This is a genomic window from Nocardia salmonicida NBRC 13393 (assembly GCF_001613085.1).
Classification (GTDB): Bacteria; Actinomycetota; Actinomycetes; order Mycobacteriales; family Mycobacteriaceae; genus Nocardia; species Nocardia salmonicida.
Genome location: NZ_BDBR01000003.1, coordinates 1 through 55,296 on the forward strand (window position 1 = coordinate 1; position 55,296 = coordinate 55,296).

General features: G+C 68.1%; 58 protein-coding genes and 2 pseudogenes (1 of these 60 only partly in view). 23 read left to right on the forward strand and 37 right to left on the reverse strand.

What is annotated here, in order from left to right; genetic code table 11:
* From NS1_RS03400 to NS1_RS03445, 10 genes and pseudogenes are all read right to left on the reverse strand, one after another.
* The coding region (locus NS1_RS03400; RefSeq protein WP_157125084.1) for an NAD(P)-binding protein at positions 1-229 on the reverse strand (229 nt) is incomplete at its 3' end.
* Complete coding sequence (gene fdxA / locus NS1_RS03405; RefSeq protein WP_062981550.1) at positions 226-561, reverse strand: ferredoxin; 336 nt, start codon at positions 559-561, stop codon at positions 226-228. The genes fdxA and NS1_RS03400, both read right to left, overlap by 4 nt.
* Positions 558-1,313, reverse strand: coding sequence for an ABC transporter ATP-binding protein (locus NS1_RS03410; protein WP_056817273.1), 756 nt, complete (start codon positions 1,311-1,313; stop codon positions 558-560). Before NS1_RS03410 ends, fdxA begins: the two co-directional genes overlap by 4 nt.
* Positions 1,310-2,173 carry an ABC transporter permease gene (locus NS1_RS03415; protein ID WP_062981552.1) on the reverse strand — a complete coding sequence of 288 codons (864 nt, stop codon included), beginning with the start codon at positions 2,171-2,173 and terminating at the stop codon, positions 1,310-1,312. The genes NS1_RS03410 and NS1_RS03415 overlap by 4 nt, the downstream gene beginning before the upstream one ends.
* Before the next feature lie 29 nt (positions 2,174-2,202).
* Complete coding sequence (locus tag NS1_RS03420; RefSeq protein ID WP_062981554.1) at positions 2,203-3,615, reverse strand: ABC transporter substrate-binding protein; 1,413 nt, start codon at positions 3,613-3,615, stop codon at positions 2,203-2,205.
* Positions 3,616-3,625: 10 nt separating this feature from the next.
* Positions 3,626-3,853 (reverse strand): 4Fe-4S dicluster domain-containing protein, encoded by a 228-nt coding sequence (locus NS1_RS03425; RefSeq protein WP_056816902.1) that lies wholly within the window; start codon positions 3,851-3,853, stop codon positions 3,626-3,628.
* Positions 3,853-6,518 (reverse strand): annotated as a pseudogene (locus tag NS1_RS03430) (fumarate reductase/succinate dehydrogenase flavoprotein subunit). The gene NS1_RS03425 and the pseudogene NS1_RS03430 overlap by 1 nt, the downstream one beginning before the upstream one ends.
* A gap of 5 nt (positions 6,519-6,523) precedes the next feature.
* Positions 6,524-7,333 (reverse strand): GntR family transcriptional regulator, encoded by an 810-nt coding sequence (locus NS1_RS03435; RefSeq protein WP_056816905.1) that lies wholly within the window; start codon positions 7,331-7,333, stop codon positions 6,524-6,526.
* A gap of 75 nt (positions 7,334-7,408) precedes the next feature.
* Positions 7,409-8,383: a LysR substrate-binding domain-containing protein gene (locus NS1_RS03440; RefSeq protein WP_062981556.1), complete on the reverse strand. Its 975-nt coding sequence runs from the start codon at positions 8,381-8,383 to the stop codon at positions 7,409-7,411.
* 36 nt (positions 8,384-8,419) lie between these two features.
* Positions 8,420-9,025, reverse strand: a complete 606-nt coding sequence (locus NS1_RS03445; protein WP_084503428.1) for a YdcF family protein — start codon at positions 9,023-9,025, stop codon at positions 8,420-8,422.
* Positions 9,026-9,132: 107 nt separating this feature from the next.
* Between NS1_RS03445 and NS1_RS03450 the strand changes: the two genes are divergently transcribed.
* Both NS1_RS03450 and NS1_RS03455 read left to right on the forward strand, forming a co-directional pair.
* Entirely contained in the window at positions 9,133-10,140 is a 1,008-nt protein-coding gene (locus tag NS1_RS03450) for a YeiH family protein (RefSeq protein WP_062981558.1), read from the forward strand.
* 108 nt (positions 10,141-10,248) lie between these two features.
* Positions 10,249-10,509, forward strand: coding sequence for a hypothetical protein (locus tag NS1_RS03455; RefSeq protein ID WP_062981560.1), 261 nt, complete (start codon positions 10,249-10,251; stop codon positions 10,507-10,509).
* Between the two features lie 45 nt (positions 10,510-10,554).
* Here NS1_RS03455 and NS1_RS03460 read toward each other — a convergent pair whose 3' ends face one another.
* The gene (locus NS1_RS03460) at positions 10,555-12,300 is read right to left on the reverse strand and encodes a 2-isopropylmalate synthase (RefSeq protein WP_084503430.1); all 1,746 of its coding nucleotides are present in this window, start codon (positions 12,298-12,300) and stop codon (positions 10,555-10,557) included.
* Positions 12,301-12,480: 180 nt separating this feature from the next.
* On the opposite strand from NS1_RS03460, the gene NS1_RS03465 reads away from it, so the two are divergent.
* Both NS1_RS03465 and NS1_RS03470 read left to right on the forward strand, forming a co-directional pair.
* Entirely contained in the window at positions 12,481-13,152 is a 672-nt protein-coding gene (locus NS1_RS03465; protein ID WP_062981562.1) for a FadR/GntR family transcriptional regulator, read from the forward strand.
* Positions 13,149-13,931 (forward strand): ABC transporter ATP-binding protein, encoded by a 783-nt coding sequence (locus NS1_RS03470; RefSeq protein ID WP_062981564.1) that lies wholly within the window; start codon positions 13,149-13,151, stop codon positions 13,929-13,931. The genes NS1_RS03465 and NS1_RS03470 overlap by 4 nt, the downstream gene beginning before the upstream one ends.
* Here NS1_RS03470 and NS1_RS03475 read toward each other — a convergent pair.
* From NS1_RS03475 to NS1_RS03490, 4 genes are read right to left on the reverse strand one after another with little or no spacing between them, the layout of a single operon-like run.
* Positions 13,898-14,833: an ADP-ribosylglycohydrolase family protein gene (locus tag NS1_RS03475; protein ID WP_062981738.1), complete on the reverse strand. Its 936-nt coding sequence runs from the start codon at positions 14,831-14,833 to the stop codon at positions 13,898-13,900. The two genes, NS1_RS03470 and NS1_RS03475, sit on opposite strands and share 34 nt — an antisense overlap.
* Positions 14,834-14,888: 55 nt before the next feature.
* A complete protein-coding gene (locus tag NS1_RS03480; RefSeq protein ID WP_056817280.1) occupies positions 14,889-15,098 on the reverse strand; it encodes a hypothetical protein in 210 nt (69 codons plus the stop codon).
* A gap of 19 nt (positions 15,099-15,117) precedes the next feature.
* The gene (locus tag NS1_RS03485; RefSeq protein ID WP_084503432.1) at positions 15,118-15,669 is read right to left on the reverse strand and encodes a MepB family protein; all 552 of its coding nucleotides are present in this window, start codon (positions 15,667-15,669) and stop codon (positions 15,118-15,120) included.
* Positions 15,659-16,144, reverse strand: a complete 486-nt coding sequence (locus tag NS1_RS03490) for a hypothetical protein (protein ID WP_062981566.1) — start codon at positions 16,142-16,144, stop codon at positions 15,659-15,661. The genes NS1_RS03485 and NS1_RS03490 overlap by 11 nt, the downstream gene beginning before the upstream one ends.
* A 112-nt stretch (positions 16,145-16,256) precedes the next feature.
* Here NS1_RS03490 and NS1_RS03495 point away from each other — a divergent pair, with 112 nt between their 5' ends.
* Positions 16,257-16,781: a DinB family protein gene (locus NS1_RS03495; RefSeq protein ID WP_062981568.1), complete on the forward strand. Its 525-nt coding sequence runs from the start codon at positions 16,257-16,259 to the stop codon at positions 16,779-16,781.
* A gap of 1 nt (position 16,782) precedes the next feature.
* On the opposite strand, the gene NS1_RS03500 is transcribed toward NS1_RS03495, so the two are convergent.
* Positions 16,783-17,439 carry an HAD family hydrolase gene (locus tag NS1_RS03500; protein ID WP_062981569.1) on the reverse strand — a complete coding sequence of 219 codons (657 nt, stop codon included), beginning with the start codon at positions 17,437-17,439 and terminating at the stop codon, positions 16,783-16,785.
* A gap of 157 nt (positions 17,440-17,596) precedes the next feature.
* Between NS1_RS03500 and NS1_RS03505 the strand changes: the two genes are divergently transcribed.
* The 5 genes from NS1_RS03505 to NS1_RS03525 all read left to right on the forward strand — a co-directional run bounded on the left by NS1_RS03505 (position 17,597) and on the right by NS1_RS03525 (position 21,776).
* Positions 17,597-18,271: a PaaI family thioesterase gene (locus NS1_RS03505; RefSeq protein ID WP_062981572.1), complete on the forward strand. Its 675-nt coding sequence runs from the start codon at positions 17,597-17,599 to the stop codon at positions 18,269-18,271.
* A gap of 189 nt (positions 18,272-18,460) precedes the next feature.
* A complete protein-coding gene (locus NS1_RS03510; protein ID WP_062981574.1) occupies positions 18,461-19,237 on the forward strand; it encodes a GntR family transcriptional regulator in 777 nt (258 codons plus the stop codon).
* Complete coding sequence (locus NS1_RS03515; protein ID WP_056816936.1) at positions 19,237-19,464, forward strand: 4Fe-4S dicluster domain-containing protein; 228 nt, start codon at positions 19,237-19,239, stop codon at positions 19,462-19,464. The genes NS1_RS03510 and NS1_RS03515 overlap by 1 nt, the downstream gene beginning before the upstream one ends.
* A gap of 18 nt (positions 19,465-19,482) precedes the next feature.
* Positions 19,483-20,913 carry an ABC transporter substrate-binding protein gene (locus NS1_RS03520; protein WP_062981577.1) on the forward strand — a complete coding sequence of 477 codons (1,431 nt, stop codon included), beginning with the start codon at positions 19,483-19,485 and terminating at the stop codon, positions 20,911-20,913.
* Positions 20,910-21,776 carry an ABC transporter permease gene (locus NS1_RS03525; RefSeq protein ID WP_062981579.1) on the forward strand — a complete coding sequence of 289 codons (867 nt, stop codon included), beginning with the start codon at positions 20,910-20,912 and terminating at the stop codon, positions 21,774-21,776. The genes NS1_RS03520 and NS1_RS03525 overlap by 4 nt, the downstream gene beginning before the upstream one ends.
* Here NS1_RS03525 and NS1_RS03530 read toward each other — a convergent pair.
* A complete protein-coding gene (locus NS1_RS03530; protein WP_062981742.1) occupies positions 21,773-23,017 on the reverse strand; it encodes an RNA-guided endonuclease InsQ/TnpB family protein in 1,245 nt (414 codons plus the stop codon). The genes NS1_RS03525 and NS1_RS03530 overlap by 4 nt on opposite strands.
* Here NS1_RS03530 and tnpA point away from each other — a divergent pair.
* The 4 genes and pseudogenes from tnpA to NS1_RS03545 form a co-directional block, all read left to right on the forward strand.
* Positions 22,988-23,196 (forward strand): annotated as a pseudogene (gene tnpA / locus NS1_RS38805) (IS200/IS605 family transposase); the annotation flags it as partial. The gene NS1_RS03530 and the pseudogene tnpA sit on opposite strands and share 30 nt — an antisense overlap.
* A gap of 57 nt (positions 23,197-23,253) precedes the next feature.
* A complete protein-coding gene (locus tag NS1_RS03535) occupies positions 23,254-23,997 on the forward strand; it encodes an ABC transporter ATP-binding protein (protein ID WP_062981581.1) in 744 nt (247 codons plus the stop codon).
* Positions 23,994-26,732: a fumarate reductase/succinate dehydrogenase flavoprotein subunit gene (locus tag NS1_RS03540; protein ID WP_062981583.1), complete on the forward strand. Its 2,739-nt coding sequence runs from the start codon at positions 23,994-23,996 to the stop codon at positions 26,730-26,732. The genes NS1_RS03535 and NS1_RS03540 overlap by 4 nt, the downstream gene beginning before the upstream one ends.
* 245 nt (positions 26,733-26,977) lie before the next feature.
* On the forward strand, positions 26,978-28,228 hold the full coding sequence (locus tag NS1_RS03545; protein WP_062981585.1) for a serine hydrolase: 1,251 nt from the start codon (positions 26,978-26,980) through the stop codon (positions 28,226-28,228).
* Between the two features lie 18 nt (positions 28,229-28,246).
* On the opposite strand, the gene NS1_RS03550 is transcribed toward NS1_RS03545, so the two are convergent.
* The 3 genes from NS1_RS03550 to NS1_RS03560 are packed head-to-tail and all read right to left on the reverse strand — an operon-like array spanning position 28,247 to position 30,377.
* Entirely contained in the window at positions 28,247-29,443 is a 1,197-nt protein-coding gene (locus NS1_RS03550) for a GNAT family N-acetyltransferase (protein WP_062981587.1), read from the reverse strand.
* 32 nt (positions 29,444-29,475) lie between these two features.
* On the reverse strand, positions 29,476-30,060 hold the full coding sequence (locus NS1_RS03555; RefSeq protein ID WP_062981589.1) for an NAD-dependent epimerase/dehydratase family protein: 585 nt from the start codon (positions 30,058-30,060) through the stop codon (positions 29,476-29,478).
* Positions 30,061-30,086: 26 nt separating this feature from the next.
* The gene (locus tag NS1_RS03560) at positions 30,087-30,377 is read right to left on the reverse strand and encodes a hypothetical protein (protein WP_174555379.1); all 291 of its coding nucleotides are present in this window, start codon (positions 30,375-30,377) and stop codon (positions 30,087-30,089) included.
* Positions 30,378-30,657: 280 nt separating this feature from the next.
* Between NS1_RS03560 and NS1_RS39825 the strand changes: the two genes are divergently transcribed.
* Positions 30,658-30,804 carry a hypothetical protein gene (locus tag NS1_RS39825; RefSeq protein ID WP_156677475.1) on the forward strand — a complete coding sequence of 49 codons (147 nt, stop codon included), beginning with the start codon at positions 30,658-30,660 and terminating at the stop codon, positions 30,802-30,804.
* 71 nt (positions 30,805-30,875) lie between these two features.
* Here NS1_RS39825 and NS1_RS03570 read toward each other — a convergent pair whose 3' ends face one another.
* The gene (locus NS1_RS03570) at positions 30,876-31,520 is read right to left on the reverse strand and encodes a response regulator (protein WP_062981593.1); all 645 of its coding nucleotides are present in this window, start codon (positions 31,518-31,520) and stop codon (positions 30,876-30,878) included.
* Complete coding sequence (locus NS1_RS03575) at positions 31,517-32,665, reverse strand: sensor histidine kinase (RefSeq protein WP_062981744.1); 1,149 nt, start codon at positions 32,663-32,665, stop codon at positions 31,517-31,519. The genes NS1_RS03570 and NS1_RS03575 overlap by 4 nt, the downstream gene beginning before the upstream one ends.
* Before the next feature lie 108 nt (positions 32,666-32,773).
* On the opposite strand from NS1_RS03575, the gene NS1_RS03580 reads away from it, so the two are divergent.
* The gene (locus NS1_RS03580; protein ID WP_062981595.1) at positions 32,774-33,322 is read left to right on the forward strand and encodes a hypothetical protein; all 549 of its coding nucleotides are present in this window, start codon (positions 32,774-32,776) and stop codon (positions 33,320-33,322) included.
* A gap of 57 nt (positions 33,323-33,379) precedes the next feature.
* Here the strand turns inward: NS1_RS03580 and NS1_RS03585 are convergent, their stop codons facing one another.
* The 8 genes from NS1_RS03585 to NS1_RS03620 are packed head-to-tail and all read right to left on the reverse strand — an operon-like array spanning position 33,380 to position 40,956.
* Complete coding sequence (locus NS1_RS03585; protein ID WP_062981597.1) at positions 33,380-34,324, reverse strand: ABC transporter substrate-binding protein; 945 nt, start codon at positions 34,322-34,324, stop codon at positions 33,380-33,382.
* The gene (locus NS1_RS03590; RefSeq protein ID WP_062981599.1) at positions 34,321-35,040 is read right to left on the reverse strand and encodes a class II aldolase/adducin family protein; all 720 of its coding nucleotides are present in this window, start codon (positions 35,038-35,040) and stop codon (positions 34,321-34,323) included. Before NS1_RS03590 ends, NS1_RS03585 begins: the two co-directional genes overlap by 4 nt.
* A 15-nt stretch (positions 35,041-35,055) precedes the next feature.
* The gene (locus tag NS1_RS03595) at positions 35,056-36,225 is read right to left on the reverse strand and encodes an LLM class flavin-dependent oxidoreductase (RefSeq protein WP_062981601.1); all 1,170 of its coding nucleotides are present in this window, start codon (positions 36,223-36,225) and stop codon (positions 35,056-35,058) included.
* Entirely contained in the window at positions 36,222-37,322 is a 1,101-nt protein-coding gene (locus tag NS1_RS03600) for an LLM class flavin-dependent oxidoreductase (RefSeq protein WP_062981603.1), read from the reverse strand. The genes NS1_RS03595 and NS1_RS03600 overlap by 4 nt, the downstream gene beginning before the upstream one ends.
* Complete coding sequence (locus NS1_RS03605; RefSeq protein WP_062981605.1) at positions 37,319-38,344, reverse strand: ABC transporter substrate-binding protein; 1,026 nt, start codon at positions 38,342-38,344, stop codon at positions 37,319-37,321. The genes NS1_RS03600 and NS1_RS03605 overlap by 4 nt, the downstream gene beginning before the upstream one ends.
* Entirely contained in the window at positions 38,341-39,105 is a 765-nt protein-coding gene (locus NS1_RS03610; RefSeq protein ID WP_062981746.1) for an ABC transporter ATP-binding protein, read from the reverse strand. Before NS1_RS03610 ends, NS1_RS03605 begins: the two co-directional genes overlap by 4 nt.
* On the reverse strand, positions 39,102-39,917 hold the full coding sequence (locus NS1_RS03615; protein WP_062981607.1) for an ABC transporter permease: 816 nt from the start codon (positions 39,915-39,917) through the stop codon (positions 39,102-39,104). The genes NS1_RS03610 and NS1_RS03615 overlap by 4 nt, the downstream gene beginning before the upstream one ends.
* Position 39,918: 1 nt before the next feature.
* Positions 39,919-40,956 carry an NrtA/SsuA/CpmA family ABC transporter substrate-binding protein gene (locus NS1_RS03620; RefSeq protein ID WP_062981609.1) on the reverse strand — a complete coding sequence of 346 codons (1,038 nt, stop codon included), beginning with the start codon at positions 40,954-40,956 and terminating at the stop codon, positions 39,919-39,921.
* Positions 40,957-41,169: 213 nt separating this feature from the next.
* Between NS1_RS03620 and NS1_RS03625 the strand changes: the two genes are divergently transcribed.
* Together NS1_RS03625 and NS1_RS03630 are read left to right on the forward strand one after the other, a co-directional pair.
* Positions 41,170-41,916 carry an IclR family transcriptional regulator gene (locus tag NS1_RS03625; RefSeq protein ID WP_174562619.1) on the forward strand — a complete coding sequence of 249 codons (747 nt, stop codon included), beginning with the start codon at positions 41,170-41,172 and terminating at the stop codon, positions 41,914-41,916.
* 112 nt (positions 41,917-42,028) lie between these two features.
* Positions 42,029-43,462, forward strand: coding sequence for an MDR family MFS transporter (locus tag NS1_RS03630; RefSeq protein WP_062981613.1), 1,434 nt, complete (start codon positions 42,029-42,031; stop codon positions 43,460-43,462).
* 48 nt (positions 43,463-43,510) lie between these two features.
* Here the strand turns inward: NS1_RS03630 and NS1_RS03635 are convergent, their stop codons facing one another.
* On the reverse strand, positions 43,511-44,212 hold the full coding sequence (locus NS1_RS03635) for a hypothetical protein (protein WP_157125085.1): 702 nt from the start codon (positions 44,210-44,212) through the stop codon (positions 43,511-43,513).
* A 21-nt stretch (positions 44,213-44,233) separates the two neighbouring features.
* Between NS1_RS03635 and NS1_RS03640 the strand changes: the two genes are divergently transcribed.
* On the forward strand, positions 44,234-45,040 hold the full coding sequence (locus NS1_RS03640; protein WP_062981617.1) for a class I SAM-dependent methyltransferase: 807 nt from the start codon (positions 44,234-44,236) through the stop codon (positions 45,038-45,040).
* A gap of 5 nt (positions 45,041-45,045) precedes the next feature.
* Here the strand turns inward: NS1_RS03640 and NS1_RS03645 are convergent, their stop codons facing one another.
* On the reverse strand, positions 45,046-46,053 hold the full coding sequence (locus tag NS1_RS03645; RefSeq protein WP_157125086.1) for a hypothetical protein: 1,008 nt from the start codon (positions 46,051-46,053) through the stop codon (positions 45,046-45,048).
* 127 nt (positions 46,054-46,180) lie between these two features.
* Positions 46,181-47,596, reverse strand: coding sequence for an amino acid permease (locus NS1_RS03650; RefSeq protein ID WP_062981621.1), 1,416 nt, complete (start codon positions 47,594-47,596; stop codon positions 46,181-46,183).
* A 144-nt stretch (positions 47,597-47,740) separates the two neighbouring features.
* On the opposite strand from NS1_RS03650, the gene NS1_RS03655 reads away from it, so the two are divergent.
* Positions 47,741-48,733, forward strand: a complete 993-nt coding sequence (locus NS1_RS03655; protein WP_062981622.1) for an LLM class flavin-dependent oxidoreductase — start codon at positions 47,741-47,743, stop codon at positions 48,731-48,733.
* A 13-nt stretch (positions 48,734-48,746) separates the two neighbouring features.
* Here NS1_RS03655 and NS1_RS03660 read toward each other — a convergent pair whose 3' ends face one another.
* Positions 48,747-49,574, reverse strand: a complete 828-nt coding sequence (locus NS1_RS03660) for an NADPH-dependent oxidoreductase (protein WP_062981624.1) — start codon at positions 49,572-49,574, stop codon at positions 48,747-48,749.
* Between the two features lie 134 nt (positions 49,575-49,708).
* Here NS1_RS03660 and NS1_RS03665 point away from each other — a divergent pair, with 134 nt between their 5' ends.
* Positions 49,709-50,287 carry a pyridoxamine 5'-phosphate oxidase family protein gene (locus tag NS1_RS03665; protein WP_062981626.1) on the forward strand — a complete coding sequence of 193 codons (579 nt, stop codon included), beginning with the start codon at positions 49,709-49,711 and terminating at the stop codon, positions 50,285-50,287.
* Between the two features lie 2 nt (positions 50,288-50,289).
* Here NS1_RS03665 and NS1_RS03670 read toward each other — a convergent pair whose 3' ends face one another.
* Positions 50,290-51,318, reverse strand: coding sequence for an SMP-30/gluconolactonase/LRE family protein (locus NS1_RS03670; protein ID WP_255284405.1), 1,029 nt, complete (start codon positions 51,316-51,318; stop codon positions 50,290-50,292).
* 134 nt (positions 51,319-51,452) lie between these two features.
* On the opposite strand from NS1_RS03670, the gene NS1_RS03675 reads away from it, so the two are divergent.
* Entirely contained in the window at positions 51,453-52,199 is a 747-nt protein-coding gene (locus tag NS1_RS03675; protein WP_062981630.1) for a M50 family metallopeptidase, read from the forward strand.
* Here NS1_RS03675 and NS1_RS03680 read toward each other — a convergent pair.
* Positions 52,190-52,672, reverse strand: coding sequence for a gluconokinase (locus NS1_RS03680; protein ID WP_084503458.1), 483 nt, complete (start codon positions 52,670-52,672; stop codon positions 52,190-52,192). The two genes, NS1_RS03675 and NS1_RS03680, sit on opposite strands and share 10 nt — an antisense overlap.
* A 115-nt stretch (positions 52,673-52,787) precedes the next feature.
* Positions 52,788-54,827, reverse strand: a complete 2,040-nt coding sequence (locus tag NS1_RS03685; protein ID WP_169812737.1) for a CocE/NonD family hydrolase — start codon at positions 54,825-54,827, stop codon at positions 52,788-52,790.
* Between the two features lie 248 nt (positions 54,828-55,075).
* Here NS1_RS03685 and NS1_RS03690 point away from each other — a divergent pair, with 248 nt between their 5' ends.
* A protein-coding gene (locus tag NS1_RS03690) for a VOC family protein (protein WP_062981632.1) crosses the window boundary here: on the forward strand, positions 55,076-55,296 show its beginning. It continues 583 nt past the right edge of the window; the window shows 221 of its 804 coding nt (coding positions 1-221); the start codon lies at positions 55,076-55,078; its stop codon lies off the right edge, out of view.

Here is a 55,296-nt window from a genome sequence, read left to right on the forward strand (position 1 = left end):
GGACCTGGTCTTTGTCGAGGACCTTGTGCAGGGCGGTGATGATGCCCTTGATGCGCGGGTGGTCGGGCGCGACGCCGTAGCGGATCAGACCGAAGGGCGCGGGCATACGCTCGTAGAGGTCGATGCTCACTCCCCCGTCTGAGCAGGCATCGGACTTCATCAACGCGTCGGCGGCGTAGATACCGGCGGGCCCGGCGCCGATGATCGCCACCCGCAGTGGGGTTCTCATTTCTCGTACCCCGCGACGAACGGCGTGTCCACGCCGAGTTCACCCACCGCACCCGCGCCACCAGGCGAACCCAGCGCAGTGTCGCGGCCGGGGAGCACCGTGTCGAAGAAGGCCGCGTTCGTGGCGACGAACCCTTCCTGGCCCGCCGGGATATCGTCGTCGAGATAGATCGCCTCGACTGGGCAGACCGGCTCGCACGCACCGCAATCCACGCACTCGGTCGGATGGATGTAAGCCATCCTGTCACCGGTGTAGATGCAATCGACCGGGCATTCCTCCACGCAAGCGCGATCCATGACGTCCACGCAGGCGGCTCCGATGACGAAGGTCATGGCTGTAGTTCCTTCTCGTTGGGCTCGCCTAGAGCGGCGAGGATTTCGTAACGCAGACGCGCGAATTCGGGTTCGAATCGGGCGCCGGGTGCGCGCGGTGAGGCGATCTCGATGACGCGCTGAATGCGGGCAGGGCGCGGGGTGAGCAGAACGATCCGGTCGGCCAGCAGGAGCGCCTCGTCGACGTCGTGGGTCACGAACAGCACCGTGGTTCGGCGTTGCTGCCACACCGAGATGAGCAGGCGCTGCATATCCGCGCGGGTCTGCGCGTCGAGGGCGCCGAACGGTTCGTCCATCAGCAGCACGCGTGGCTGCGCGGCCAATGTTCGCGCCAATTGCACGCGCTGACGCATACCGCCCGAGAGCGCACCGGGCAGGTGATCACCGAACTCTGTGAGCCCCACCAGGTTCAGCAGTTCCTGGGCTTCGATGCGGCGGCTGCGCCGTGATACCCCGCGCAGTTTCAGCGCGAATTCGACATTGCGCCGAGCGGTGCGCCACGGCAGCAACGCGTCCTCCTGGAACACCATCGAGCAGTGCTGCGCCGAGGGTCCACCGTCGACCGTGACCGTCCCACCGATCGGCGGCAGCAACCCGGCCATCGCCCGCAGCACCGTGGATTTGCCGCAGCCCGATGGGCCGAGCAGTACCACGATCTGACCCGCATCGACATCGAGATCGACTTCGGCGGCGAGACTTTCACCGTAGGCGATACGCAACCCGTGCAGCCGCACCGCGGCGCCGGCGCTCATCGCTGCGCCCTCGGCAGCCACCGGTTCACCCGGCGCCCTGCAAGTTCGACCAACCAGGCGGTGAACCAGCCGAGCAGGCCGATGGTGAGCATTCCGACGATCACCCCCGGATAATCCAGGAGCCCGTAGGACTGCCAGGTGAAGTACCCGATACCGAACTGACCCGAGATCATCTCCGCGCTGATCACACAGATCCAGGCCACACCCATCGCCACCGACAGCCCGGAGAAGATGCCGGGCAGCGCGCCGGGCAGCGCGATCTGGAACAGGATGTCGCGGCGGCGGGCGCCGAGGGTGTGTGCCGCCTCTTCCCAGACTTTGGGCAGCGCGTGCATGGCGTGGATGGTGCTCACCGCGACCGGGAAGAACGCGGCGAAGAAGGTGATGAACACGATGCCCTGTTCACCGGTCGGGAACAGCAGGATGGCAAGGGGCACCAGCGCGATCGCCGGGATCGGCCGGAACACCTCGAGCACCGGCCGCACGAGCGCGCTGACCACGGCCGAGCGACCCACCGCCATACCGATCAGCACGCCGGACACCGTGGCGAGGCCGAAGCCGATCAGGATGCGGCGGGTGCTGGAGAAGATGTCACGGTAGTAGGTCGACGCACCGAGCTGCGTGCGAAAGGAGTCGAATACCTGTGCGGGCGTAGGGATCTTGTCGAAACGTAACCAGAACACGACCTGATTGGTGGTGAGCAGGTACCAGCCGAGCAGCAACGCCAACAGCGGTACGGCGGTCAGTGCAGCCTTGCGCACCTTGGTGGGAACGGTGAATCGGCTAGGTGAACTCGTCGATGTGGTAACGGTTTCGGGGGCCGCGACGGGCGCGGTGCGGGGTTCGGCGGAAATGGTCATGGTGAGCCTCCTGGTCTCACGTGACGGATCTAGCGGGCCTTCAGTGCTGCCTGGTAGTCGATCACCGTGACGCCCGGATGGGCGGCGGCGTACTGCTGTGCACCGACGCGGGTCGCGAACGGCAAGAGCCGATCGTCGGGGCCGACGGCGGGATCGCTGACCCAGGTCGCGGTCGCGGCGAACAGCCGGATCCCGGTGCCGTGGTCGGGCACGTAGGCGGCGCGGACGGTGGCACCCGTGGCCGCGATCTGCCGCAGCAGACAGGTCGGTGTCCTGGCGACCGTGGTTGTCGGGGTGTCGGCGAACCACACCTCCGAGGCGGTGGGGATTCCGTCCACCATTCCCCCGCACGCGGCATCGGTACCGGTCAGTGGTGCGGCGGCGGCCACCGACGCGCGGGCGGTGTCGTAGTCGGCGCCGTACACAGCACGCACATAGCGGTCGTCGACGAACTCGCCGAGGTCGAGGTCCGCCAGTGCGCCGAGGCTTTTCAGGAACGGCAGCAGCTTGCCGAGCGCGTCCACCTGCTGAGGTTTGATCGTCGGATCGAAGCTCACCAGGCCGTTCGGGCCGTTGTAGAGATACACCACCTCGGCGGGCAACCCGGTGATCTCGGCGACTCGCTGCGCGGCGGCCAGTGGGTTCTGGTTGAGATAGTCCGTGGTTTTGCGCACCGCGGTGAGAAACGCGGTGACGATGTCGGGGTTGTCGGTGCCGAAGCGTTCACTCGCGACGACGGCGTGAAAGGTCGGAATGCCCGCGCTGCCACCGTCATAGAGCAGTTTCGCCTTACCGTCGTAGACGAGCTTCTGTGGCCACGGCACGAACTGAGCCAGCGCGGCCACCTGATCACCCTGCAGAGCCGAGGCGCCGACGGCGGGATCCTGACCGAGCAGCTTCACATCGTCGAGGGTCATCCCGGCCGCGGACAGCCCCGTGGCGAGCATGCCGTGCGCGGCCGACCCGACGCTGGTCGACACGATCTCACCGCGCAGATCTGCGATCGTCGCTGCCTTCGAATCCGTCGGCACCACAATCTGATTCAGCGAACCGCGCAGATTGTAGCCGGTGACGGCGATCAGTTCGGATTTCACGTCGGCGTGATCACGGGTCTTGGAACCGTTGACCAGGATCGGTGCGTCGCCCATCGAGCCGATGTCGACCTGACCTGCCAGCATCTGTGCGGTCAGCGGTGGGCCCGCGGCGAAATCCTTCCACTCCACCTTGTAGGTGAGGCCCTTGGTCTTGCCGAGTTCGGCGAGTTCGGCCTCGAAGGTGCCACGATCACGCAGCAGGGTGCCCGCCGTGACGGTATTGATGGTCTTGGACTGGTAGCCGATGTTCACGGTGACGGTCTTGCCGTCGTCGGCGCCCCCGCAGCCGGTGGCCAGGGAGGCCACCGCGGCGACACCGAGCAGCAGCGCGGGGATTCGGATGCTCATGATGGCTCTCTCAACGCAACAGGAACGGGATGTTCACGGTGACGGCGCCGACCGGGCATCGCGCGGCACACGGCCCGCAGTACCAGCACTCGTCGACGTGCATGTATGCCTTGCCCGAATCCGGGTGGATGGCAAGGGAATCGAGCGGACACATGTCCACACAGAGGGTGCAGCCGTCGATACATTTCGCCTCGTCGACCGAGACGGGGACATCGAGGCGGGCATTGACCTGGGCCATCAGAGTTCCTTTCCAGAGTTGGCGATGCCGATGCGGGCGAAGGCACGGACATCAGCGTCCGGGTCGTCGAGGGCCGCCTGCAGCGCCGAGGTGATGTCGCGTCGCTCGGCGATCCGTTCGGCCAGTGCGCGCACTGCCGCCTTGCGGACGTCGAGATTGGGGTCGGAGACCGCCGACAGCAGCGGTGCCGCGGCGAGTTCGGGGTCCGCGGCGGCCAGGGCGATCGCCGCTGCTTGGCGGACCTGCCACGCCGGATCGGTGATGGCCACGGTGGCCGTCGCGGCGGCGTGTTCGTCGCAGCCGGTGCCCGCCAGACTCGACAGCGCGGCCGCCCGGACGAGCGGTTGGGGATCGGCCGCCAAAGCGAGGAGAGTCACCGCGCCGCGCGGATCACCGACCGCCGCGATCCCTTTCGCGACACCGATGCGCACGTCGTGGTCTTCGTCGGCGGCAGCGACGGCGAGTTCGTCGAGCGCGTCGACCGAGGTGAGGCCGCCGACCACCGTGCGCCGCACCGCGGCATTCGGATCGACCAGCCATCGCGCCAGCTCACCCGCGTCCACCCTGCGGTGTCGCCACAGCGCCTCGATGGCGGCCGAGCGCACCGCAGGCTCCGGTGCGGAGACGCATTTTCGCAGGGCCGCATCGAATTCCGGCCCCGGAACGAGCACTTCGAGGAGTTCGGTGAGCAGACCGATGGCGGCATGGCGCACGTCGACATCGGTATCGGCGAGCGCGGCGGCGAAGATCGGTGCCGCTCGGGCCCAGTCGTCCGTGGTTTCACTCAGCACCGACAGCGCGGTACGGCGAACCTCCGGGTGCGGGTCGGTCAGAAACGGGGTGAGCTCGTCGAGTTCGGGGCATTCGTCGGCGAGCTCGAGTAGGGTCAGCAGCCGCGCGCTCATCGGGCACCCCACGCGCCGACGAGTTCGGGGGCAGCCACATCGGCGACTCCGTCGGGCCGCACGAAACCGGGCACGGGCACGATATAGGGCGCGACCGGCCGAGTCTTGAACTCCATCGCACCGCCTGCACCGCGAAAGAGGTTCAGATGGCAGAACCACTCGGCGTCGTTGCTGGCGGGCCAATCCGCACGCTGATGATAGAGCCCCCACCGACTTTCGGTCCGGCGCAGTGAAGCACGCGCCGCCATTTCGGCACAGTCTCGAATGAAGGTGACCTCGGCGCAGCGCATCAGTTCGTGCGGCGTCTGTCCGCCCATCGCGGCGATATCGGTGTTCATCCGTTCGAAGGCTTCGACGCCGAGCGTCAGATACGACTGCGCCTTGGGCGGCTGGAGGTAGTCGTTGACGAAGCGGCGCAGTTTGTACTCGACCTGCGGCTGTGGCGGGCCGTCGGGGTTGCGCAGGGGGCGGTAGATCAGCTCGTGGGCGGCCTCGATCTGATCGGTCGGCAGGTCCGGATGTGCTGCGCCGCGCGCGAATTCGCTCGCGTGCTCACCGGCGATGTCGCCGTAGACGAAGGCGCCGATCATGTAGTTGTGCGGAACCAGCGCCATGTCGCCGGCCGCGTAGAGGCCGGGCACCGTGGTCGCGGCGTGTTCGTCGACCCAGACTCCCGACGCGGAATGTCCACTGCACAACCCGATCTCGGAAATGTGCATTTCGATGTCGCTGGTGCGGTAGTCGGTGCCGCGGCCTTCGTGGAAGGTGCCACGGGTGGGGCGTTCGGTGGTGTGCAGAATGCCTTCGATCTCGCGGATCGTGGCATCGGGCAAGTGGCTCAGTTTCAGGTAGATCGGGCCGCGTGCGCTGTCGAGTTCGCGTTTGACCTCGGCCATCATCTGACCTGACCAGTAGTCGCAGTCGACGAAGCGGTTACCTTCGGAGTTGACCTGGTAGCCGCCGAACGGGTTGGCCACATACGCGCAGGCAGGACCGTTGTAGTCCTTGATCAGCGGGTTGATCTGGAAGCACTCGATGCCCGAGAGTTCGGCGCCGGCGTGATAGGCCATCGCGTAGCCGTCACCGGCGTTGGTGGGGTTCTCGTAGGTGCCGTAGAGGTAGCCCGACGCGGGCAGACCGAGCCGACCGCACGCACCCGCCGCCAGGATCACCGCGCCTGCCGAGATGGTGACGAATTCGCCGGTGCGCGTGTCGAATCCGACCGCGCCGACCGCGCGTCCGTCGACGGTGAGTACCCGCACCGGCATCACCCGATTGCTGATGGTCACCTTGGATCGGACATCTCGGGCGCGCAGGGTCCGGTAGAGCACCTTCTTCACGTCGCGCCCCTCGGGCATCGGCAAGACGTAGGAGCCGGAGCGGTGTACCTTGCGGACGGCGTATTCGCCGTGCTCGTCCTTCTCGAATTTGACGCCGTAACCTTCGAGGCGTTGCACCATCTCGAATCCCCGGGTCGCGGTTTCGTAGACGGTGCGTTGGTTGACGATGCCGTCGTTGGCGACGGTGATGTCGGCGACGTAATCCTCCGGGCTGGCCTTGCCGGGGACGACGGCATTGTTGACGCCGTCCATGCCCATCGCGAGTGCGCCGGAGTGCCGGACGTGGGCCTTTTCGAGAAGGAGCACGTTGGCGCCGTGGCGGGCCGCGGTGAGCGCGGCCATGGTGCCCGCGGTGCCGCCACCGACGATCAGGACGTCGCAGACGAGTTCTCGCCGGTCGGTCAGCGGTGGAACCTGCATGGGGATCAACCCCTTTCGTTGTTGTCGCGGGTGCGCCGCGGGGTCACCGGGACGCGGTCGAGCCGCCCGGACAGGGAGAACCGGTCGCCGCGATAGCGGATGTATTCGAGATCGACGGGTCGACCGGAGTCGGTGTAGGTGAGCCGTTCGACGAACAGCAACGGAGATCCCGCGCGGACCTGCAACAGTCCGGCGACAGTGGGATCGGCGGCGACCGCCTCGATCGCGACCGCGGCCGAGCCGAGTGGCAGACCGAGTTCGGCTTCGAGGAGGCCGAACACGTCGCAGCCGGCGAGATCCTTGTCCAGGAGTGGAATGCCTACGTCGGCGGTGAGATAGCTGGCGTCGAGCGAAAGCGGAGCGCCGTCGAGGTAGCGCACCCGTTCCAAGGCGACGACCGGGTCGCCGGGCTGCAGCTCGAGCCGTTCGGCGACCAGCGGTGTGGCGGGCACGACCTCGGCGAGCAGGACCTGGTTCACCACCCGGTCACTGCTGGTCTCGAAGGTTTCAGCGAGGCCACGCAGACGGTCGAGGCCCTGTACCGCCTTGTCGGCGACGACGAATGTGCCCGCACCGGGGACTCGGTCGATCAGGCCCTCGTCGCGGAGCAGAGTGAGTGCGTCGCGGACGATATTGCGGCTGGTGGCGAAGTCGGCGGCGAGCTGGGCTTCGGCAGGCAGTGCGCGAGTGCCGTAGACGCCGCTGCGGATGCGAGCGCGCAGGATGTCGCGGATACGCCGGGCCGGTGCGCTGCGTCTGCCCGAACCCGGATCGGGAGGCCGTGGCCTCGCCGAGGAGGCTGGAGTGGCTGTCATGCGGCAAATGCTGCGAACGCCGCGTTACGGCGGACGTTTCGGGCAATTACCGGCCGGTTACGCCAGTTCCTGGTTTTACTGCGGGCCCTCGACCTGCGACGATGCGGTCTCGGTGGGGAGTCCCACCACCGAGCTACGGGCGATTTCGAGGCGCGCGGCCCGATCGACGAGCAGTTCACCGGGCCCCGACGGTGGGGTGTTGCGGCGCCATATCGCGCGAAATTTGCGGGTCAGGCGGGCGGCGTCGGTCGAGGGAACCTCCACGAGCGTGCCGGTGGCGAGGTCCGGTGCGGCGATCAAGCGACTCAGGACGGCGGGAGCCATGCCGGTTCGGGCCGCGGCCACGATCGCGCCGGTCGAGCCGAGTTCGGCCGCCGGGCCCGTGGGTGGGGCCGCGGTGGCCAGGAGGTCCCATACGGTGTCGCGGGTGCCCGAGCCGGGTTCACGCCACAGCAGGGCGGTGCCTGCCAGCTCGGTCAGCGTGACCGGAGTCTTGCGCTGCGCCCATGGATGATTCGGTGCCACGACGACGACCAGGTCGTCGGCGCCGAGCACTCGGCTGCCGAGTCCGGCCGGTGGATGCGGACCTTCCACGAATCCGAGATCGGCCGTGCCGTCCCGCACGAGGCCCGCGACCTGTGTCGAGTTCTCGACTTCGAGCGCGATCACGACTTCGGGGTGATCGGCACGCAGGGCGGCGAGCCAATGGGGGATGCGATGGTCGGCGATGGTCTTGGAGGCGGCGATGCGCAGGCGTGGGGCTTGTGCGGCGCGAAGCCGGGCGACATCGTCCACGAGGTCTGTGACAGCAGCCAGGACGGTGCGCGCGTGGGCGACGACGGCGCGACCCGCGTCGGTGAGTTCGGAACCGGTCGGCGCACGGTCGAGCAGCTTCACATGCATGCGCCGTTCCAGCGCGCTGATCCGCATGCTCGCGGCGGGCTGGCTGACCCCGTGTCTGCGCGCGGCGGCACCCAGGCTGCCCAGCTCGGCCACCGACACGAGGAGATCGAGGACCTCCAGGTCGGGGGTTCCGGGTGGCAGCGTCATGGCCCGATTATGGGTGACCGGCGGCGCGCCACCACATCAGGCACCGTCGCCGCCGTGATCCGGGCCCAATCGGCGGCGCAGCTTCTTGGCCACCCCGTAGAGGGCGAACGCCGGTTTGAGCGGCATCCATTCGCCGAATCGGTACTCCTGTCCGGGGACGAGTCGGACGGCCAGTTCCGGGCTCTGTTCCGTGAGATAGGCGCGGGCGGTCTCGGCATGGGTAGGCAGTGAGATGATCTTGATCCGGTCGACGTCCTTCAGGTAAGGAATCGCGAAAGCGATGTTCTCCCAAGTGGATCGGCTCGATTCCTCCAGGACCAGTTCGCCCTCGTAGCCACAGGTTTCGACGGCGTAGCGCCCCATCAGCGCCGCCTCGGTCTCCGGACCCGCGCAGGCGCCCCCGCACAGCACGAGGCGGGTCTCGGTCGCACGCGGATCGATGGATCGCAGACCGGCACGCACTCGCCACCGGTTCATGCCGTTGGCGCGCGAACCGGCGTTGCGGTACCCGAGGACCACGACTGCTTCCGACCCTGAGCGTGGCGGACCGACGCCCCGACGAGAGGCGCGCCGATTCGCCCATTCACCCCACAGCATCAATCCGACACCGGTGGCGACAGTCAGCCGGGTTCGTTTCCGCACGTCTCCAGGAAACCACACACCCCCTCGGCAGGGCCATAAGCACAAATTATGACCACCTGCGAATTCGGGCTCTACCTCGGAGTCCTCGGTGGCGCGAGGGTGAAGGAGTGAACCGCGTACCCGCTCTCGCTCCCGGCCTGATCCTGGCCGCACTCCTGGCTACCGTGGCCACGCCGTTCGGCAAGGCGCTGCCGATGATCGGCACGCCGGTGCTCGCGCTCGGCGCGGGCGCCGTCGCCGGGATGGTGCTGCGACGCAAGGACGTGACGGGCGAGACGTTCGGCCCCGGGCTCGATATCGCCCGCCAACGCTTGCTCGGGCTGGCGATCGTGCTGCTGGGGCTCGGCCTGCCGCTGGGGTCGGTCATGAGTGTGGGTCGCGAGACGGCGGTGGTGCTGATCGGGACGCTGCTCGTCGGCGGGGTGGCGGCGTTCTTCGTCGGCCGGATGCTGGCGGTGGACAAGGAGTCGGCGACCCTCATCGCCGTGGGCACCACCATCTGCGGCGCGTCCGCGATCGCCGCGGCCACCGCGGTCCTGCGGCCCGACAAGCAACGGGTCGCCTACGCCCTGTGCACCATTTTCATCTTCAATGTCACGGCCGTGCTGGTGTATCCGCCGATGGGCCGCGCTCTCGGCCTGTCGCAGGAGGCTTTCGGACTGTGGGCGGGCACCGCGATCAACGACACGTCGTCCGTGTTGGCCGCGGGCGTCATCTTCGGCGCGGCCGCTGCCCAGTTCGCGGTGATCGTGAAAATGGTGCGCAGCCTCGCCATCATCCCGCTCTGCGTCGGTCTGCACGTCGGCCGCCGCCACATCGCCGAGGTGACCGATCTACCTAAGCCCTCTCTGCGTCAGGCGGTCCCGCTCTTCGTGATCCTGTTCCTGGCCGCCTCCGTCATCGCGGGCCTCGGCATCGTCCCGGCCGAACTGACCGCACCGCTCGCCGACCTCAGCGGCTGGCTCATCGCCGCAGTCCTCGCCGCCATCGGCACCTCCCTGAGCCTCGCCCGCCTGCGCACCGCAGGTCCGCGCCCCCTGATCCTCGGCGGCACCCTCGGCCTGATCCTCGGCACCACCAGCCTCGGTCTCATGTACCTGACCGGTTGGTGCTGACAGCAACTTCCCAGCAGACGACTACGACGGCCTCTCGCTCCTGAGTCGCACGGTCGCGCGCGGCTAGGATTGCTGGACATCACATGTCGGCGCGGACAGGAGGATGTCATGAACAGTGTTTGCCGGATCATCGCCACCGCGGGTGCCGCCGCGGCGTCGACCCTGGCCACCGCGGGTGTCGCAGCGGCTGAGGAAGCCGAGCCACCTTCGTCGCCGTTGGTCGAGTACATCGAGTCGTGGCCGCCTGCCCCCGCGGGGTGCAATACGATCTGGGACCCGATCGAGAATGCCATCGAGGACTCGATTCCGCCCCAGTACGAGGCGGAATTCGACGCGTTCGACGACTGGTGCGAGGGCGATCAGGACTGACGTGTCCTGCTCGGGGCGGTCGACAATGCGACCGCCCCGATAGACCTATCCCGTCGCGTTGACGGCGTTCATCACCGCTTCCAGCGAGGCCGCCACGACCGAGGTGTCGCGCCCGAACGCCCACCCGGTGCGGCCGACCGCTCGGTATTCGACGTAGCTCACGGCAGTGCTGTCGGCACCTGTGTCCACCGAATGTTGGGTCAGGCCGAGGATCTCGATGGGGTGTCCCGCCCCGGCGAGGGCGGCGGTCAGTGCCTCGACCGGGCCCACGCCGCGGTGTACCGAGCGCCGTTCGTTGCCGTGCGCATCGAGGACGAGCTCGGTGGTGTCGTCGGCGATCTCCCATCGCACCAGCGTGATTCGGTGTTCGGGGGCGGTGTAGGCCTGCTCGAACAGCGTGAACAGTTCCTTGGCGGTGATCTCCGCGCCGGTCTCGTCGGCGTGTTCTTGGACCCGCTTCGCCAGGTCGATCTGCAGACGGCGTGGCAGGTCCAGCCCGTATTCGGTGTGCAGCAGGTAGGCGATGCCGCCTTTGCCGGACTGTGAGTTGACCCGGATCACGGCGTCGTAGGAGCGGCCGAGGTCGGCGGGGTCGATCGGCAGATACGGTACCTGCCACTGCGATTCGTGTTCGGGGATGCCCTCGGCGGCCGCCCGACGGCGGTGCTCGGCCATGCCCTTGCGGATCGCGTCCTGGTGGGTGCCGGAGAACGCGGTGTGGACGAGATCGCCTACGTATGGGTGCCTTTCGTGGACGGGCAGGCGGGTGCAGTGCTCGACGGTGCGGCGGATCTCGTCGATATCGGAGAAGTCGATCATCGGGTCCACGCCCTGGGCGTGCAGGTTCAGGGCCAGGGTGGCGATGTCGACGTTGCCGGTGCGTTCGCCGTTGCCGAAGACGCAGCCCTCCACGCGTTGCGCGCCGGCCAGCACAGCCAGTTCGGCGCAGGCGATGCCGGTCCCCCGGTCGTTGTGCGGGTGCACCGACAGGATCACGCCGTCGCGGCGAGCCAGGTTGCGGTGCATGTATTCGATCTGGTCGGCATAGATGTTCGGGGTCGCGACCTCCACTGTCGCAGGCAGATTCAGCGTCACCGGCCGCTGCGGGGCGGCCTGCCACAGCTCGGTGACGGCGTCGCAGATCTCGAGGGCGAAATCCGGTTCGGTCAGGTTGAACACTTCCGGCGAGAACTGGAACCGCACGTTCGGCAGCTCGCCGGCCAGTTCCAGGACGTCGCGAGCACCGGCGACGACCAACTCGCGCAGTTGCGCGCGATCCTTGCCGAGGACCACCGCACGCCAGACCGGCGCGGTAGCCGTGTACAGGTGGATCACCACCTCGTTGGCGATACCGCGCACCGACTCGACGGTCCGTTCGATCAGGTCACGACGCGCCGGGGTGAACACGACGATGGTCACGTCCGGCGGGGCGATCGGGGTGTCGGCCAGCAGTCGCACGAAATCGAAGTCGGTCTGCGAGGCGGACGGGTAGCCGACCTCGATCTCCTTGTAGCCCATGGCGATCAGCAGTTCGAAGAACCGGCGTTTGCGCGCCGGGTCCATCGGTTCGGCCAGCGCCTGGTTGCCGTCACGCAGGTCGACGGGGACCCACAGGGGCGCGGTGGTTCGCCTCGCGTCGGGCCAGTCGCGTTGCCCGACAGGGACATCCACGCGTCGATGGATATCGCGGTATCGGTACGACGGCATCGCCGAGTGGCGCTGCCGGTTCCATGCGGGCGCGCCGTCGGCGACAGCGCCCGAGGGGGTGGTCAGGGTGGGGAATTCGGTCATGACTTGCTCTGCTTCCTGGCTACGTCGGGCCACGAGACGACGGCGACCGGCCATGACTGAGCCCCACGGCGGGGCGGCCGGTCGGTCAGGCCCCGCCGTGGCGGCCGAGAAGAAGCGCGGTGTTGGTCATGATGGGTACACTTCTACCACAACTCCTCAGACAAGTAGAGAGGTTTATCGGTGGTATCGCAGGTACGACGTCAGCCACTGGCCGCACAAGCGGCTGAACTCCTGCTCGCGCGGATCCGCGCGGGTGAATGGCCGTTGGGCCATCGGTTACCGGGTGAGACGCTGCTCGCCGCCCAGTTGGGTGTCGGCCGCTCGACCCTGCGCGAGGCGATCCGGGAACTCGCGGGCAAAGGCGTGCTCGACAGCAGACAGGGGTCCGGGGTGTTCGTCACCGCACTCGACGTCTCCGAGGACTGGGATGTCGTGCTGCGTGGCGCCACCATCGCCGCGGTGATCGAGGCGCGCATCGCGATCGAGGCAGAAGCCGCTGCCCTCGCCGCACACCGGCGAACGCCCGCTGACCTGCGAGCCATCCGCCGAGCCCTGGCGGGTCGCCGCGCCGAGGGCCAGAGCGTCGCCGCTCACGTCGATGCCGATATGGCCTTCCATCGCGTGGTCATCGTCGCCGCGCACAACGACGTGCTCACCCAGCTGTTCGACAGCTTCCTGCCGCGCCTGCGCCTGGCCATGATCGACATGCTCGAACTGCGTCCGGTTCGCTCCGAGCAGGCCGACCACTGCGCGCACGAGCAGCTGACCCAGGCGATCGCCGACCGGAACCCCACTGCCGCCGCGGAATTCAGCCGCACCCACCTGTCCGCCTTGAAGGAGGCCTTCACATGACCGGCGCTCCCGTGATCGAACTCGACGAGGTGACCTTCCGTCGCGACGGCAAGAAGATCATCAACGGCATCTCGCTGACCGTGCGTGCCGGTGAGCACTGGGCGCTGCTCGGACCCAACGGCGCGGGCAAGAGCACGCTGCTCGGATTCTGCGGGGCGGTCACCTTCCCCACCACCGGGGCCGTGCGGGTGCTCGGCGAACAGTTCGGCCGGGTGGAGTTGGCTCGGCTGCGCCGCTCGATCGGCCACGTCAACCCGCGTCATCCCCTGCGCTACGCGCTCACCGTGCGTGCGGTCGTCCTCACCGGTATCACCGGCACGATCGATACGCCGATGCGCTGGTCGCCGACCTCCGATGACCTCGCCCGTGCCGATGCGATCATCGACACCCTCGGTCTGTCCGGCAAGGCCGACGACATCTGGCCCACGTTGTCCCAGGGCGAGCGCGGACGCACCCTCATCGCCCGCGCCCTGATCAGCGACCCCCGAGTCCTACTCCTGGACGAACCCTCCACCGGCCTCGACCTGGCCGCCCGCGAACAACTGCTCACCACCATCGACACCCTCGATCACACCCACCCCGAGGTCGCCTCGATCCTGGTCACCCATCACCTCGAGGAACTTCCGAGCACCACCACCCACGCCCTGCTCATCGCCGACGGCCACACCGTCGCCGCGGGCCCGGCCACCGAGGTCATCACCACCGACCATGTCTCCACCGCCTTCGCCCACCCGATCGAAGTCCGCTACGACGGCCGCTGGAGCGCTCGCGCCCGCTGAGAACCCAGCGCCCATGCGGGCAGCGGTTCCCGCGCAGCGAGCCACTCCGTCGGAATTCCCCGGGTGCGACCCCGATTTCCGGTGCCGGTATGGGCTGCCACGATTCCGCCGACGATCGCGGCCGTGGTGTCGACATCTCCGCCCGCCTCGATACAGGCGCGCACCGCCGCCGGATAGTCGTGGACGTAGGTGGCGGCCACCCACAGGGTGAACGGCACGGTGTCGTGAGCGCTGACCCGTGCGCCGTTGCCCAGTTCATAGGCTGCCTCGGCGACCGTTCGGCCGAGCAGCTGCTGGGCTCGACGCACACCCTGCGCGGTGCGCCCGCCGACCAGATACGGCTCGACGGCCAGCAGCAATTCATCAGGCGTACAGCCCTTTTCGCGAGAGTCGGCAGCGCATGCGGCCGCAACCGCGACCGCCATCGCACCCACGATCGCTTCCGGATGCCGATGGGTCAGCTCCGCGGACATCGCAGCCTGGGCCGCGGCCCGGTCCGGATCTCCGGCGAAATGCGCACCGAGCGGCGCCACCCGCATCGCGGCCCCGTTTCCCCACGATCCCCGCCCGTCGAACACCGCACCCGCCGCTTCGGCCCACGGACGCCCGTCTCGAATCTCGTGCAGCACAACCACTGTGCCCGGCCCGTAGCCGCGATACGGTTCGCAACGCTCGGCGAATGCGGCCGCGAGAGCATCGCGATCCACCCCGCCGCGTTCTCGGATCTCGGCGTACACCGAACACGCCATCTCGGTGTCGTCGGTCCATTGCCAGGGTGGCGCCGGTGGTCGTCCGGCAAGAAGATCGGGGATCGAGCGCCCGGGGACGAAGAATTGCGCGCCCAGCGCATCCCCCACGGATAAGCCTTCGAGACTATCGAAAGAGGAGTCGGAATTCAGCATGCTGGGCGCATCATCGCCCACCGCCAGCAGGCGCCGCAAGACGAACTCCGAGTCGCTACACCAACTCGACCTCGTCGAATCCGACTGTCAGCTTGTGCCGCCGCTCCCGCAGGACATTGCCTTCCCGGTGGACGGTCCCCTCCCCGAATTCGATGCGCAGCTGTGCCCGCCGCGCGTCGACCTCCCGGACGACACCGCAGATGCCGCTGAACGGGCCCGCCGGGAAATACACGACATCGCCCGGACCGTATTCGGTAATCCCCACGGCGCCACTGTAATTCACCTCAGCGCTTCTCGCCGTTGTGCGATGAGCCAGAGGGCAGGTACACCGGTTCGTACAGATTCCGCGCGGTCGGCGAATCCATCTCTTCGAGGTCGAGGAAGTAGCCACACTGCCACTTCTGCGAGCGTCGCGCCTGTGCGTTCGCTGTCTGCGACCACGGTGGGTAGACCCGGAATCCGCGCTTGCCGCCACGACCGGCGACCGACACGATCCCGTGTTCGACAAGTGCGCTCTCGGGAAACACGAACTGCCCGAACCGCGGTCCGGTGCGGGCGGTGATCACCAGCAGATCGACGCCGTCCTCGGCCGCGAAAGGCTCCGTCGAACCGTCCTCGGCACGCTGCCACACGGAAACGAACAAACCGACCTTCGTCGGGGTCTGCTTGCCCACCCGGAACCTGACCGCACCACCACCCACATCCGAGATGACCGCACCGTACTCGGCGTTGTCCACTTCGGGAACGGCGGCTGAAATGTGCAGTCCCAGAGCGCTGATGAGATTTCGCGCCTCGGCCACGTCAGGATGCACGGCCGTGGCCGGCCTACTGGTCACCGAGGTCGAAATCGAAGTCGGCGTCGAGGAGTTCGTCGGCGCGGGCCAGGGCCTGGTCCAGTTCGTCGGTGACCGAGTCCATCAGGGAGATGCCGTCGAGCATGTCGGTGAGTTCGGTGTGCAGAGCGTGGAGTTCGGCGATGGCGGGATCGACGGTGGTCCAGGCGACGGTGTCGGACCACCAGGTGTCGCGTTGGACCCAGGACCAGACGATGTCGCGGACCAGGAGGGCGTCACTGGTGAACAGGTGGCGGTTGGTGGGGCCGGTGGTGTGTTCGAGTTCGTAGGTGCCATCGGGGAGGTAACGGGCCTGGATGTGGTCGGTGGGGGTCCGGGTGAGCAAGAGGAAGGGGTGTTCGGGCGCGGGATCGGTAGCGGTGAGACCCGGCCGGGCGGGGTCGACGGGGTGCGGCGCGTCGGAACCGTCACCGACGTGGACTACGACTTCGGGCTGGTCGTCGCGTTGGTCACCCATCGGGCCAGTGTGCCGGATCAGCGAGGGCTTCGAGCGGGCGGACCGCTGAATCGGTGACGCGACACTTGAAATCGAGCTGCACCGCGATAGGGCGGCGGGTAGCCTCGCCTCGATGACGTGGAAAGCACCCGAACTCGAGCCCACCAGGACCCTGGTAGGCGCTGACGAACGGGCGATGTTGCAGTCCTGGTTGGACTTTCACCGCCAGACGTTGCTCGGCAAATGCGGTGGACTCGATGGCGAACAGCTCGCCACGCGGTCGGTGGAGCCGTCGACGCTGTCGCTGCTCGGGCTGGTCCGCCATCTCACCGAAGTGGAGCGGGGCTGGTTCCGGCTGTCCGCGGCGGGCCAGGAACTCGAACCGGTTTACAGCACCGACGACGAGCCCGACGCCGATTTCGACAACCTCGCGTCTCTGCCCGCAGAGGAAGTCTTCGCCGCCTTCCACGCCGAGGTCGCCGCCTGTGACGCCGCCGTCGCCGACCTCTCCCTCGACCATGTGTTCCACGTTCCGTGGCGCAGCGACGACTACACCCTGCGCTGGGTGTACCTGCACATGATCGAGGAATACGCCCGCCACAACGGCCACGCCGACCTGCTGCGCGAGCGGATCGACGGCGTCACCGGCAGCTACTGAGTCAGGCGGTCCCGGTCACAACGTCGGCGGTGAGCTGATCGAGATCACCGATGACCGCGTCGGCCAGGTCGAGCACATCGGGCCGCGGCGGGAATTCCGGGCGCGGCGCCGCGATCAGACGCATCCCGGCGCCGTGCGCGGAGAGCAGACCGTTGGTCGAATCCTCCACGGCCGTACAGTCTTTCGGGTCCACACCGAGACGCTGCGCGACGGTCAGATAGACATCGGGTGCAGGCTTGCCGCGTCCGACCTCCTCGGTGGACAGCACCGTGGTGAACAGGTCGAGCAGGCCGGACTTCGCGAGCACCAGATCGATCACCGTGGCAGGCGAAGAGCTGGCCAGGCCGAGTTTCCAGCTTCCCGCGCACCGCTGGACCGCCTCGACCGCGCCGGGCAACAGCGGGACGTGATGGGCGTATCGGTCGGCCATCAGATCGATGACGTCGGCTGCCACCTTGTCGGACGGTTCGGCCACACCGAGATCGTCGGCCAGATACGACGACCACTCGAGGGTGTTCATCCCCATCATCTTCTTCTGCGAATCCGGTTGCCACCGGCCACCTTTGAGGACCACATAATCGTGCCTGACCTGTTCCCAGATGGGTTCGGAATCGATCAGCACGCCATCCATGTCGAACACAACCGCCGCGATACCCATGCGCTCAGCCTTTCGCCGCTCACCCGGAGGGGGCACCACCGGTGGTGCGCCGACGCTCCGGTCCGTAGGACCTACTCGGTGATCGGGACCCAGCCTAGTTGACCTGACACCGATCCCCGGCGCGAACATCCAGCTCGGCAGCGATAACGTGTTGCATATGGACGATACACAGGTCGGCAACTCGCTCCCGGACGAGAAGCATCACGAAGGTGGATTCCGGCCGGTCGCCGAGCTGATCCAGGCGCGCAAGAACCGCGGCGCCGACAACCCGGTGGGCGGGCCGCACTACGGCGAGCTGATCGAACAGGTCCGCATGCTGATGGACCGCGCGCGGCTGGTGAACCCGTCCGACGAGCTCGCCAAAGAGGCCATCGCGACCCTCGAGCAGCTCAATGCCCGCCTCGACGAGGCAGTGGTGGACGAGTGGTCCTCGCCCAGCTGGACCCGCACCGACCTGCCCGCGCGCGGCAACATCACCCTGCCGCCGTACACGGTGGTCAGCGGTGACAGCGGCGGCGTCACCGCGAAGGTCACCTTCCGCAGCTTCCACCTGGGCGGCAACAACGCAGCCCACGGTGGGCACATCGCCCTCGCTTTCGACGACATCATCGGCATGACCGCCGCGCTGGCCACCAAGTCGGTGACCCGTACGGCCTCGCTCACCCTCGATTACCGCTCCATCACCCCGCTCAATCGCGAACTGACGGTGCGCGCGTGGACCGAGCGAGTCGAGGGCCGCAAGGTGTACCTACGGGCGACGATGCACGACGACGACCGCTTATGCGCCGAGGCCAAGGGGCTGTTCATCGTGCTCAATCCCGGCCAGCCATGAGCCCCGCGCCGACATTGCGATCGACGTGATCGCAATGTCGGCCGCGCGCCACGAGGTGGCGCAATAGCGGTTTCGCCGCCGATACCCGCAGGTCGCGCGAACCGCCACCCGGCGTAGAAACATCCCCTGAATTCACGCCGCAATCGCGACCGGCCGAGTGCCGCGAAATCGCCGCTATCGTCGCTGTTCATGCAGGTCAGCGAGAAAACAGGGGCTTCCGAGCCCACCCCGATTCGCGGTCAGCGCGCCGATCGGGCGCGCCGGGTCGCCGATATCCTGCGTCACCAGATCCTGGCGGGCGCGGTGGTGGGCACGGTGCCCGGCGAGCAGGAACTCGCCGCCGAGCACGCCACCTCCCGCAACACTGTGCGCGAAGCGCTGGCGTTGCTGCGCGACGAGGGGCTCATCGATCGCGCCCCGAAACTCGGCACCCGGGTCGCCGCCCGCAAGTTCGACCACGGCCTCGACGCCCTGCTCGGCCTGCAGGAGACCCTCAAAGGACACGGCACCGTCCGCAACGAGGTCCGTGCGGCCACCACGATCACCGCTCCCCCGGCCGTCGCGCGCCGGCTCGAGCTGGCGCCCGGCGACAAAGTCGTCTACATCGAACGCCTGCGGTTTCTCGCCGATCTGCCGCTGAGCCTCGACCTCACCTACCTCGCGCCCGATATCGGCACCGAGCTGCTCACCCACGATCTCGAGACCACCGACGTGTTCGTGCTGCTCGAACAGATCACCGGCCAGTCGCTGGGCGCCGCCGATCTCGCACTCGAAGCCGTCGCCGCCGATCCACATACCGCGACCACGCTCGATACCCCGGCCGGTGCGCCGCTGCTCATGCTCGAACGACTCACCCACCTCGACGACGGCCGACCCGTCGATCTCGAATACATCCGCATGCGCGGTGACCGCATCACCATGCGCGGCAGCCTCACCCGCAGCACCCCCGAATGGAAGGTCCTGTAATGGCATTGGTCCCCCAGCGCGCCGACGTCCCGGTGACGATCGACGAATCGCTGTGCATCACCGGCTGCACCCTCTGCGTCGACATGTGTCCGCTCGATTCCCTTGCCATCCACGACGATTCGGGCAAGGCCTACATGCACGTCGACGAGTGCTGGTACTGCGGGCCGTGCGCGGCGCGCTGCCCCACCGGCGCCGTCACCGTCAACATGCCCTATCTGCTCCGCTGAAAACCGGGAACTCCACGCATGAAGATCACTCGATTCGCCCCTGTCGCACTGGCTCTCGCGCTCGCCGCGGCGGGCTGCTCGCTCGAAAGTACCGACGCCGCACCGGCGGGCACCGTCAAGGTCGTCATCGGCTACCAGTCCAAGACCATCAATACCGTCACCGCGGGCACCCTGCTGAGAGCGCAGGGGTACCTGGAGCAGCGGCTGCAGAAGATCACCGACGGTGGTGGTGCGAAGTACCAGGTGGAGTGGCAGGACTATGACACCGGCGCGCCGATCACCGCCCAGATGGTGGCCGAGAAGATCGACATCGGCTCCATGGGCGATTACCCGTTGCTGATCAACGGCTCTCGCACGCAGGCCAATGAACGCGCACGCACCGAGCTGGTGTCGATCACCGGCTACAACCCCAAGGGCGCACTGAACATGGTGGTGGTGCCCAATGATTCACCTGCTCGATCGCTGACCGATCTGGCCGGGCAGAAGATCTCGGCCAGCGTGGGTTCGGCGGGCCACGGCACCCTGGTGCAGGCGCTGAGCCGGGCCGGAATCGACCCGGCCAAGGGTGTGGAGGTGCTCAACCAGCAGCCGCAGGTCGGGGCGTCCGCGCTGGAATCGCATCAGGTGGGCGCACTGTCGCAGTTCGTGGCGTGGCCGGGTCTGCTCGTGCAGCAGAACAAGGCCAAGCTGCTCTACGACGGCGCAGAACTGAATGTGCCGACCTTCCACGGCGTGGTGGCGCGCCGGACCTACGCGGCCGACCACCCGGAGGTGTTGCAGGCCTTCCTCGCGGCGCAGCTGGACGCGACCACGTTCCTCAACGAGAAGCCTTTCGAAGCAGCCGATCTCGTCGCCAAGGGGTCGGGCCTGCCGCAAGAGGTCGTCTATCTCTACAACGGCCCCGGAGGTACCAGTTTCGACACCACGCTCAAGGCGAACCTGATCGCGGCGTTCAAGGACGACGTGAACTACCTGAAGTCGATCGGCGATTTCGCCGATCTCGACATCGACGCCTTTGTCCAGGACGCGCCGCTGCGCAATGCGTTCGCCGAGACCGGCCGTACGGACTACGACACCGCACTGGCGTCGAGGGTCAACCCGAGCAAGGTGACCGGGACCGATCCGATCTGCGCTGTGGCGGTGAGCGATCCGGCACTGGCCGGCGAGGTCTGGGTCGACGGCGCCGACAAGCCCCGACCCGCCGCGAACCCCGGCTGCCTGTTGCGGGCGGTGCAGGCGGCGAAGGCGCAGGGCAAGACGATTCGCGCGGTGTATATCCCCGATGCCGAACTGGGTACTCGCTGGTTCGCCGACAAGGCCATCTGGTTGCGCAAGGGCACGCAGTTCCTGCCGTTCACCACACAGGCCGCGGCCGACCGCTATCGCGGTACCCATCCCGCCGCCGCGCCGGTCTCCTATGAGCAGGCCGTCACGGAAGTCCGCGGATGAGCACGGTTTCCGGGCTGTCCGCCCCGACCGGGACCGGTGTCGACAGCACCGATACCGCCGCGCTGCGCGCCGACACCGCTCCCACCAGATCGGTGTGGGTGTCGCGGGTGATCCGAGTCGTCTCGGTGGCCGCGGCCGTCGGTCTGTGGCAGCTGCTCACCGCGGGCAATGTGCGCGCGGGGCTGCGCTTCGACACGCTGCCGACGGTGACCGAGATCGTCGCCGAGTTCGGTGAACATCTCGGGACCGGCCAGTACTACCTCGATGTGGCGCAGTCGCTGATCCGGATCGTCACCGGATTCGGCCTGGCCGCGGTCGTCGGGGTGCTGGCGGGCATCGGGCTCGGTCGGTCGCGACTGCTGGCCGATGTATTCGGTTCGCTGGCCGAGCTGATCCGACCGATTCCGGCGATCGCGCTGGTGCCGGTGGCGATCCTGCTGTTCCCCAGTGACGAATCCGGCATCGTGTTCATCACTTTCACCGCGTCGCTGTTCCCGGTGCTGGTGAGTACCAGGCATGCGACGCGGGCGCTGCCGACCATCTGGGAGGACGCCATCCGCACGCTGGGCGCCTCGCGGCGGGAGGTGCTGACCCGGGTCGTCGTGCCCGGCATCCTGCCCGGTGTGTTCAGCGGGCTGTCGGTGGGCATGGGCGTGGCCTGGATCTGCCTGATCTCCGCGGAGATGATCTCCGGGCGCCTCGGCATCGGCTACCGCACCTGGCAGTCCTACACCATCGTCGACTACCCGGCCGTGTTCGTCGGGATGATCACCATCGGTGTACTCGGTTTCCTCACCTCCGGAATCGTCGAACTGGCAGGCCGTCGGGTGACCCGCTGGCTGCCGCGAGAGGTTGCCTCTTAACCCTTCCTCACGGATAAATCCGGGGGATTTCCAGCTCGGACCGCACCATCAACCGCCCCGAAAGGAGGCCAACAATGTCTTACGTCGTCAACACTGACACGGTCGAGTTCTACCGTGGCCGCCAGGATTACAGCGGCGGCGTTCCGGTCACGGTCTGCGGCGTGCCCACAGTCCCCGCAACAGAAGATCCGTACATCCAACGCAAGCCGCTGCTTGGCTCTCGCTCCACAGCTCGCGCAGGTCATCGTGGTGTAAGCGGGCGGAACCAACACCAACCTTCGCCCCGCCCGCGTAGCACGTTCGATCAACTCTCGTTTCGCGGCACCGATCGCAGCGTCCGCCGCTTTCCGCGCCATCGTGGAACGGGCAAGGAACTTCGGCTTGAAGTCCTCCACCGCAATGGTGTGATAGTCGGCGACGACACGGCGAGCCCATACCCGCGCGGTGTGAGTGTTCTGCCTGGCCGCCTTCTTGTGCAAGCGGGCGGCTTCATGCCGAGCCTGCCGGTAGCCGTTGCTCTGCGCCTGCCCCTTCGGCCGACGGTGGCGGGCCATCTTCCGCTGAGCACGCGCGAGTTCGGCGGCGCACCGCTTCCGATGCCCGAGATACGGCAGATCATGGTCGGGGTCGGTTGTGGTCGCGGTCGTGGTTATACCCCAGTCGATCCCGATACTGCCGGTCGCGACAGGAAGCGCGTCGACCGATCGGCGTACGACGAACGAGGCGTACCAGTGGCCGAGGCTGTCTCGGTAGACGCGGACCGAGGTTGGTGCGCAGGGCAGTTCCCGCGACCACACCACGGGGATGCTGACGCCTTTCGGCAGGGTCAAACGACCACCGCTGATACCGAACCCGCGCGTCGTGTATTCCAGCGACGGCAGAGCCTTCTTGCGGGACTTCACGACCGGCAGGCCGCGGCCCTTCACCTTGAACGACTGGTCCAGCGCTCGAGAGTAGGTGCGCAGCGTCTGCTGTTGGGCGACCTGCGATCCCTCACGCAACCATGTGGTGCGGGCGCGCGCTTCGGTGAGCATCTTCGACAGGCGCGAGAAGTTGGGTTTACCGCCCTCACGCCGCTGATGGACGGCTTCGTTCCACAGGAATCGGCAACGATGCCATTCGGATTCGAGCGCGCGCGCCGCGTGCGCGCCGGGGCGCAGACGGTAGGTGTAGCGCACTACTTCCTCCACACCAAAAGTTATACAGCCCCCATCATCGAGCTGGAAACCATGCCCGACCATGTGCAACTGCTCGTCTCGTGTGATCCGGAGTTCGGGATTCACCGGCGGGTCAAGCAGATCAAGGGCCGATCCTCGCGAGTCTGCCCACCCTGTGGACCAATTCGTACTTCGTCGCCACTGTCGGCGGCGCAACCCTGGAGGCAGTGAAACGCTATGTCGAGAACCACAAAGACGCTTGAAAGGCACTCCCATTCCTCCCCACGGATAAATCCGGGGGTTTCCTTGGAGCTTTCCCGATGACCACGACCACCGCCACGCCGACCGTCTCCGTCGGCATGCGTTTGAGCCTCGAGGCCGTTCGTATCAGCTACGGCCCCAAAACTGTTGTGCGCGAATTCGATCTGACCGTCGCGGCGGGCGAGATCCTGGTCCTGGTCGGCAAATCCGGCTGTGGCAAGTCAACGTTGTTGCGCGCCATCGCCGGACTGCGCAAGCCCGCCGCCGGGGTGATCCGCGCCGACGAGGACACCGTGACCGGCCCCTCGGCCGACCGCGCACTGGTGTTCCAGGACGACGCGCTGCTTCCGTGGCGCACCGCGCGCGCCAATATCGATCTGGCGCTGCGCCTTCGGGGAGTGTCGCGCACCGAGCGGGCGCAACGTTCGCAACGCTGGCTCGACGAGGTCGGGCTCAGCGGCTACGCCGACTATCTACCGCGCGATCTGTCCGGCGGGATGCGCCAGCGAGTTCAGCTCGCCCGCAGCCTGGCGGGCTCGCCGCGCGCGGTGCTCATGGACGAGCCCTTCGGCGCGCTCGACAGCCAGACCCGTGCGGAGATGCAGCGACTGCTCGTCGAAACCTGGCGCGCGCACCCGACCACGATCGTTTTCGTCACCCACGACCTCGACGAAGCCCTGCTGCTCGGCGATCGGATCGCCGTACTCGGCGCTGGTTCGCTGCGCGCGGTCGTCGAGGTACCCGACCCGCGCGAACCGGTGGACCGGAGCGCCCTGCGGGCCCGAATTCTGGAGTCTCTGTGAACATTCCCGAACTGTCCGACCGTATCCGTCTCGACTGCGATGTGCTCGTCATCGGTGGTGGCACCGCGGGCACCATGGCCGCGCTCACCGCCGCCGAGTCCGGCGCGAACGTGCTGCTGCTCGAGAAGGCACATGTGCGGCATTCCGGTGCGCTGGCCATGGGCATGGACGGTGTGAACAACGCCGTTATCCCGGGTAAGGCCGAACCGGAGGACTACGTCGCCGAGATCACCCGCGCCAACGACGGCATCGTCGACCAGCGCACCGTGTACCAAACGGCCACACGGGGTTTCGCGATGGTGCAGCGGCTCGAGCGGTACGGGGTGAAGTTCGAGAAGGACGAGTACGGCGAGTACGCGGTGCGCCGGGTGCATCGGTCGGGGTCGTATGTGCTGCCGATGCCCGAGGGCAAGGACGTGAAGAAGGCGCTCTATCGCGTACTGCGCCAACGGAAGATGCGCGAGAAGATCCGCATCGAGAACCGGCTGATGCCGGTGCGGGTGCTCACCGCCGACGGACGTGCGGTGGGTGCGGCCGCGTTGAACACGCGCACCGGCGAATTCGTCGAGGTGGCCGCGAAAGCGGTGATTCTGGCGACGGGCCCGTGTGGTCGGCTCGGCCTGCCCGCGTCGGGCTATCTGTACGGCACCTACGAGAACCCCACCAACGCCGGTGACGGCTATTCGATGGCCTACCACGCCGGTGCGGAGCTCTCCGGTATCGAGTGCTTCCAGATCAACCCGTTGATCAAGGACTACAACGGTCCTGCCTGCGCGTATGTGGCCAACCCGTTCGGCGGCTATCAGGTCAACGCCGAGGGGGAGCGTTTCGTCGACTCCGACTACTGGTCCGGTCAGATGATGGCCGAGGTGAAGCAGGAGATCGAATCCGCGCGCGGGCCCATCTATCTCAAGGTCTCGCACCTGCCCGACGAGACGCTGTCGACGCTCGAATCGATCCTGCACACCACCGAGCGCCCCACCCGAGGAACCTTCCACGCCAATCGCGGACACGACTACCGCACGCACGATATCGAGATGCACATCTCCGAGATCGGTTTGTGTGGTGGACATTCCGCGTCCGGGGTGTGGGTGGACGAGAACGCGCGGACCACGGTGCCCGGCCTGTACGCGGCAGGCGACCTGGCGTGCGTGCCCCACAACTACATGATCGGCGCGTTCGTCTACGGCGATCTGGCCGGCGCCCACGCGGCGTCGACGCTGGACCGGCTCGACGCACCGGCCGACCTGCCCGAGGACCAGCTCGCCGAAGCCCACGAACTGATCTACCGGCCGTTGCGTCAGCCCGAGGGACCGCCGCAGCCACAGGTCGAATACAAGCTGCGCCGGTTCGTGAACGACTATGTGGCGCCCCCGAAGACGGCGGCCAAGCTCTCGATCGCCGTCGAGACCTTCGAGCGGATGCGCGCCGAAGTCGACGGCATCGGCGCGCAGACTCCGCACGAACTGATGCGGGCCGTCGAGGTGCAGTTCATCCGCGATTGCGCCGAAATGGCCTCGCGCAGTTCGCTGACCCGCACCGAGTCGCGGTGGGGTCTCTATCACGATCGCGCCGATCTGCCCGAGCGTGACGACGAGTCGTGGAACTTCCATCTGAACCTGCGCAAGACGGTCGACGGGGCGATGGAATTCGTCAAGCGCTCGGTGGCGCCGTATCTGGTGCCGGTGCCCGGTCTCGACGATGTGCCCTCGGCCGAGTCGATCGTCGAGGTGATCGCCCAGCCCGAACTGGTCGGGACGCGGGCGCCACAGCGCGAGGCCCCCGTGCGCGACGAGGTCGCACCGGTATCGCCGTCCTCGCCGCGGCTGGTCACCCTGCTCGCACTGGATTCCCCTGCGATCGAGGATGTTTCGAGCTACCTGACCGATCCCGATCCGGTGGTGCGCGTCGCGGCGCTGTCGGTGCTCACCGAGAACACCCCCGACGGATTCGCCGAGGAATTGGTGCGGGCGCTAGACGATGAGGCAGCCTCGGTGCGCCGCGCGGCCACCGAGAGTCTGCGGGAACTGGTCGAGGTGCTCGCGGGTGCCGGTGCTCTGGGCGAGCATCTGGGCTCCCCCGATCCCCTGGTTCGCGCGACCGTCGTCGATCTGCTTCGTGCGCTGCGGGCCGGATCGGCACCGGATTACCTTGCGGCACTGGGTGATACCGATCACAGGGTCAGGATCGAGGCGGTGCGCGCACTGGTCTCGCTCGACGACGCCGACGCGGTGTCCTCGATCGCGGGCGATGTCAACCGTGAGGTGCGCATCGCGGTCGCGCACGGGCTCGCCTCGATCGGTGACGGCGGTGTCGAGGTGATCCGCGTGCTCGCCGGCGATCCCGATCCGCTGGTCCGCGCTGCCGCGCTCACCGCGTATGCCGCGCTGGGCACCGCCGACGAGGACGCCGCCGAACTCGGTGCGGCACTGCGACATTCCGCCTGGCAGGTGCGTGTCGGCGCGGCGCGCGGGCTGGCGGGTTCGACCCCGGAGAAGGGCGTGGCGCCGTTGAGCGAGGCGCTCACCGACCGTCACCTCGATGTGCGCAAGGCGGCGGTCCTGGCCCTGTCCACCTGGCCGAGCAGTGCCGCCGCCCTCGACGCGCTCGAGTCGGCGATCGCCGATCCCGACGCCGACGTCCGTGCCTATGCCCGCCGCGCGGTGACCGCCGCAGGTCGCGACCCGGTCGACGCTGTTCGTGTCGACGCGGCACTGGCCGAGGCCAAGGCGTGATCAGCAACTCGTCGCGGCGTTGCCACAGCGCGGATGCGGCGCGATCGTCGCTGCTCCGGGCGGGCGGCGTCGGGTCCGGAACACAGCGCCCGCACGCGACCGAGAACTCCGATGGTCGGGCGTGCGCGACCTCCGATCCCGGTCGTCACAGCCCGGAGTTCGCGGGCCCGTCGACGACGCTGTGTCACCGATCAGCGGGCAGCGCGCTCAGGATTATCACAGCTCGCCGTCGGTAGGCTGGCCCGATGAGTGCACTTCCAGCCACGTTGGTGAAGGTTACCGAGGATCTGGACGCGGTGACCACGGTCGGCCACGAGGACGACCCGGCCGATGCCGGGTCGTCGCGTGCCGACGTCGAGGCGATCTGGGCGTCGGTGCGCACGTGGTACGCGATGGGCACGACACCGGCCATTCAGGTGTGTCTGCGACGCAACGGTGCGATCGTGCTCAATCGGACCATCGGTCACGGGTGGGGCAACGCCCCGAGCGACGGTCCCGACGCCGAGCTGATCCCGGCGACACCGCAAACACCGTTCTGCGGGTTCTCCACCGCGAAGGGCGTCGCCGCCACGGTGATGTTCATGCTCATCGAGCAGGGCGCTTTCGCACTGAAAGACCCTGTGGCCGACTATATTCCCGAGTTCGCCGCCCACCGCAAGGGCGTGATCACCATCGGCGATGTGCTGTCGCATTCGGCGGGTATTCCGTTCATCACCGCACCGCACAGCGGAACCGCCGCGGTCCTCGACGAGGAACTCGCCCTCGCCGCCCTCACCGATCTCGTGCCGAGCTGGCCGCCCGGGCGTTTCCGCGTCTACCACGCGTTGACCAGCGGACTGATCCAACGACTGCTCGTCCAACGAGCCACCGGCAAGCGGATGCGCGAGCACCTCGCCGACCAGGTGCTCACACCGTTCGGCTTCCGCTGGAACAACTTCGGCGTCGATCCCGCCGATGTCGGCAAGGTCGTACCCAGTGTGAAGACCGGTCCGCCGCAACCGCGGTTGGCCCGATTCCTGGCGAACAAGGCACTGGGCGGCCATATGGACAAGGCATCGAAGGCGACCAACGACGCCTTCCTCGCCGCCGAACTCCCCTCGGGCAACCTGGTCACCACCGCCTACGAACTGTCGCGGTTCTACGAAATCCTCGCGCGCGGTGGAGAATTGGATGGAAGACGAATCATCGGGCCCGCCACGCTGCGCGCGGCGATCGCCCCCGCCGAGCGCATGCCCGGCCTGGCCGGTCGCGTCAGCCGCGCGGGATTCGAGCTCGGTGCCCGCCGATCGAAATTCGGGCGCGATACCGGTTCCCATTTCGGGCGCAGCGGGCTCACCACCCAATACGGCTGGGCCGATCCCGACCGTGGCCTCTCCGGCGCCATCCTGACCAGCGGCAAGGCAGCCACCGACCTCGAACGGCCGTGGCGACTGGTCGCTCAGATCTCCGACACCCTGCGCCCGCTGGCGCCTGCCGATCGGCTCTTTCATCGCTGATCCGACGAATCGGATCGGTCAGAAGAACGTTCCGCTGAAGGGCAGTGTCGGCGTGGCGAACAGGTTGTCGGCGGCGTCGACGGCGCCCGCGTGGTGCTCGACGACACGACCGGCGAAGGCGAGCTGGCGCCAGGTCGACCCGCCGAGGTAGATCGCGCCGAGCGTGGCGACGTCGACGCTGACATCGGCCGGGTCGTCGACCCTGGTGATCTCGTCCGCGTGGATCCGGTACCGGCCGGTGTTGGCGGTGCGGATCGGATCGTCGACCTCGATGATCACCGGCGGTCCGTCCCGGTAGGTGCGGCGGGCCAGCGCGGTGGGGACATCGACGAGTCGCAGCCAGGTCTCGTCGTGCACCCCGGCGACCTCGACCGCGCGTTCGTCGGCGAACAGGTGCCGCAGCGGCGCGTCCACCGGCGCGAACGCGAAGGTCACCTTGTCGACGAGATCGACCGCGAGCAGGTGCCGGATCAGACCGAGGTAGGCCTGCGGGGTGGTCGCCACGAGATCGTCGACGACGATCGTGCGCTCGCGGCTGGTGAACCAGTTCGCGGTGTCGACCGGGTGGTAGCGCGCGAACCCGTCCTCGGCGCCGATCGGACCGTGCGTCACCGTGTACACCGGTTCGGCCGCGGTACGTTCCTTGAGCTTCCACCAGTAATCGGGACGATCGATCGCACCGGTCCACGAGATCGCGGCACTCGCGTAGATCTGCGGGAACAGCTTCCACGCGTCGGCCGGTTCGACGAACCGCACCGGGCCGGACGGCGGCACCGTGTCGCGCAGGCGGGCTCGGCCGCGGCGAAGATCCAGGCGCGCGAAGGAACTCGCCACGCCGTAGCCGAAACGCTCGTAGATCGAGCCCTCGGACGCGCGCAGGGTGGCCACCACTTCGCCCCGCTCGGCGATGTCGTCGAGCTGTCGGCGCAGCAGGGCGGTGAGCACTCCTCGCCGGGTGTGCGTCGGCAGCACACCGACATGCGTCACAGCGGCATGGGCAACGCGCGCACCGCCGGGGACGACCAGCCAGCTGGTGTAGGACTCCGCGGTGCCGACCAACCGACCGTCGATGCGCACACCGAGCGTGCGGCCCGGTTCGGACAGGTGATCGCGATGTGGTGGGAGCGGTGGCAGTCCCACCATCGCCGCGCGGAACAGCGCACCCGCCGCGTGCAGATCGTCGTCGCCGTGGAGGGTGTCTACTTCAACAGCCATCCCCTCACTGTTCCCTATCCGGGGCAGTGCCTCTACTCGGGATCGACGAGGACCACGACGCCGGTCTGCGCGTCGAGCAGGTCGAGTGTGCGCGCGGCGGCGGTGTCGACGTGGATGCGGGGATGCGCCGGTGGGGTCGACTCGTAGTACGTTCCCGGACCGTAGAACTGGCCGTATCGCAGCACTACGCCGCCCACGGCGAGCACGGCGGATTCGTGGGTCGCGATCGCGTCGCCGCGACCCGCCGGCGGTGACCAGGCGATGCTTTGGGCGAGAAAGCGTTTCGCCCCGGCGGCCGTGGCGGCCGCGAGCAGATTGGCGGTGCCCTCGGTGCGGATACGGGAGTTCGCCTCCCCGGAGGTGGCCAGTCGCGCCACATCGTCGGGGAGGTCGGTGAGCTGGTGCATGACCAGGTCGGGGGCGAAGTCGACCACCGCGGTGGTGAGGCCGTCGGCGTCGTAGACGTCGTGGACCACCGCGTCGGCTCCGGTCGCACGGACGGCTGCCGCTTTACTCGGGGAACGGGTCAGGCCGGCCACCTCGTGACCGGCGCCGACCAGTAGCGGCAGCAACCGTGATCCGATGACGCCCGTGGCGCCCGCGAGAAAGATACGCACGTCCCCGACAGTAGCGGGGACGGTTCTCAGGCCCCGATGACCGCGTTCATTATCGTGCCCGCGCTGGTGGCGACCGCGCCGCCCGCCATGGCGCTGGCGATCATCTTCGGCGATTGCAGGCCTCCGCCGTTCCACTTCTCCCAGGCGAAGCGGCCGCCGCCATAGGTGATGGCCGTGACGCCGGACAACAGGATCATCCAGGTGAAATACCGGCCCAGCTGCATCACCTTGTCGGCCATCGGCGGTGCCTCCGGCGTGGGATTGCCCACCTGGGCGACAACGATGCCATAGGTGTCGTGCACTGCGGCCAGGATCATGCTCACGATCGGTGCTCCTTCGTCGGTTGTTCGTGGTGAAGCCGATGTCGAGAACTCGTGACGCGGTAGAACCCAGATATGTTGAACATTCAACCTCATGGGCGGATCGGTGACGTGGGCGACACTCCGCGCAAACCATGACCGCAGTCACAGCCGCGGATCCGTGCCCGCGTCGCGCCGTGCCCCTAGTATCGAATGTGCGGGGCTCGTTCAGATTCGGCGCGACGAGGCGCTGACCACCACCTTCATCGCACGCCTACCGTACCGCGAGGAGGGCACAATGGCTTTCTTGATTCCCTTGTTCATCGCGTTTCTCTTGGTGACCGCCGCAGTGGTGGCGGCTTCCTACGCCACCGTTTTCCTGACCTATTGGTTTGAATCACGCCGGATCAGTCCGGAACAGTCCGACCCGCATCCTGCACGCTGAGCCCCGTTCCGACTCGATGTCCCGGTATCCCACGCGGTACCGGGACATCGTCGGTTTCGCCCCGATCGAAATCAGAGCAGATCGAGACCGGACTGCGATGCGATCACCGCGGCCTGTACGCGCGATTGCACGCCGAGCTTGCTCAGCACCCGGGAAACGTGCGTCTTCACCGTGGCCTCGCCGATGCGCAGGCGGGTGCCGATCTGGATGTTGGACAGACCGGCGCCGAGGCCGGCGAGCACCTGTCGTTCGCGGTCGGTGAGCGCGGACAGGTCCGGCGGGGGCGGGGTGTCGGCCACGCGGGGCAGCGCGGCGATCACCGCGCGCGTCACCTTCGGGTCCAGGACCGCGTCCCCGTCGGCCACCGCCAGCACGGCACTGACCAGGTCGTCGCCGCCGACGGACTTGAGCAAGAATCCGCTCGCACCGGCCGAGAGCGCGCCGAGGACGTATTCGTCGATGGCGAAGGTGGTGAGTACCAGCACTTTGGCGCTGGTTTCGGCGACGACGGCGGCGGTGGCTTCCAGCCCGTCGACGCGCGGCATACGCACATCCATCAGCACCACATCGGGACTCAGGGCACGGGCCTGCCGCACCGCGGCGGCGCCGTCGGCCGCTTCCCCGATCACCCGCACCTGTCCGGAAACCTCGAGCAGCATTTTCAGGCCCGCTCGGATGGTGGCGTGATCGTCGGCCACCAGCACGGTCACTGTCACTTGTCCCCCAGTGGAATTCGCGCCGACACGCGCCAGGTCCCGTCGTGTGGGCCCGCGGTGATCGTGCCGTCGACCGATTCAGCGCGAAACATCATGTTGCGCAATCCGTTTCCCTGCCCCTGAGCTGCTCCCGGTGGGATCGAATTCGTCGCGGTCATCACCAATCTTGTCGCATCGCGGCTCAATTCGATGTCGAGGGGTGCGCCGGGTGCGTGTTTGGTCGCGTTGGTCAGAGTCTCGCTCAGGATCCGGGTGACCACGGCCTCGACCGCGATGGGCAGTTCGAGGTCGGCGGGCCGTCGCAGGGTCACCGCACCGCCTGCGGCCTCGGCCGCGTCGATCAGGCCGTCCAGGGAGGAGAGCCGCGTGGTGACCGCGGTGTCGTCGGGTGCGGTCAGCAGTTCGATGGTGGTTCGCATCTCTTCGAGTGCGGCCAGACTGCCCGAGCGGATGGTCCGCAGGACCGCGATATTGCCGGGATCCTTCTGTGCCACTTCGGCCAGGATCGCCACGGCGGAGACGTGGCCCGCCACAGCGTCGTGCAGGTCTCGGGCCAACCGCCTGCGCTCCTCGCCGATCGCGGCGGACCGTTCGGCGTCGCGCGCGGTGAGCTCGGCGCGGGCAGCGACGCGTTCGGCGTCGACGGTGCGACGGGAGGCGCGCACCGCGCGCGCGTATCCGAGCGGCGACCAGGTGAGCGCGACACCGATCAGAGCGGTGTACAGCGCCGCCCTGAGGCCGACCACGGCCAGCGCCAGCAGCGATCCACCGAGGGTGACCGTCAGCGAGAACCAGCCGACCACCGCGCCCAGCCGGTCCGATCCGGTGCTGACGGCCAGGTAGATCACGTCGGTCAGCGCGATCCACAGCGGCAGCGAGGGACCGTACACGAAGTCACCGGCCAGCAGGACGATCATCAGTCCGAAGGCGAGGGCGGGCCTGCGTTGCGCGGTCATCTGGATCGCGAACGCCGCGCACAGCAGCGCCAATTTCGCGGGCGGGGGGTACAGGTCGCGGTCCACCGCGACTGCCCAGCCCCCGGCGGCCCACAGCAGCAGCCCCACCAGAAACACCCCGACGGCAGCGGCGGTCGCGCTGTCGAAGACGTCCGCGAGCCTGCTCAGGAGCGTGCGCGGTGGTGGCATGCCCCATTTCAGCACACTGCCGTCATGCGGCGGGTCCCCCGAAAGGCGGACCGGACAACGACCCGAAGCGGGACGACGGTGGACCGGTGTCGCGGGCACAGTGAGGAAATGGACGAACTGAACAACCCCGTATTGCTGACGATCGCGGCGTGCGAAGTCGGTTTCTGGGTGCTGGTGGTGGGCGGTTTGCTGCTGCGCTATGTGATCCGGCTGCCGCGCGCGAGCACGGTGACGCTGGCGCTGGTGCCGGTGCTGGATGTGGTGCTGGTGGTCGCGGTGGCGATCGATCTGCATCGCGGTGGCGAGGTGACCTTCGCCCATCGGGTCGCCGGGATCTATCTCGGCTGCACGGTGATGTTCGGTGGCCGGATGATCCGTTGGGCCGATGAGCGATTCGCCCACCGATTCGCCGGTGGGCCGGTTCCGGTGAAGGTCCCGAAGTACGGGCCCGAGCGCACCCGCAAGGAGTGGGCCGATTTCTCCCGGTGGCTCGGTGCGGCCGCCATCGCGGGCGCGCTCACCGTGGTGTTGAGCTATACGGTCGCCGATGCCGAGCAGCGCGAGCAGTTGATAGGGGTCTTCGGCAGCCTCGGCGTGATCACTGTGATCTGGCTGATCACCGGGCCGGTGTGGGTCACCGGGTCGCGCGGCAGCTGAGGCAGGCGGGACTCCGGGTGATCGAGCCGATCACCCGGAGTCCCGGCGTTCGGTTCCTCAGACGGTGGCGGCAGCCTGATCGGTGACGACCTCACCGATCCAGGGCAGCACCGCGGACCGTACGTCGACCGTTCGCGGGAGCAACCCGTTCGCCGCGAGGAGGTCGGCGGCGCGCTGCTGCTCGTCGAGGAAGTCCTCGCTCACCGGGTGCACGCCGAACGGGCGGCCGCGCAGCGCTGCTTCCCAGGCGTCGAGGTCGGCGGGGATGCCGCGTGACTCGGCGTCGTCGACGAAATACCGCGCCGCTTCGCGGGGGTTCGCGGCGATCCAGGCATCGGACTCCTGCAGCGCGGCCAGTACCGCTTCGACCGCGGCACGGTTGCCTGCAGCCAGGTCGCGGCGGGTGAACCACAGCGACGGGTGGCTGAACACCGAGGCGGTGTCGACCAGCGTGGTGAGCTCGGTGGCGGCCTCCACGTCCCGCAGGCCGGGGTAGGTACCGACCCAGGCGTCGAGTTCACCGGCCAGCAGCGCGGCGCCGCCTCCGCGCACATCGACGTCGACCGGTTCGACATCGGCCCAGGTGAGACCGGCCTGATCGAGGGCGAACAGCAGCAGGGTGGTCTGCCACGAGCCGTGCGCGATGCCGACCCGCTTGCCCTTCAGATCCGCGGCGGAGGTGATGCCGCTCGCCGCGGTCGCGACCAGTCTGCCGTTCTCCACCCGGGGACCCGAGATACCCAGATAGACGATGTCGCGCTGGTTGGCGAGCGCGGTGATCGGCGGGGTGAAGCCTGTGCCGATGATGTCGTAGCCGCCCTCGGTGAACAGCCAGTCCGAATGTTCGCTGGGCAGCGCGGTTTCGGGATCGACGCGCTCGGGCTGCGGCAGAGCGCGCAGGTCGACCCATTCGACCTCGGGCAGCGACCGCTCCAGGATCCCGCGGTGGCGCAGGACGAACAGCGAGTTGTTGTGCGGGAAATAGCCGACCCGAATGCTCATCGCGCGTCTCCGATCAGGCCCAGGCGACGAGCTTCGTCAGCCAGACCGCTGCGCTGCCACTGCGCGGCGAGGTTCGAGGGATCGAATTCGACCGAGCCGCCGAGGGTTTCGGCGATCGCCTGGTACTGCGCGCCCTCTTCGAGCAGCACGACGAACTTCGCCAGCTCCAGCAGACCGGCGCGACCGATCACATTGGCGCCGCCGTTGGCCTCGAAAATCGCGACCAGGTGCGGGTCGACCTCGAGGCGGCCCAGGATGAAGTCGCCCGCGCCGATCGTGCGGTCGATGTGCGGCGCGATCTCGCGCGAGAGAGTGAGGCGCTGCGAGGCGGCGTAGCGGATCGGCAGGGTGCGGTGGGTCTGGGCCCAGCCGCCGAGCCACGGGGTGTGGATGTGGACGACGGAGGTGATCTCGGGGTGCGCGCGGAACACCTTCGCGTAGCCGGTGACGAACCCGGCGGATCCCCTGCCGGACAGTATTTCTCCGTCGAAGGTGGCGACGACGGGTTCGACGGTGGGGTCGGTGGCCCACGGGCCGGGCGCGTTGAGCGCGACGGCGATCTCCTCGCCGGGTACCCGCTCCACGAAGTTGACGGTGCCGTTGCCGGTGACGGTTCCGGTTTCCCGGAATACCCGGAACGCGGTGTCGGCGTCGCGGGTGACCGCGTCGACGAAGGCCGTGACAGCCTCCGGCAGACGGGTTTCGGTGGTGGTCATCGAAGGACTCCTGTGTTATCGGGCCGTCGCGAAGACGGTCTCGGTGGACGGGGTGGTGAGCCGGGAACGGCCGAGCAGTGGGAGGACTTCCTCGCCGACCCGGTAGGCCTCTTCCAGGTGCGGGTTGCCCGCGAGAATAAAGGCGTCGACGCCGAGGTCGATCAGTTCGTCGAGCCGCTGGGCGACCTGTTCGTAGCTGCCGACCAGACCGAAGGCCGGGCCGCCGCGGATCAGGCTGAACCCGGCCCAGACGTTGGGCTGAACTTCCAGATCGCGGTAGCCGGTGATGGTTTCGGGTACCCATCCCGCGATGCGGGCGGCGCCGACCGAGTCGCCTTGGGCGGCACGGTTGGCGGCGTCGCGGTCGACGAAGGCCCAGCCCTTCTCGATCTCGGCCCAGGCCGCTTCCTCGGTGTGGCGGGCGACGATGTCGATGCGGACCGCGAACTTGGGTGTGCGGCCGGTGGTTTCGGCGTTGCGGCGCACACCGTCGAATTTGGCGCGCAGGTCGGCGTAGGGCTCGAGCCAGGACAGGTAGTAGTCGGCGTGGCGGCCCGCCGCGGCGACGGCGGCGCCCGAGGAGCCGGAGAAGTACACCTCGGGGAAGGGCTGTCCGGCCAGGCCGGGCGGCAGCGCGGCGCCCTCGGTGCCGAAGAAGCGGCCGTCGTGATCGAAGGGTTCGCCGTCCCATACTCCGCGCAGCACGTCGAGGAATTCGCTGGTCCGCGCGTAGCGGTCGTCATGGGAAACCTTGTCGCCCCACCACAATTGGGCCGGTCCGCCGCCCCCGCTGATGATGTTGTAGACGAGTCGCCCGCCGGTGGCGCGTTGCAGGCTCGCCGACATCCTGGCCGCCTGCACCGGGTGCAGGAAGCCGGGCTGGAAGGCGACCATGAAGCGGTAGGTGGTGGTCTCGGCGGCGAGCGCGGCGGCCACCGCCCACGGGTCGTCGGTCACCGGGAACGACGGCAGCAGCCCGCCGAGGAAACCCGCCGATTCCGAGGCTCTCGCCACTGCGACGACGTGGTCGAGATAGCTGTACTGGTCGAGTGCGCCGTCGCGGATGGCCGGTGCGATATTGCCCGGTCCGTAGCCGCTCGCATTGCCCCGGTTGTAGCGGCGCGGGGTGCGCAGGGAAGCGTGGTCGCCTTCCATGCCGATGCGCCAATAGACGTCGATGGTCATGCGGTGAGCTCCTGCGCTGTGGTGAGGGTGCGGCCTGCCGGGTCGGCGAGGAACAGCAGATGTTCGCCCGCGCGATGGATTTCCTCGATGTTCGGATGTCCGGCCAGCACGAAGGTCTGCACGCCGGCGCTCTCATAGGCCGAGAGTTGTTGTGCCACCTGCTCGTAACTGCCGACCAGGCCGATACGCTGGTCGTAGCCGAGGGCATCGAAGCCCGCCCAGCGGCCGTCGCCGAGCGCGTGTTCGGCCGCGGTATCGGAGCGGTCCAATTCGGCCCACTGCCGGTGGACTCTGGCCCAGGCTTCGCCCTCGGTCTCCCTCGCGATGATCGGCAGCTCCAGACCGACCCGTACCCGGCGTTCGGCGGCGGTGGCTCGCTCCCCCAATTCGGTGACGGCACCGGCGATTCCGTTCGGGCTCTCGGCGAACAGGTGTAGGTCGCCGTGCGCGGCCGACAGCGCCAGCGCGGCCGGTGAGGTGCCGCTCAGGTGCACGCTCGGGAACGGCAGACCGGACAGGATTCCGCGGAATCCACCGTCGATGACGTCGTAGTAGCGGCCGGAGTAGTCGAAGCCGGTGCCTGCGAATCCCGCTGCGCCGATCTCGTTCTCGTTCCAGACGCCGCGTGCGACGGTGAGGAACTCCGCGGCACGGTCGTAGCGCTCGTCACCGGTGACGCGGTCGCCGCGCGAGCGGGCTTCGGCCTCGTCGGTGTCGACGGCCAGTCGCCAGTTCAGTCGGCCTGCCGAGTGCCGCTGCAGAGTCGCCGACACCTTGGCCGCGTACACCGGTGTGCCGAAGGCGGGCTGGAATTCGACGGTGACCCGGGTGTAGCGGGTGGCGCGCAAGGCCGCGGCCGCCACGATCCAGGATTCCTCGCCGAGCGGGTCGTAGGGCGCGAGTACGCCGTCGAAGCCGTTCAGCTCGGTGGCATCGACGATCTGGGCGAGATCGTCGAACGGACCGAACCGGCCGGGCCGGACATCGGTGGCCTCAGCAGGAGGCGTCGGCGGGCCGAAGCCACCGCGACCACGCAGTTCGGGCTTCGCACGGCGGCCGTCGCCCCGGCTGGGCAGCCGCCAATAGAACTCGCTCATGCGGGCACCCGCTCGGCGGCGACGAGCTCCTGTGCGCGAGCCAACGGCTCAGGGGCGACCCAGGATTCGAGATCGAAGTCCGCGGCCAGGAAACCGTGGCTGTAGAGGAACTGCTTCTGCACGCCGAGCAGCTCGACGCGTTCGGCGGTGAGCGAGGGATGCAGTCCGCGATGGAATTCGTCGCCGTAGGCCGCGGCGACTCCCTCTGGCCCGGACAGTGTTTCGCGCTGCAGCACCGCGCGGACGCCGTCGAGATCGCCGGCGGCCCAGTCGGCGGCGCGCAGGCTCTGCGCGAGGAAGCCGACGACGACCTCGGGCCGGGACTCGAGCAGGTCGGCGTGCACGGTGATCGGACGCGGTGTCCCGTTGTTGACCCGCAGGTGCTTGGTAGCCGAGGCGTCGAGGTCGACCGCGACGCGGAGCCCGTTCTCCTTCGCCACTTCCTGGGCGCGGGCGCCCTTGACGTAGATGGCGTCGACCTTGCCGTCGAGGAGCTCCTCCACACCCCACGTCGTCGAGCGCCGTGCGCTCTGGATCGCGGTGCGCACCTGCGGATCCCGCTCGACATCGAGCTCGACGACCCGGACATCGGCCAGGGTCAGCCCGGCGGGGCGCAGCGCGTTGGCGAAGCCGTGCAGGGCCATCGCGCGCGGGAAGCTGCGTGCCTGGTCCTGGGCCCAGGCGGGGACGCCGACGCGCACACCGGCCAGGCCCGCCGCGTCGGTGACCGGCGAATCGGGGCCGACCAGGATCGCCTGGGACTCGTCGATCCAGGTCAGCCCGATCAGGCGGGTGGGCGAACCCTGCGCGCGAGCGGCCAGGGCGGGCACATTGCCGCCCTCCCGGATCAGGCCGGACAGGTCGTGCAGGAAATGGTGGCCCGCGAGCTCGGGACCGGCGTCCTGCAGGACACCGAATTCGAGGCCCGCGCTCGCGGCGGTCTCGCCGAGCCAGCCGAGGCTGTGCGCGAGACCGCTCGCGGTCGGCACGGGGCAGCGGGTGTACCACAGTGTTTCGGTCATGACAGGCTCCTGGTGTGTGGTCCGACGCCGAGCTGGGCGAGGAATTGCGTGCGGTAACCGAGGGTTTCGGGTGCCGCGTGATCACGCGGGTGGGGTAGGTCGATGTCTTCGTCGACGGCGAAGCGGCCGTGGTCGAGGATGATCACCCGATCAGCGAGGCGGATCGCCTCGTCGACGTCGTGGGTGACCATGAGGACGGCGGGCCGGTGCCGGGCGACGAGATCGCCGACCAGGTCCTGCATCTGGAGCCGGGTGAGGGCGTCCAATGCCGCGAACGGTTCGTCGAGCAACAGCAGTTCCGGTTCCCGCACCAGTGCCCTGGCGAGTGCGGCGCGCTGGGCTTCGCCGCCGGAAAGCGTGGCGGGCCAATGGCCTGCTTTACCGTCGAGGTGGACTTCGTTCAGTGCGCGCAGACCGGCTTCGCGTTGCTGCTTGCCGCGCCGCAGGCCGACGATGACGTTGGCCAGCACCCGCTTCGACGGGATCAGCCGGGGCTCCTGATAGACCGTCGTGCGTCGGGAAGGCACCAATACCTCACCGGCATCGGGGGTTTCGAGCCCGGTGAGCAGACGCAACAGGGTGGTCTTGCCGGTGCCGCTCGGACCGAGCAGCACCACGAACTCACCGCGGCGGATGGTCAGGTCGACTCCGTCGAGCACTGTCTTCTCGCCGAACGCCTTGCGCAGGCCGGTGATCGATACCGCGACCGGGGCCGGTGCTTCGGTCTCGACCTGGACCGGTGCGGCTGTTGCCGTCGTCATCGGATCGCCACCTGCTTCCGCCATGGCATCGCGTAGCGTTCCGCGAGCCGCACGAGTGCGTCGAACACCAGACCGAGCAGCGCGTAGAGCACGACGCACAGCACCATGTAGTCGGTGCGGTTGTATTCCTGAGCGAGGGTCACCAGGTAGCCGACGCCCTGCTGGGTGCCGACCTGCTCGGCGGCGATGAGCGCGGTGATGCTGATCGACAGGCACACCCGCAGCGCCATCAGAATCCCGGGCAGCGCGGCGGGCACGATCACCTCGACCACCAGCCGGGTGCCGGTGAGGCCGAAACTGCGGGCCGCCTCGACCATCTTGCGGTCGACATTGCGCACGCCGAGGTAGGTGTAGGCATACATCGGCGCGGTCGTCGCCACCGCGATGAGCAGGATCTTGTACAGCTCGTCGATGCCGAACCAGGCGATGAACAGCGGAACCAGCGCCAGGAACGGCACGGCCCGCACGATCTGCATGGTCGAATCGACCAGTTCCTCACCGAGGCTGGACAGGCCCGACAGCAGGCCGAGCACCAGCCCGACCCCGACGCCGATTGCCACACCGGCGGCCGCGCGCCCGAACGAGGCGAGCGCGAACTCCACCAGCTGGCCGCTGTCGAACAGTTCGACGAACGCCGACCAGACCGCGGCGGGGCCCGCGATCACCCGCGGCGAGATCGCGCCGCTCGCCGAACCCACCCACCAGACCAGCACGATCGCGGCGGGGAGAACAGCACGCAGGCCGAGCGACAACCACCGCGGCCGCTGCCGGGCGACGCGCGACCGGGGCGGGGCCAATGCGAGGCTACTCACCTCACTTACCCTTCAGTGCGGCGAGCTGGTCCGGGGTGAGCTTGGACTTCAGGTCGTAGAAGATGTCGCCGGCGGCGATCCGGCGCGAGATGACGCCGTTGTCGGCGAAGGTGTTCACCACATCGGCCAGGTCGGTGGCATCGGATTCGGCGGGCAGGCGTGGCACGGTGACCTCACCGCCGACCCGGACCGCGTCGGCGAGCCGGTCACCGGTCAGCGCACGCGGGCCGGTCTTCTCGAAGACGTTCTCGAAGTCGGCGGGCGTGGCCTTCTGCTTCGCGGTGAGTCCCTGCAGCACTTCCAGGTACTTCGCGGCGATATCGGGGCGCTTGTCGAGGACCTCGGTGCGGAACACGACCACGGTGTTGTCCTTGGAGCCGACGGACTTCTCGGTGGCGATCTCCTCGGCGCCCGAGGCCTTGGCCTCCTGGTAGGGCACCAGGAACGATGCCCAGGCGTCGACCTTGCCGGTCGCGAAGGCCGAAGCGGCGTCCTTCTGCTGCAGGGGCACCCGGGTCACCATGTCGGCCGGAATGCCTGCCTGGGCCAGCGCTTTGAGCGTGATGTACTCGCCCTTGCCCGCGGGATTCACCGCGATCCGCTTGCCGACCAGGCCCGCCACGGTGGTCACGCCCGACTCGGGGGTCACCACGATGCCGCTCTGATCCTGACCCGCCGGGTCAGCCACGGCGACGATCTTCACGCTGACGTCCTTGGACAGCGCACCGACGACGGGGCTGAACGCGGCGCCGGAGACGTCGAGTTCGCTGGTGTTGAACAGCTTCAACATGGAACTGAAACCCGGTGTGGTGCTGACCCATTCGATCTTGGCGCCCAGCGGGGCGAGTGCGGCGTCGAAGGTGCCGTCGCGCTTACCGACCGCGAGCGGGCCGCTGTTGCCCGGATCGGTGACCTTGAGAACGAACGAGGCTTGCGCTCCCTGTTCCGGCGTGGAGTCGGAGCCACACGCCGCGACGAGGGCTACGACGGGGACGATCGCGAGGGCGATCCGCGAGAAGGCCGGCAGCCTGCGGGACATCGGGGCTCCTGTTCGGGGGCTGGGGGGTGATGCCTTCGCAGCGTAGGAGCGGGTGTGGTCTCGAACGAGGTATGCCTTTCCGCGGATCGGAAAGCTTGACAGCGATGGACTTGTCGTTCTATGGCAGGTGATGCGGTTTCTCCTCCGTCGACTTTCCACATAACGGAAAATCGAGAGGTAATGGGCTCGAACACCTGTGTTACCGTCGGCCCTGTGGAGACCTCCAGCGTGCAGACCGTGACCAGGGCCCTCTCGGTACTCGACTGCTTTCGCGGCGGCGAGGAGCGTGGGGTCTCGGAAGTCGCCCGCGCCCAAGGCCTTGCGGTCAGCACCACCCATCGCCTGCTCGGCGCGCTCGTGCAGGCCGGGTTCCTGGAGAAGGACGCCGAGTCCAGTCGCTACCGGATGGGCGGAGCGCTGGCCGAATACGGTCAGATCGCCTATCGCCAGCACCGCATCTACCTCGCCGAGCCCTACCTCGAGCAACTGGCCGCCACTACCGGAGCGACCGGTTCGGTCGCCACCCGCCACGGGATCCACGCGGTACTGCTCGGGACCAGCCGGTGGCGCGAGAGCGACGGGCACAAACTCCAGGGCGTGCGACTTCCGTTGCACGCCAGCGCACTCGGCAAAGCGCTGCTGGCCTGGTCGGACGCCGACGATGACGAATTGCGTTCGCTGCCCTACGAAGAGGGCACCGAGCGTTCGGTGTCGAGCCCGGAGGAACTGCGCGCGGAACTGATCACCACGCGCGAGCGCGGCTACGCGTTCAACGATCGTGAACTGGATCCCGGGTTTCGCACCATCGGCCTGCCGATCCTGGATTCTCAGGGTCGCTGCCGCTTCGCACTCGGCATGCGCGGACCCGCGACGCTGATGATCGACGAGCGGGTGCCGTTCTTCGTCGAACTGGCCAAGGTCACCGCGGCCGATATCGCCGCGCGGTTCGCCGCCGACTGACACCCTCCCCCGACACCGATCGCGTCACACCCTCGAAAAATGCCGCGCGGAAACAGTCGCGCCCCCGATACCGTGAACCCGAGTGGTTAGTCGATGCAACGAAAGGACCTCGGTGGCTACCGATACCGCGAGCCCGGCTGTCGGTCTGCGATCCGAACGAGGTCCGATCCTGGCCTCGCTCATGCTCTCCACCGGGCTGGTGGCCCTCGACTCCACCATCATCGCGACAGCGGTGCTCACCATCACCGACACTCTCGGCGGGTTCGCGATGTTCCCGTGGTTGTTCTCCATCTACCTGCTCGCCCAGGCGGTGACGGTGCCGATCTACGGCAAGCTCGCCGACATGGTCGGGCGCAAGCCGGTGATCCTGTTCGGGATCGCGGCGTTCGCGGCGGGGTCACTGCTGTGCGGACTGGCCACGAGCATGGTGGCCCTCATCGCCTTTCGGGCGATCCAGGGCATCGGGGCGGGCGCGATCCAGCCGATGACGATGGTGATCGCCGGTGATCTGTACACACTGACCGAACGCGCCAAGATCCAGGGTTACCTGGCCGGGGTGTGGGCGAGCTCGGCCGTGCTCGGTCCGCTGCTGGGCGGAATGTTCGCCGACCATCTGAGCTGGCGATGGATCTTCCTGATCAATCTTCCGCTGTGCGCGGTCGCGGCCTGGATGTTGGTGCGCCACTTCACCGAATCGGCGGTGCGCCGCACCCAGCGCATCGACTACCTCGGCGCGATCCTGCTCACCGTCGGCGCGGGGGCCATGATCCTCGCCCTGCTCGAGGGTGGCCAGGCCTGGGAGTGGACCTCGCCGGTCTCGCTCACCCTGTTCATGGGGAGCGTGGCAGTGCTGGCGCTGTTCGCGGTCGTCGAACTGCGGACCGCGAATCCGATTCTGCCGCTGTGGATCTTCACCCGGCGCGTGGTGATCGCGAGCAGCACCGTCTCCCTGCTGGTCGGCGCCGTCATCCTCGGATTGACCTCGTACGTGCCGACTTTCGCCCAGGGCGTGCTCGGGACCACCGCCCTGGTGGCCGGACTGGCCGTCGGCGGGCTCACGCTCGGCTGGCCGCTCGCCGCGACCCTGTCCGGACGGCTGTACCTGCGCTGGGGGTTCCGCATCAGCGGCATCGTCGGCAGCACGATCGCCGCGCTCGGCTGCGCGACCACCCTGCTCGTCGGCCCGCAGTCGAGCCCCTGGCAGATCGCGGCCTCCTGTTTCCTCATCGGCTGCGGTATGGGTCTGGTGGCCTCCCCCACCCTCATCGCCGCCCAGGCCAGCGCCGAATGGCACGAACGTGGTGTGGTCACCTCCGCCAATATGTTCGCCCGCTCCCTCGGCAGCGCACTGGGCGTCGCGGTGTTCGGCGCCATCGTCAACGCCGGCATCCACGACCCCGACCGCCCCACACCCGGTGAACTCGCCCATGGCATCCACCTGGTCTTTGTCGCGATGCTCGCCATGGCTGTCGTCATGCTGATCGCCGCCGCGACGATGCCGGGCCGCACTCACCCTGGCCCGACCCCGATTGACTCGTCCAGCTGATCACCCTGCATGCGCGCCGACGTCGCGGAAATCCGAAAGGCACCGACCTCAACCGAGGAGGTCTGGCTGCTGGGCGGGAACGTCGGAGGTGTCCCTCCTGACGAACTCGTGGCGCCAGGCTCTGAGCGAGACGAGGTGGCCGTCGAGATCGGCATCGGCCCCGGGTTCGATCCCGAGATCCTCCCGGATCGCTCGACGCAGGAGGCGGACACCGAAGCCCAGCGAGTCGTCCACGAAGTGATAGAGGGCCGCCACCGCCACGGCGTCGTTCGCGTCGAGCTCGAGCGCCGCGCGATGGCCGACGTCGAGGCACCGATTCACCTCGGACGCGAAATCGAGCGCTCGGTCCGACACCACCATCTGCGCACGGGAATAGTTGTCGCGCAGCGCCTCCCGCGCTGCCTCGAACTTGGCGAGATCAGGTGTGCGCCCGCCACACTTCTCGTCGAGGTAGTGCCGGATAGCCGCTCGACAGGAATGCGCCGTGGTGTTGAGGCCCGCGTAAACCGTCCGCTTCTCGTCGGTGGCCTCTTTTCGGGTGAGTTCCCGCAATTCCTCCGCCCGATTGTCGCGCTGCACCTTCGCATCGATTCGCTTGCTCCGAATCGCGAACGCCTGGGTCACGATGCCGCCGCCGAGCGTGCCGACGACCGTGATCGAGGCAACCGCCACATTGGTCCAATCCATGGTGGCCATTCTCGCTGCACCCCAATAAAATTCACCACCCGCGCGATCATTCCGCGACGCCACGGCGGTCGGTAGCTTCCTACCATGGTGGGATTCGGGAATTCTGAGGACAGGAACGCGGACGAGGTCCAGCGCCGGAAGCGACGGGCGGGCTCGTTCGGCGCGCAGGCAGCCGTCTACGCCCGGTATCGGCCGGACTATCCGGCGGCGGGGATTCGATGGGCGCTGGAGGCGGTCGCGGGAAAGGCAGGGGCTGTTGTCCTGGATCTGGGGGCGCGCACGGGCAAGCTCACCGGAGGTTTGCTCGCCGCGGGGGTCGAGGTGATCGCGGTGGAGCCCGATGAGGAGATGCGGGCCGAACTCGTTCGTCTCTATCCCGAGGTGACGGCGCTTTCCGGTGCGGCGGAGGCGATTCCGCTGGCCGACGGGTCGGTGGACGCGGTGCTCGCCGGGCAGGCGTTCCACTGGTTCGACCAAGCGCGGGCCTTTCCCGAAATCGCGCGGGTGCTGCGCGCGGACGGGGTGTTCGCCGCGTTCTGGAACAACGACGACGACGAGGTCGAGTGGGTTGCGGGGCTGCGGGAGGTCTCTCGCTCGTCCGCCTCGTTTCCGCCGTCGTCGTCCGATGACGCACTGCCCGCGCATCCGCTGTTCGCCCCGTTCGAGTACGCCGAGTTCGCACACAGCCAGCGGCGGACCGCCGAATCGCTGACCGCGTCCATCGGCACCCATTCACACACCGTGGTCATCTCCGCGCAAGAACGAGCCGAAGTGCTCGGCCGGATTCTCGACTACCTGCGGGCGACACCGGAGACCGCCGAGGGCGAGTTCGATTTTCCCCTGCGCACCGAGGTGATCCGCGCGGTCCGGCGCGCGAATACACCCCGGTGAGCCCATTACGCCGAGCGTTCCTCCGATCTGCGCACCACATCGACGACCTCGTCGGCGGCGAATTCGACGACCCGACGGACGCGCGAGTTGGCGACCGGCGCCAGGTCCACGACGATCGATGCGCCCGCGGCGGGTTGGCTGATCGCGGTGATGCGGTCTTGTAAGAAGCCGCCGTCGGGGACCGGGACGCGGATGATGTCACCGACCGTGAGCGCTTCGGCGCGGATTCGGCCGCCGGTGGCGGTGGAATCGTGTGTGCCGCACCGGGTATAGCCGACTGTTGCGCCGAGGCCACGTTCGGCGATGGTCCACCAGACGGGTGGTGAGTCGGGTTCTTCCGGGCCGATTCGGTTGTGCCAGGACAGGATTCGGTCGCGTTCGGCTTCGGCGTCGGCACGGGTCTCGTGCAGGGACAGCTGGCGCCGGACCGGGGCGTTGCGGGGCCGGGTGGTGCCCGCAGCGCCGTCGACGACCAGGATCCAGCGGGCGCCGACGGCTTCGTCACGGCGGGCGGTGACCCGTTTGGCCAACGCGAGGCCCGGGGTGGCGCCGAGGCGGTCGGCGGCTTCCTCGATGCTGTCGACCAGCCCCAGCGAACGCAACAGCTCGGCGACCGAGAGTTCCGAGGTGGCCAGTTCCTGAGCGAGCGCGGGCATGGGAGTGCGTCGGCGCCAGCCGATCCGGGCACAGTGCTCGTGGCGGGTGAACCACAGGCCGCCGCGGGAGCGGCGGTGATGGTCGATCACCACCGCCCACCAGTCCCATTCCGGCTCGGCGACAAGGCGTGTGCGGATCCAGCGTTCCCGTTCGGCGGTCGGCACCCGTTCCTCTGGCGGCACGAAATTGCGCAGTGCGCTGCGCACCGCCGATTCGGTGCGCCCGACCGTGATCGCCGTGCGGGCCAGATCGACGCCCGCGCGCAGATCGTCGGCCAGTACTCGGTATTCCGATTCCCGCCAGGTGGTTCCGTGCTGGCGTGGCGGCCGCAGATCGCCGCTGTTCTCGTCACTCATCTCGTGTGCCCCCGTTCTCGCACCGCCCGGCCACACTCGCGTCCGGGCTGGTTGTGTGACACTTCGACGATACCGGGGGGGTATGACAGAAAACGGCTCTCTGCCAGCGGCTTTCCAGCAAACGGAGCTATCCGGTGTGCACGGCGTCGCGGCGGCCGAAGGCGTAGTAGCCCGCACACACCAGTGCCGCCCACACCGCGCCGACGACCAGCGCCGTGCGCCCACCGTCGGTCCACAGCAACAGCACCACGACCAACCCGAGGAAACCCAGTGCGGCCCACGTGGTGACGGGCGCACCGGGCAGTCGGTAGTCACTGCCGGGCAGCTCGCCGGCACGAACCTTGGCGCGATACTTGGTGTGGCACAGCAGGATCACACCCCACACGACGATGATCCCGACGGTGCTCACCGAGGTGATGTAGGCGAAGGCCTTGTCCGGCGAGACGAGGTTCACCACCACGCCGATCACCATCGCGCCCGCCGACGCGCAGATACCGGTGAACGGCACCGACTGTTTGCTCAGCGTCGCGAACTGCGCGGGCGCTTCGTCGCGCAGCGCGAGGCTGCGCAACATCCGGCCGGTGGAGTAGATGCCGGAATTGCACGACGACAGCGCCGCGGTGAGCAGCACGAAGTTGATGATGCCCGCGGCGGCGGGGATGCCGATCTGTTCGAAGACCTCGACGAACGGGCTGCGCCCGGCGTGGAAACTGCGCCAGCTCGCCACCGACATGATCACCACGAGCGCGCCGACATAGAACAGGCCGATCCGGAACGGCAAGGTGTTGATCGCCTTGCGCAGGGTGGTCTTCGGATCGCGCGCCTCCCCGGCCGTCACACCGACCAATTCGACACCGACGTAGGCGAACACCACGATCTGCAGCACCAGCAGGGTCTGGCCGAAGCCGTGCGGGAACATCCCGCCATCGGCCCACAGATTGGTCACCGTCGGGTCGGCGGCATGACCGAAACCGAACACGAGCACGCCGACGCCGATCAGGATCATCGCCAGGATCGCGGTGATCTTGATGGCCGAGAACCAGAACTCCCCCTCACCGAAGAACCGCACCGAGATCAGATTGGCGATGAACAGCACCGCGAGCACGACCAGCGCGGTCACCCACTGCGGGATGTCGAACCAGTACTGGACGTAGTGTCCTGCCACGGTGATCTCGGCCATGCAGGTGGACACCCAGACCGCCCAATACGACCAGCCGGTCGCGAACCCGGCGAACCGGCCGAGGAACTCGTGGGCGTACTCGGCGAAGCTGCCCGAGACCGGGCGGTAGGTGAGCAGCTCACCGAGTGCGCGCATGATGACGAAGATCGCCAGCCCGGCGGCGAGGTAGGCCAGGATCAGCGATGGGCCCGCCTGTTCGATCGCCGCGCCGGAGCCGTAGAACAGGCCGGTGCCGATCGCACCGCCGATGGCGATCATCTGGATGGTGCGCGGGTTCAGGCCGCGTTCGTATCCCTCGGATTCGGCCGTAGGGGCGGACGCCACGGGGGCATCGGTGGATAGGCCGGGGCCATCGGCTGACATGGAGCAGTCCTTCCTTCGCGCGATCAGTCGTGCACGCTACCGCCCCGCGACCGTGGCCGGTGTCACCACCACCGGTGCGCGGAAATACCGACGGCCCGGCGCGGGTTGGCTCCGATAGGGGCAATACACAACTCGAGGAGGCTCATGAGCGCCGTCACGCTGTCGGTTCTGGATCTGGCACCGGTGCAGTCCGATGCGACGGCGGGTGCGGCGTTGCACGCGACGACGCGCTTCGCGCAGCACGCCGAGGAACAGGGCTTTCGCCGGTTCTGGGTGGCCGAGCACCACAATATGCCCGGCATCGCGAGTGCGGCGCCCGCGGTGGTCCTGGCCCATCTGGCCGCGTCCACCTCGCGGATCCGGGTCGGTTCGGGTGGGGTGATGCTGCCGAACCATGCGCCCCTGGTGGTCGCCGAGCAGTTCGGCACGCTCGAGTCGCTGCATCCCGGACGGATCGATCTCGGGATCGGACGGGCACCGGGCACCGATCCGGTGACCGCGCGCGCCCTGCGCCGCAGTGCCGAGGGCCTCGGCGGTGACGAGTTTCCCCAGGAACTCACCGCGCTGATCGGCTTCTTCCGTGGCGCCGATCCGAACGGGATCGTGGCAAGCCCCGGCCTCGGCGCCGAACCGGAGGTGTGGCTGCTCGGTTCGAGTGGTTACAGCGCGCAGGTGGCCGCGGTACTGGGACTGCCGTTCGCGTTCGCCCATCACATCGCGCCGGACAACACCGTGGCCGCGCTGGCGCTCTACCGCGACAATTTCCGGCCCTCGCAGACCCTGAGCGAGCCGTACACGATCGTGGCGGCCTCGGCGATCTGCGCCGACACCGACGCCGAGGCCGATCGCCTGGCCGCGCCCCGTGATCTCGCCTTCGCCAATTTGCGCTCGGGGCGCCCGCAGGCGCTGGCCACGCCGGAGCAGGCCGCGGGCTTCCCCGGCAACGACGCCGAACGCCACTTCGCCGCGCAGCGCAGGGCCGCGCAGTTGCAGGGTTCGCCGGAGACGGTGCGGGCGCAGGCGGCGCAACTGCTCGACGCGACCTCCCCCGACGAGCTGATGCTCAACACCCTCGTCTACGACCTCGACGCCCGCATCCGCTCGCTCGACCTGACGAAGAAGGCGATCGACGGCTGAGTGGTCCGCCTGCTCAGCGCAGTCGGAATCCTCTCAGGGCCAAGGATTCCCGCAGGCGGTGGCGTCCGTTGAGCGAAGCCGCCGAGGCCAGGCGGGCCAGGGTGCGCTCGGTCCAGGAGAACGGCAGGCCCTGATCGGTGTAGATCTCGCCGATCCGCTGTTCGTACTCGGCGACCGGCTCGCGCTGGGCGGGCAGGTCGTAGGTCTCCTGATGCAGAACCGCCGTCTGCGGTAGGCGCGGCTTGACCCTGGTGCCCTCCGTCGGGTCCGGGTGACCGACGACCAGGCCGAAGACCGCGAAGACGTAATCGGGCAGATTCAGTTCGGCCGCAACCGCTTCCGGGTCGTTGCGCAGCGCGCCGATGTAGACCGTGCCCAAGCCGAGGGATTCGGCGGCGACCACCGCGTTCTGGGCGGCCAGCGCGGCGTCGACGAAGCCGACATAGCTGGATTCGAGATAGTCCGCGCCTTCCAGCGGTGCGCCGTGATCGTCGGCGAGCTGACGCAGCCGGGCGAAGTCGGCGGTCCACACCAGCAGCACCGGCGCCTGCTCGATATGTGCCTGACCCCCTGCTATCGCGGCCAGCCGGGCCCGGCGCGCCGAGTCACGCACCTCGATGACGCTCCACACCTGCAGGTTCGACGAGGTCGGCGCCGATTGCGCAGCCGAGACCAACAGCCGAATCGTCTCCGGCGACACGGCATCCGGGAGATAGCGGCGCACCGACTTGTGGGCGTGCACTACCTCGAGCACCGGATTCCACTGCGCGGGGATCTCGGTGGCCGGGTCCGCGTAGCGCTGCTGCACGGGGTGGACGGGGCTCGGTGCGGTCTGTGTCATAGAAGACATCGTCGGATACGGTGCGGGTCGCCGTCTGCGGTAACCCTCAGCGTGAACCGAACGGTCGCCGCGGTGGGACCGTCGATAGGGTGGCTGCGGGGAGCCTGCCGACTGGCGGGACGAGAGAGTGCGTCATGGGCAAGGTGTTCGATCGGATCGACGACAAGTTGCGGGCATTCATCACCGAACAGCCGATGTTCTTCATCGGCACCGCGCCGTCGGTGGGCGGCCACGTGAATGTCTCCCCCAAGGGTTATCGCGACACCTTCGCCGTGATCGACGACCACACCGTGGCCTACCTCGATCTGTTCGGCAGCGGTTCGGAAACGATCGCCCATCTGCGCGACAACGGCCGGATCACCGTGATGTTCTGTTCGTTCACCCGCACCACCCGCATCCTGCGACTGTTCGGTACCGGCCGCGTCGTTCGCCCCGACTCCGACGAATTCGACACGCTACGTCAGCATTTCGGCACCGGGCACCCTGGTGTCCGTGCGGTGGTGGCGATCTCGGTGGAGCGCATCGCCGACTCGTGCGGCTGGTCGGTGCCCACACTCGACCTCGTCGAGGAGCGCTTCATCCTCGACGAGGCCCACACCCGCCGTACCGACGCCGACTTCGCCCGTCGCATCGCCGGCGACAACTCCACCAGTATCGACGGGCTGCCCGCGCTCGAGCCGGACCACCCGCTGCCGTCCACCGTTCGCCGCTGAGGTCAGCTCACCGGTACCGAGGTCACCGCGATCGCGGATTCGGACAGGCTGCCGAGGTAGAGGGTGCCCTCGTGTTCGGCCACCGCGGTGACCAACGCGTAGTCGGTGCCGTCGCGCTGCAGGTCGTGCACGATGGTGCCGTCGAAGTCCACCGCGAGCACCCAGACCGAGCGGACGGGCGCGGGCGTCAGGCGGTCCGGCAGCGCGTCGACGATTCGGCGCAGGATGCCTGGGAGTGGGAACAGCCTGTCCAGCAATGGGTTACGTGGCGAGACGATGCCGACCCAGACCAGTCCGTCGCTGCCGAGCAGCATATTGTCGGGTGAGCCGGGCAGGTTCTCGGCGAGGTAGTCGGTGGTACCGGCGCGCGGACCTGTCAGCCAGTATCGCGTGATCCGATAGGCGCCGGTCTCGGCGACCAGCACACAGGATCGGTCCGGGGCGAGCACCAGGCCGTTGGCGAACTGTAGACCGTCGACGAGCACCTCGAGGCGTCCGTCCGGATCGCGACGGACCAGCTGGCCGCTGCCGGAATGTTCCAAGATGTCGGTCATCCACTCCTCGAACGGCCACCGCCGCGACGAGATCGTGAAGTAGATCGTGCCGTCATCGTCGCGAATCACATTGCTGGGGAACGCGATCGGGGCGCCGTCGATCTCACCGACGACGACTTCCAGTTCCGCGCCGGCCTCGGCCAGACGAAGGATGCCTCGACCCGCCACGCAGATCAGCAGGGAGCCGTCCGCGTCGACGTGCATGCCCAGTGGCCTGCCACCGGCGTCCGCGATCCGCTCGACCGCGCCGCCCGCCGGATCGACGCGCCAGATCGCACCGTCGTCGGTTCCGGTGACGAGCCGACCGTCCGGCAACACCACGACGTCCTCCGGGGCACTTCCCGGCAGCGGCAGCAGTCGGACCGGCGGCATCGGCGGATCGCTGTGGGTCCGGCGCGCACGAGCGGTGGGGCGCGGCGGAGTCCAGCGGTGAGGGCGCATCTGCATGCCCATTGCTACCACGACGAGAGGTGCCACGGGACCGTTGGCACAAGGGCCGCGACCACATCGGCTCGGTCGGAAGTCCCACTCGCGCAGCGAATGTCCGCGTCGCCGATCGAGTAGGGCGCAGCCGCCTGCGCGGTGAGCCCGCGGACGGCTAAAGTGCGGCGGTGAACACCGGATCCGCCAGCTCGCTGCTCGATCATCTCATCGCACCTCAGCCCGCTCCCGCGTGGTGGCTGGTGCTCGCCACCGCCGCGTCGGCGCTGGTGCTGGTCGGGTACCGGCCACTATGGCGGCTGACCCGCAACGCGGTGACGGTGGCGCACGAGGGCGGCCACGCGTTGGTCGCGCTGCTCACCGGGCGCAGGCTGCACGCGATCACCTTGCACACCGATACTTCGGGACTGACCGTTTCCAGCGGCAAACCGACTGGTCCCGGCATGATTCTCACCGCGGCGGCCGGATATCCGGCGCCCGCGCTGCTCGGGCTCGGCTACGCGGCGCTGCTCGGGACGGGCCGGGTCACGGTGATGTTGTGGGCGACGCTGGTGATGCTGGCCGCGGTGCTGATCAAAGTGCGCAATATGTACGGGCTGCTCACCGTGCTGGTGCTCGGCGCGTTGGTGTTCGGGGTGTCCTGGTTCGGCAGCGATCTGCTCCAGGCCGCGTTCGCGTACCTGACGGCGTGGTTCCTGCTGGCCGCCGGGGTGCGGCCGGTCTTCGAGCTGCAAGGGAGTCGACGGAGACAGCCGGGGCGTACCGATTCCGATGCCGACCAACTCGCCCGGCTGACGCACCTGCCCGCGGTGCTGTGGGTGTTGTTCTTCAGCGCTGTCTGCCTGGCGTCGCTGGTCGTGGGCGCGATGCTGATGCTGGCGCCGGTCGAGGAGCTACATCCGCTGCTTCAGCGGTGATCGGCGATCCAGGCGTCGACGGCCTCGGAGACGAGCGTGCTCGGCGGTTGTAGCGCGTTGAGGGTGATGCCCGCTTCGTCGGATTGCAGTGGTTCGAGGGTGTCGAGCTGGGAATCCAGCAGGATCGTCGGCATGAAATGGCCGAGTCGGCCGGTCATCCGGCGCAGCAACTCCTCGCGGGTGGCCGCCAGGTGCACGAAGTAGGTCTGTGGCGCCTTCGCGCGCAGGCGGTCACGGTAGGACCGTCGCAATGCCGAGCAGCTCGCCACCCCACCGGTTTCCTGGTGTTCGGCGAGCCAGTCCGCGACGGTGTCGAGCCAGGGCACCCGGTCCTCGTCGGTGAGCGGGACGCCCGCGGCCATCTTCTCGATATTGGCAGCCGGGTGGAAGTCGTCACCTTCGGCATACGGGACTTCGAGCCGGTCGGCGGTCAGCGCGCCGACCGTCGTCTTCCCGCATCCCGACACCCCCATCACCACGATGACAGGTTCGACCACAGCGACCTCCTCGACGAATGAACTCCGCACGGCATGCCCGCGCATCCCGCTCGATCGAGGGTAGCCGGGGGCGATGACCCCTCCGGGTCGATCAGGGAATCGGTCGGTCGGTGGGCAGGTTGACGAAGCTGGGCGACGCGGGGTCGAGAAGAACATGCTGGGGCTCGAGGCCGCTGGCGTTCAGCATCGGCCGGAACGGCAATGCCTTCGGCGCGTTGCCCGCGAAGACGTCGATGCGCAACCGGTGTCCCGGTGCCAGTACCGCCTGGGTCGGGATGACGGCGACATCGATATCGGTGGGCGCGCCGGGTACCACCGGGAGCATCCGGTCGACGGTGATCGGGTTGAAGGGCGCGGTGAAGTCGCCGTTGATCGAGCGTGCGCTGCGGCGCTCGTCGACGGCCCGCATCGACGAGGTGAGCTGTCCGGTGGTGAGCACGGTCGAGGTGCCGTCGGGGGCCACGTCGTTGACGGTGACGTTCCAGAATCCGTCGGTGGCGTCATGGATGGTGTTGAGCCGCACATTGATCGGGCCCGAGATGACCGTCTGGTCGGTCAGTGGGGCGCTGGTGAAGGTGAGTCCGTTGCGTTCGGCGATGCGGGAGTCCTTCGCGCAGGCATCGAATGCGGCGGTCATGCCCGCCGAGCCCTGCGCCGCGTCGCGCGAGCAGACCTGATTCAAACCCGTTGCCACAGTGAGTGTTTCGGCGGCCGACGGCCCGGTGGCGCTGAGCGATCCGTCGTGCAGGCTGTCCTCGGTGCTGCCGCTAGGTGCGGCGGAGAGATAGACACGGCGATGCGTCACGCCCGGCTGGGGGAACTCCCGCAGCGTAATCCAGCTCCCGCCTTGCTGTTTCACCGTGACGGGCCCGAATCCTTCGACGCCGCTGTCGATGTCCTTGAGCCACTTGTCGAACCACGCCCGCTGCAGCACGTCCAGGCGCGGCGGTGCGCCGGGAACACCGGTGCCCGCACCGGGATTGGCGTGATAGGTGTCGCCGACGATCAGCTGCTTGCGTCCGGCCTGTAGCGGGATCTGCTCGTAGAGCTTGGTCGCGCTGTTGGCGAAGATGTCGTGCCAGCCGCCGTAGACGAAGGTCGGCACCGTGACGTTCTCGGGGTGGCCCATGATCGCCTCACGGAAGGCCGAGGTGTCGTCGAGCGCGCCGTCGAGCGCGGGCGGCATATTCGACAGCGACGGCGTGAGCAGCGATTGGGCGAGCAGGTCGAAATTGGTGGTCGGGTCGGCGATGCGGTCGTTGAACCAGGTCCAGTCGAAGCTGCCGTCGACCATGGAGGCCACATCGGGGACGAGTTTGAGCTGGTTGACCGAGTTCAGCCACATCGGCAGGAAGGTGGTGCCGACGCCGCCGCCGGGAGCGACCACGTCACGCATGAGGTCGCTGCCGGGCTCGACCGGGAAGATCGCCTGCAGCGCGTGCGGTGCGTTCTCGGCGGCACGCAGCTGGTTGATGCCGGCGTAGGAACCGCCGCTCATCCCGACGCGGCCGTTCGACCACGGTTGGGTGGCCGCCCAGTCGATCACCTCGCGGGTGTCGAGCTGTTCGCGCGCGCCGAGGGTGTCCCATTTGCCCTGGGACAGACCGGTTCCGCGCACATCGGCCACGACGACGGTGTACCCGGCGCGGACGAGTTTGCGGTCGACGCCGAGCATGGTCTGGATCATGCCGCCGTCCAGTGCCTGCATGAGGTCACCGAAACCACTGATCGGGGTGGTGGACAGGTTCAATCTGCGCACGATGTCGACGGCGGTGGACTGCAGGCCCGGCATCGCGGCGGCCGATTCGATCAGGCCCGTCATCAGTTTCGAGTACGGGGTGAGGCTGAGCACGGTCGGCAGCGGCTTCTGCTCGATCACGCCAGCGGCATCGGCGGGGCGGTAGACGTCGGCTTTGAGCACCACACCGTCGCTCATCGTGATCTGGACGCCGCGCTCCACCCGGACCTCGGGGTAGGCGCCCGGCCCATCGTGCAGGGCGGTCCAGTCGGCGCCGGGCGCGTGCGGGGGCTGCGCGCCCACGGGACCACCGCCGCAGCCGAGCACGACGACCACCGCGAGGATCGTCACCAGTATCCGGCCGAACCCGCGTTTCGAACCTCTACCCACCATGTATCGCTCCCGACCGGTTCGTCTCCACCGTTGACCGAGCCACCGCACGATCGGCGCAGAAACCGTAACAGCGGTAACGAGTTCGCCGGGCGAGCGTCGGCCCGCTCGGACTGTCGCTGTGAATACGCGTTGTTCCAGTTCAGCGCGGTGGCGGGGTTCCACTTTCTTGTCGGTTGCCGGTGGTTGACTCGGTTCGTGCCGGTGCGATCGGGACCGGACTCACCCATCGCCGAGGAGGACGTTCGACAATGCCCACACGCGACGAAGCTTGGCCGCAGGGAACTCCCTGCTGGATCGACTGTCAGGTGGACGACACCACCGCCGCCCGCGATTTCTACAGCACACTGTTCGGCTGGGAGGTCCAGGACGGTCCCGCCGAAGCCGGCGGCTATCTCATAACCACCCTCGACGGCCGACCCGCCGCGGGCATCGGCCCGAAACCGCAGGGCATGGAAGCGATGCCGTCGGT

What these genes read in the sequence shown, in the direction of transcription:
- fdxA (WP_062981550.1), bottom strand. Translation starts at nt 561, where the DNA reads ATGACCTTCGTCATCGGAGCCGCCTGCGTGGACGTCATGGATCGCGCT.
- NS1_RS03410 (WP_056817273.1), bottom strand. Translation starts at nt 1,313, where the DNA reads ATGAGCGCCGGCGCCGCGGTGCGGCTGCACGGGTTGCGTATCGCCTAC.
- NS1_RS03415 (WP_062981552.1), bottom strand. Translation starts at nt 2,173, where the DNA reads ATGACCATTTCCGCCGAACCCCGCACCGCGCCCGTCGCGGCCCCCGAA.
- NS1_RS03420 (WP_062981554.1), bottom strand. Translation starts at nt 3,615, where the DNA reads ATGAGCATCCGAATCCCCGCGCTGCTGCTCGGTGTCGCCGCGGTGGCC.
- NS1_RS03425 (WP_056816902.1), bottom strand. Translation starts at nt 3,853, where the DNA reads ATGGCCCAGGTCAATGCCCGCCTCGATGTCCCCGTCTCGGTCGACGAG.
- NS1_RS03435 (WP_056816905.1), bottom strand. Translation starts at nt 7,333, where the DNA reads ATGACAGCCACTCCAGCCTCCTCGGCGAGGCCACGGCCTCCCGATCCG.
- NS1_RS03440 (WP_062981556.1), bottom strand. Translation starts at nt 8,383, where the DNA reads ATGACGCTGCCACCCGGAACCCCCGACCTGGAGGTCCTCGATCTCCTC.
- NS1_RS03455 (WP_062981560.1), top strand. Translation starts at nt 10,249, where the DNA reads ATGAACAGTGTTTGCCGGATCATCGCCACCGCGGGTGCCGCCGCGGCG.
- NS1_RS03460 (WP_084503430.1), bottom strand. Translation starts at nt 12,300, where the DNA reads ATGACCGAATTCCCCACCCTGACCACCCCCTCGGGCGCTGTCGCCGAC.
- NS1_RS03470 (WP_062981564.1), top strand. Translation starts at nt 13,149, where the DNA reads ATGACCGGCGCTCCCGTGATCGAACTCGACGAGGTGACCTTCCGTCGC.
- NS1_RS03475 (WP_062981738.1), bottom strand. Translation starts at nt 14,833, where the DNA reads ATGCTGAATTCCGACTCCTCTTTCGATAGTCTCGAAGGCTTATCCGTG.
- NS1_RS03490 (WP_062981566.1), bottom strand. Translation starts at nt 16,144, where the DNA reads ATGGGTGACCAACGCGACGACCAGCCCGAAGTCGTAGTCCACGTCGGT.
- NS1_RS03495 (WP_062981568.1), top strand. Translation starts at nt 16,257, where the DNA reads ATGACGTGGAAAGCACCCGAACTCGAGCCCACCAGGACCCTGGTAGGC.
- NS1_RS03500 (WP_062981569.1), bottom strand. Translation starts at nt 17,439, where the DNA reads ATGGGTATCGCGGCGGTTGTGTTCGACATGGATGGCGTGCTGATCGAT.
- NS1_RS03505 (WP_062981572.1), top strand. Translation starts at nt 17,597, where the DNA reads ATGGACGATACACAGGTCGGCAACTCGCTCCCGGACGAGAAGCATCAC.
- NS1_RS03510 (WP_062981574.1), top strand. Translation starts at nt 18,461, where the DNA reads ATGCAGGTCAGCGAGAAAACAGGGGCTTCCGAGCCCACCCCGATTCGC.
- NS1_RS03515 (WP_056816936.1), top strand. Translation starts at nt 19,237, where the DNA reads ATGGCATTGGTCCCCCAGCGCGCCGACGTCCCGGTGACGATCGACGAA.
- NS1_RS03520 (WP_062981577.1), top strand. Translation starts at nt 19,483, where the DNA reads ATGAAGATCACTCGATTCGCCCCTGTCGCACTGGCTCTCGCGCTCGCC.
- NS1_RS03525 (WP_062981579.1), top strand. Translation starts at nt 20,910, where the DNA reads ATGAGCACGGTTTCCGGGCTGTCCGCCCCGACCGGGACCGGTGTCGAC.
- NS1_RS03530 (WP_062981742.1), bottom strand. Translation starts at nt 23,017, where the DNA reads ATGGTCGGGCATGGTTTCCAGCTCGATGATGGGGGCTGTATAACTTTT.
- NS1_RS03535 (WP_062981581.1), top strand. Translation starts at nt 23,254, where the DNA reads ATGACCACGACCACCGCCACGCCGACCGTCTCCGTCGGCATGCGTTTG.
- NS1_RS03545 (WP_062981585.1), top strand. Translation starts at nt 26,978, where the DNA reads ATGAGTGCACTTCCAGCCACGTTGGTGAAGGTTACCGAGGATCTGGAC.
- NS1_RS03550 (WP_062981587.1), bottom strand. Translation starts at nt 29,443, where the DNA reads ATGGCTGTTGAAGTAGACACCCTCCACGGCGACGACGATCTGCACGCG.
- NS1_RS03560 (WP_174555379.1), bottom strand. Translation starts at nt 30,377, where the DNA reads ATGATCCTGGCCGCAGTGCACGACACCTATGGCATCGTTGTCGCCCAG.
- NS1_RS39825 (WP_156677475.1), top strand. Translation starts at nt 30,658, where the DNA reads ATGGCTTTCTTGATTCCCTTGTTCATCGCGTTTCTCTTGGTGACCGCC.
- NS1_RS03575 (WP_062981744.1), bottom strand. Translation starts at nt 32,665, where the DNA reads ATGCCACCACCGCGCACGCTCCTGAGCAGGCTCGCGGACGTCTTCGAC.
- NS1_RS03580 (WP_062981595.1), top strand. Translation starts at nt 32,774, where the DNA reads ATGGACGAACTGAACAACCCCGTATTGCTGACGATCGCGGCGTGCGAA.
- NS1_RS03585 (WP_062981597.1), bottom strand. Translation starts at nt 34,324, where the DNA reads ATGAGCATTCGGGTCGGCTATTTCCCGCACAACAACTCGCTGTTCGTC.
- NS1_RS03590 (WP_062981599.1), bottom strand. Translation starts at nt 35,040, where the DNA reads ATGACCACCACCGAAACCCGTCTGCCGGAGGCTGTCACGGCCTTCGTC.
- NS1_RS03595 (WP_062981601.1), bottom strand. Translation starts at nt 36,225, where the DNA reads ATGACCATCGACGTCTATTGGCGCATCGGCATGGAAGGCGACCACGCT.
- NS1_RS03600 (WP_062981603.1), bottom strand. Translation starts at nt 37,322, where the DNA reads ATGAGCGAGTTCTATTGGCGGCTGCCCAGCCGGGGCGACGGCCGCCGT.
- NS1_RS03605 (WP_062981605.1), bottom strand. Translation starts at nt 38,344, where the DNA reads ATGACCGAAACACTGTGGTACACCCGCTGCCCCGTGCCGACCGCGAGC.
- NS1_RS03610 (WP_062981746.1), bottom strand. Translation starts at nt 39,105, where the DNA reads ATGACGACGGCAACAGCCGCACCGGTCCAGGTCGAGACCGAAGCACCG.
- NS1_RS03620 (WP_062981609.1), bottom strand. Translation starts at nt 40,956, where the DNA reads ATGTCCCGCAGGCTGCCGGCCTTCTCGCGGATCGCCCTCGCGATCGTC.
- NS1_RS03640 (WP_062981617.1), top strand. Translation starts at nt 44,234, where the DNA reads ATGGTGGGATTCGGGAATTCTGAGGACAGGAACGCGGACGAGGTCCAG.
- NS1_RS03645 (WP_157125086.1), bottom strand. Translation starts at nt 46,053, where the DNA reads ATGAGTGACGAGAACAGCGGCGATCTGCGGCCGCCACGCCAGCACGGA.
- NS1_RS03650 (WP_062981621.1), bottom strand. Translation starts at nt 47,596, where the DNA reads ATGTCAGCCGATGGCCCCGGCCTATCCACCGATGCCCCCGTGGCGTCC.
- NS1_RS03655 (WP_062981622.1), top strand. Translation starts at nt 47,741, where the DNA reads ATGAGCGCCGTCACGCTGTCGGTTCTGGATCTGGCACCGGTGCAGTCC.
- NS1_RS03660 (WP_062981624.1), bottom strand. Translation starts at nt 49,574, where the DNA reads ATGACACAGACCGCACCGAGCCCCGTCCACCCCGTGCAGCAGCGCTAC.
- NS1_RS03665 (WP_062981626.1), top strand. Translation starts at nt 49,709, where the DNA reads ATGGGCAAGGTGTTCGATCGGATCGACGACAAGTTGCGGGCATTCATC.
- NS1_RS03680 (WP_084503458.1), bottom strand. Translation starts at nt 52,672, where the DNA reads ATGGGGGTGTCGGGATGCGGGAAGACGACGGTCGGCGCGCTGACCGCC.
- NS1_RS03685 (WP_169812737.1), bottom strand. Translation starts at nt 54,827, where the DNA reads ATGGTGGGTAGAGGTTCGAAACGCGGGTTCGGCCGGATACTGGTGACG.